At 62.8% G+C, this 47,766-nt stretch carries 36 protein-coding genes and 3 tRNA genes; 16 read left to right on the top strand and 23 right to left on the bottom strand.

Annotated features, from left to right (window positions below; all coding sequences use genetic code 11):
* Positions 1 to 1,220 (bottom strand): SulP family inorganic anion transporter (locus Q7V20_RS07565; RefSeq protein ID WP_304788782.1); only part of this gene is annotated, 1,220 nt, incomplete at its 3' end.
* A 1,282-nt stretch (positions 1,221 to 2,502) separates the two neighbouring features.
* Between Q7V20_RS07565 and Q7V20_RS07560 the strand changes: the two genes are divergently transcribed.
* Positions 2,503 to 3,369, top strand: a complete 867-nt coding sequence (locus Q7V20_RS07560) for a phage integrase N-terminal domain-containing protein (protein ID WP_304788780.1) — start codon at positions 2,503 to 2,505, stop codon at positions 3,367 to 3,369.
* 15 nt (positions 3,370 to 3,384) lie between these two features.
* Here the strand turns inward: Q7V20_RS07560 and Q7V20_RS07555 are convergent, their stop codons facing one another.
* The 6 genes from Q7V20_RS07555 to Q7V20_RS07530 all read right to left on the bottom strand — a co-directional run bounded on the left by Q7V20_RS07555 (position 3,385) and on the right by Q7V20_RS07530 (position 8,548).
* Entirely contained in the window at positions 3,385 to 4,632 is a 1,248-nt protein-coding gene (locus Q7V20_RS07555) for an integrase arm-type DNA-binding domain-containing protein (protein ID WP_304788778.1), read from the bottom strand.
* A gap of 150 nt (positions 4,633 to 4,782) precedes the next feature.
* Positions 4,783 to 4,872, bottom strand: a tRNA-Ser gene (locus tag Q7V20_RS07550).
* Between the two features lie 39 nt (positions 4,873 to 4,911).
* Positions 4,912 to 6,012 carry a branched-chain amino acid ABC transporter substrate-binding protein gene (locus Q7V20_RS07545; RefSeq protein ID WP_304788784.1) on the bottom strand — a complete coding sequence of 367 codons (1,101 nt, stop codon included), beginning with the start codon at positions 6,010 to 6,012 and terminating at the stop codon, positions 4,912 to 4,914.
* A gap of 85 nt (positions 6,013 to 6,097) precedes the next feature.
* Positions 6,098 to 6,562 carry a hypothetical protein gene (locus tag Q7V20_RS07540; protein ID WP_304788776.1) on the bottom strand — a complete coding sequence of 155 codons (465 nt, stop codon included), beginning with the start codon at positions 6,560 to 6,562 and terminating at the stop codon, positions 6,098 to 6,100.
* On the bottom strand, positions 6,559 to 6,999 hold the full coding sequence (locus Q7V20_RS07535; protein ID WP_304788774.1) for a DNA polymerase III subunit chi: 441 nt from the start codon (positions 6,997 to 6,999) through the stop codon (positions 6,559 to 6,561). Before Q7V20_RS07535 ends, Q7V20_RS07540 begins: the two co-directional genes overlap by 4 nt.
* 19 nt (positions 7,000 to 7,018) lie before the next feature.
* The gene (locus tag Q7V20_RS07530; protein ID WP_304788772.1) at positions 7,019 to 8,548 is read right to left on the bottom strand and encodes a leucyl aminopeptidase; all 1,530 of its coding nucleotides are present in this window, start codon (positions 8,546 to 8,548) and stop codon (positions 7,019 to 7,021) included.
* Between the two features lie 42 nt (positions 8,549 to 8,590).
* Between Q7V20_RS07530 and lptF the strand changes: the two genes are divergently transcribed.
* From lptF to Q7V20_RS07510, 4 genes are read left to right on the top strand one after another with little or no spacing between them, the layout of a single operon-like run.
* A complete protein-coding gene (gene lptF / locus Q7V20_RS07525; RefSeq protein ID WP_304788770.1) occupies positions 8,591 to 9,673 on the top strand; it encodes an LPS export ABC transporter permease LptF in 1,083 nt (360 codons plus the stop codon).
* Positions 9,670 to 10,830: an LPS export ABC transporter permease LptG gene (lptG, locus tag Q7V20_RS07520; RefSeq protein ID WP_304788769.1), complete on the top strand. Its 1,161-nt coding sequence runs from the start codon at positions 9,670 to 9,672 to the stop codon at positions 10,828 to 10,830. The genes lptF and lptG overlap by 4 nt, the downstream gene beginning before the upstream one ends.
* Positions 10,831 to 10,852: 22 nt before the next feature.
* The gene (locus Q7V20_RS07515; protein ID WP_304788767.1) at positions 10,853 to 11,242 is read left to right on the top strand and encodes a sirohydrochlorin chelatase; all 390 of its coding nucleotides are present in this window, start codon (positions 10,853 to 10,855) and stop codon (positions 11,240 to 11,242) included.
* Positions 11,243 to 11,263: 21 nt separating this feature from the next.
* Positions 11,264 to 12,232, top strand: a complete 969-nt coding sequence (locus tag Q7V20_RS07510) for a CysB family HTH-type transcriptional regulator (RefSeq protein ID WP_304788765.1) — start codon at positions 11,264 to 11,266, stop codon at positions 12,230 to 12,232.
* Between the two features lie 24 nt (positions 12,233 to 12,256).
* Here the strand turns inward: Q7V20_RS07510 and Q7V20_RS07505 are convergent, their stop codons facing one another.
* On the bottom strand, positions 12,257 to 14,314 hold the full coding sequence (locus tag Q7V20_RS07505; protein WP_304788764.1) for a hypothetical protein: 2,058 nt from the start codon (positions 14,312 to 14,314) through the stop codon (positions 12,257 to 12,259).
* Between the two features lie 239 nt (positions 14,315 to 14,553).
* On the opposite strand from Q7V20_RS07505, the gene Q7V20_RS07500 reads away from it, so the two are divergent.
* The gene (locus tag Q7V20_RS07500; protein WP_304788762.1) at positions 14,554 to 15,324 is read left to right on the top strand and encodes an oxepin-CoA hydrolase, alternative type; all 771 of its coding nucleotides are present in this window, start codon (positions 14,554 to 14,556) and stop codon (positions 15,322 to 15,324) included.
* On the opposite strand, the gene Q7V20_RS07495 is transcribed toward Q7V20_RS07500, so the two are convergent.
* The 5 genes from Q7V20_RS07495 to hrpA all read right to left on the bottom strand — a co-directional run bounded on the left by Q7V20_RS07495 (position 15,305) and on the right by hrpA (position 21,228).
* On the bottom strand, positions 15,305 to 15,976 hold the full coding sequence (locus Q7V20_RS07495; protein WP_304788760.1) for a hypothetical protein: 672 nt from the start codon (positions 15,974 to 15,976) through the stop codon (positions 15,305 to 15,307). The genes Q7V20_RS07500 and Q7V20_RS07495 overlap by 20 nt on opposite strands.
* A 123-nt stretch (positions 15,977 to 16,099) precedes the next feature.
* Positions 16,100 to 16,176 (bottom strand) — tRNA-Arg (locus Q7V20_RS07490).
* A 225-nt stretch (positions 16,177 to 16,401) separates the two neighbouring features.
* Positions 16,402 to 16,478: transfer RNA gene (locus Q7V20_RS07485), tRNA-Pro, on the bottom strand.
* 25 nt (positions 16,479 to 16,503) lie between these two features.
* A complete protein-coding gene (locus Q7V20_RS07480) occupies positions 16,504 to 16,977 on the bottom strand; it encodes a hypothetical protein (protein ID WP_304788758.1) in 474 nt (157 codons plus the stop codon).
* 288 nt (positions 16,978 to 17,265) lie between these two features.
* The gene (gene hrpA / locus Q7V20_RS07475) at positions 17,266 to 21,228 is read right to left on the bottom strand and encodes an ATP-dependent RNA helicase HrpA (RefSeq protein ID WP_304788755.1); all 3,963 of its coding nucleotides are present in this window, start codon (positions 21,226 to 21,228) and stop codon (positions 17,266 to 17,268) included.
* A gap of 54 nt (positions 21,229 to 21,282) precedes the next feature.
* On the opposite strand from hrpA, the gene argA reads away from it, so the two are divergent.
* Positions 21,283 to 22,662, top strand: a complete 1,380-nt coding sequence (gene argA, locus Q7V20_RS07470) for an amino-acid N-acetyltransferase (RefSeq protein WP_304788753.1) — start codon at positions 21,283 to 21,285, stop codon at positions 22,660 to 22,662.
* Between the two features lie 30 nt (positions 22,663 to 22,692).
* On the opposite strand, the gene Q7V20_RS07465 is transcribed toward argA, so the two are convergent.
* The gene (locus Q7V20_RS07465; protein WP_304788751.1) at positions 22,693 to 23,409 is read right to left on the bottom strand and encodes a hypothetical protein; all 717 of its coding nucleotides are present in this window, start codon (positions 23,407 to 23,409) and stop codon (positions 22,693 to 22,695) included.
* Between the two features lie 166 nt (positions 23,410 to 23,575).
* Here Q7V20_RS07465 and Q7V20_RS07460 point away from each other — a divergent pair, with 166 nt between their 5' ends.
* Both Q7V20_RS07460 and Q7V20_RS07455 read left to right on the top strand, forming a co-directional pair.
* Positions 23,576 to 23,848 carry an oxidative damage protection protein gene (locus Q7V20_RS07460; protein ID WP_290659268.1) on the top strand — a complete coding sequence of 91 codons (273 nt, stop codon included), beginning with the start codon at positions 23,576 to 23,578 and terminating at the stop codon, positions 23,846 to 23,848.
* A gap of 97 nt (positions 23,849 to 23,945) precedes the next feature.
* Complete coding sequence (locus tag Q7V20_RS07455) at positions 23,946 to 25,121, top strand: SGNH/GDSL hydrolase family protein (RefSeq protein WP_304788747.1); 1,176 nt, start codon at positions 23,946 to 23,948, stop codon at positions 25,119 to 25,121.
* Between the two features lie 7 nt (positions 25,122 to 25,128).
* On the opposite strand, the gene Q7V20_RS07450 is transcribed toward Q7V20_RS07455, so the two are convergent.
* The 5 genes from Q7V20_RS07450 to Q7V20_RS07430 form a co-directional block, all read right to left on the bottom strand.
* Positions 25,129 to 26,085 (bottom strand): alpha-E domain-containing protein, encoded by a 957-nt coding sequence (locus Q7V20_RS07450; RefSeq protein ID WP_304788746.1) that lies wholly within the window; start codon positions 26,083 to 26,085, stop codon positions 25,129 to 25,131.
* 130 nt (positions 26,086 to 26,215) lie between these two features.
* Entirely contained in the window at positions 26,216 to 27,649 is a 1,434-nt protein-coding gene (locus tag Q7V20_RS07445) for a circularly permuted type 2 ATP-grasp protein (RefSeq protein WP_304788744.1), read from the bottom strand.
* A 137-nt stretch (positions 27,650 to 27,786) separates the two neighbouring features.
* On the bottom strand, positions 27,787 to 28,740 hold the full coding sequence (locus Q7V20_RS07440; RefSeq protein ID WP_304788743.1) for a transglutaminase family protein: 954 nt from the start codon (positions 28,738 to 28,740) through the stop codon (positions 27,787 to 27,789).
* Positions 28,737 to 31,340, bottom strand: a complete 2,604-nt coding sequence (locus Q7V20_RS07435; protein ID WP_304788740.1) for a circularly permuted type 2 ATP-grasp protein — start codon at positions 31,338 to 31,340, stop codon at positions 28,737 to 28,739. Before Q7V20_RS07435 ends, Q7V20_RS07440 begins: the two co-directional genes overlap by 4 nt.
* A gap of 116 nt (positions 31,341 to 31,456) precedes the next feature.
* Positions 31,457 to 34,921: a DUF2126 domain-containing protein gene (locus Q7V20_RS07430; RefSeq protein ID WP_304788739.1), complete on the bottom strand. Its 3,465-nt coding sequence runs from the start codon at positions 34,919 to 34,921 to the stop codon at positions 31,457 to 31,459.
* 247 nt (positions 34,922 to 35,168) lie between these two features.
* Between Q7V20_RS07430 and Q7V20_RS07425 the strand changes: the two genes are divergently transcribed.
* The 6 genes from Q7V20_RS07425 to Q7V20_RS07400 all read left to right on the top strand — a co-directional run bounded on the left by Q7V20_RS07425 (position 35,169) and on the right by Q7V20_RS07400 (position 41,441).
* On the top strand, positions 35,169 to 35,561 hold the full coding sequence (locus Q7V20_RS07425) for a hypothetical protein (RefSeq protein WP_304788737.1): 393 nt from the start codon (positions 35,169 to 35,171) through the stop codon (positions 35,559 to 35,561).
* 125 nt (positions 35,562 to 35,686) lie between these two features.
* Positions 35,687 to 36,919 carry an efflux RND transporter periplasmic adaptor subunit gene (locus Q7V20_RS07420; RefSeq protein WP_304788736.1) on the top strand — a complete coding sequence of 411 codons (1,233 nt, stop codon included), beginning with the start codon at positions 35,687 to 35,689 and terminating at the stop codon, positions 36,917 to 36,919.
* 21 nt (positions 36,920 to 36,940) lie between these two features.
* Positions 36,941 to 37,657, top strand: coding sequence for an ABC transporter ATP-binding protein (locus Q7V20_RS07415; RefSeq protein WP_304788734.1), 717 nt, complete (start codon positions 36,941 to 36,943; stop codon positions 37,655 to 37,657).
* A 22-nt stretch (positions 37,658 to 37,679) separates the two neighbouring features.
* Positions 37,680 to 38,840, top strand: coding sequence for an FtsX-like permease family protein (locus Q7V20_RS07410; protein ID WP_304788732.1), 1,161 nt, complete (start codon positions 37,680 to 37,682; stop codon positions 38,838 to 38,840).
* Between the two features lie 13 nt (positions 38,841 to 38,853).
* The gene (locus Q7V20_RS07405) at positions 38,854 to 40,023 is read left to right on the top strand and encodes an ABC transporter permease (protein WP_304788730.1); all 1,170 of its coding nucleotides are present in this window, start codon (positions 38,854 to 38,856) and stop codon (positions 40,021 to 40,023) included.
* Positions 40,020 to 41,441, top strand: coding sequence for an alpha/beta hydrolase domain-containing protein (locus Q7V20_RS07400; RefSeq protein WP_304788728.1), 1,422 nt, complete (start codon positions 40,020 to 40,022; stop codon positions 41,439 to 41,441). Before Q7V20_RS07405 ends, Q7V20_RS07400 begins: the two co-directional genes overlap by 4 nt.
* A gap of 40 nt (positions 41,442 to 41,481) precedes the next feature.
* Here the strand turns inward: Q7V20_RS07400 and Q7V20_RS07395 are convergent, their stop codons facing one another.
* Both Q7V20_RS07395 and Q7V20_RS07390 read right to left on the bottom strand, forming a co-directional pair.
* Positions 41,482 to 42,804, bottom strand: coding sequence for an acyltransferase (locus Q7V20_RS07395; protein ID WP_304788726.1), 1,323 nt, complete (start codon positions 42,802 to 42,804; stop codon positions 41,482 to 41,484).
* 8 nt (positions 42,805 to 42,812) lie between these two features.
* On the bottom strand, positions 42,813 to 44,138 hold the full coding sequence (locus tag Q7V20_RS07390) for an acyltransferase (protein WP_304788724.1): 1,326 nt from the start codon (positions 44,136 to 44,138) through the stop codon (positions 42,813 to 42,815).
* Between the two features lie 123 nt (positions 44,139 to 44,261).
* Between Q7V20_RS07390 and Q7V20_RS07385 the strand changes: the two genes are divergently transcribed.
* Positions 44,262 to 46,049: a hypothetical protein gene (locus Q7V20_RS07385; RefSeq protein WP_304788722.1), complete on the top strand. Its 1,788-nt coding sequence runs from the start codon at positions 44,262 to 44,264 to the stop codon at positions 46,047 to 46,049.
* Between the two features lie 73 nt (positions 46,050 to 46,122).
* On the opposite strand, the gene Q7V20_RS07380 is transcribed toward Q7V20_RS07385, so the two are convergent.
* On the bottom strand, positions 46,123 to 46,734 hold the full coding sequence (locus tag Q7V20_RS07380; RefSeq protein WP_304788720.1) for an isoprenylcysteine carboxylmethyltransferase family protein: 612 nt from the start codon (positions 46,732 to 46,734) through the stop codon (positions 46,123 to 46,125).
* A 99-nt stretch (positions 46,735 to 46,833) separates the two neighbouring features.
* Entirely contained in the window at positions 46,834 to 47,553 is a 720-nt protein-coding gene (pgl, locus tag Q7V20_RS07375; RefSeq protein ID WP_304788718.1) for a 6-phosphogluconolactonase, read from the bottom strand.
* Positions 47,554 to 47,766 lie beyond the last annotated feature (213 nt).

Genomic DNA, 47,766 nt, shown 5'->3' with positions numbered 1-47,766 from the left:
TGGCCTGTGACGGTGTAGACCCGCGTTTGTCCATCGTCTTGCTGGCTGGAGGCCACGCGCATCATCCGCCCCACCTTGTTTGCAAAGAAGATGCCACTGAGCAGCACGCCTACAAACACGCCCTTGGCCAGGTCATGCGTGGCCACGGTCACGGCCACCGTGGCGATCATCACGATGGACGAACTCGGCGGATGCTCATGCAGTTTGAGGACTGAATCCCAACTGAAAGTGCCGATGCTGACCATGATCATCACGGCGACCAGGGCAGCCATGGGGATCTGCTTGACCCATGGGCCCAGGAAGACCACCAGAATCAACAGGAACAGACCGGACAACAGGGTTGACAGGCGACCACGCCCTCCGGATTTCACGTTGATCACGGATTGGCCAATCATGGCGCAACCGGCCATGCCCCCGATGAACCCCGTGGCCAGATTGGCCACGCCTTGGCCCACGCATTCGCGGCTCTTGTTGCTGGTGGTGTCGGTCAGATCGTCCACGATGGAGGCCGTCATCATGGACTCCAGCAAGCCGACCACCGCCAGTGTGAGCGAGTACGGGGCGATGATCCTGAGGGTGTCAAGGTTCAAAGGCACATCTGGCCACAGGAAGATGGGCAGGCTGTCGGGCAGTTGGCCCATGTCGCCCACCGTTCGCACATCCAGACCCACGATCATCGACACGGCCGTGAGAACCACGATGCACACCAGTGGCGAAGGCACGGCTTTGGTGATGTAGGGCAGGCCGTAGATGATGCCCAGGCCCGCTGCCGTCATGGCATAGACATGCCATGACACATTGGTCAGCTCGGGCAACTGCGCCAGGAAGATCAGGATGGCCAAGGCGTTGACGAAGCCCGTGACCACGGAGCGCGACACAAAGCGCATGAGCACGCCCAGCTTCAATACCCCGGCAATCACTTGAATCACCCCGGTGAGCAGGGTGGCCGCCAGCAAATATTGCAGGCCGTGATCCTTGACTAGCGAGACGATGACCAGCGCCATGGCCCCGGTTGCGGCCGAGATCATGGCGGGTCGCCCGCCAGCAATGGCGATCACAACAGCCATGCTGAATGAAGCGTACAAGCCGACTTTTGGGTCTACCCCGGCGATGATGGAGAAGGCAATGGCCTCAGGGATGAGGGCCAGGGCAACGACAAGTCCGGATAGCACATCGCCCCGGATGTTGCCCAGCCATTGCTGGCGAACAGATAGTGTCATGGTGATGGGAAAGCGTAGACAAGCCATCGGCCTGATGCAGGCCGCCTGGCGGTCGATGAATGGCAGGCGCTATGCGCCGGGGACGGGTGTCAAACCAACTGCTCGCGTCGGAGCAGCGTCACACAGGGGTGATGTCCAAAAGCCTCACGGCGGAGCAACCGCACGGAAGTGCCCGAGCGCCAACCGGCTCACTGGAGAGCACTCCAGTGTCAGCAAGGCGGTTTGGCATGGCAAAAGCATGGGGTGATTGTATGAGATGCGCCAAAGGGGGTGCACAGGCCACCCGAAACGGATCGCATATCTGGGTGTTTTCGCATAGCTGGTTGGCACCTCTCCGGCATGCCTGTTGACATCGGCTTGTGTCCGATGTCAACTGAAGGCTCTCCAAGGGGCTCCTTGTCCCATCCATCGCGGATGAAAAGGCGTTGCGGTCGTTACCCGCCTTTGAAGTCACCCATGCGGCCCTGCCGCATCTTGTTCAAATGGCTTGTCGCCGTTGACCAGATCAGCCGCCCAGCCATGTCGCATGCCGCCCCGATGGCATGCCATTGCAGTACCTACACACTTGCCCGTGGCAAGCGCAGCCACCGCGCCCCGGCTTGACCGCATCAGACACCTCGCGGTGTTCGCATGCAGCAAAGCGGAGCAGCCGTTGAACCGCCATAGAGCAGATTCGTCGCCAGCGTCGTTACTGGCAGCTTGCTGACAGTGACGACGCAAGTAGCACGACCGAGCGCCTTGTCAACCACCGTGGCATGGACCCGTGACGCTGCGCAGTGATGCCAGCAAAGCAGGCCACGTCAAGGCATATTGATCGAAGTGGATCGAAGGATGGCCAGACCACCTTCGCCGATCCGATGGGCCCCGAGCCCATGTTCCCCCACACAGCACATTCGCCGCGAGTGTCAACCCGCCGCGAATGACTGTGCGTGCCTTTGCGGCTCGACCGCAAGTCACCGTCAGGCCACCCGTCAGATGGCCGCCCCTGGACGTGTGTGAGACGCACACCCCTTGGACCCTGGGTCAATGGTCTTTGCGCATCGGCTATGCCAACAGGCAAGCCAGCGCAACGCCACAGCGACGTGCAACGCAGGCGAGCAGTCAACAACCTTGCACAAACCGGGAATGGTGTCCCGCGTCCCTTGTGGTCCCTGTCGCGCTGCGGCGCGAAGGGCGGACAGAAACACTTACCAGACCTCTCCACACCATGCACAAGCCCGCGCCTCCACTGACACAAGGCAAGGCAAACGGATCGATGAACAGTCTTTGAAAGGCCTCGGCCATGCGCACCCTCAACCGCGATTTCAAGCTCATGTGCCAGCGCAACCGCGATGGCTCCTTCGCCACGCAGCACGACCGCGAACGGCTGCTGACGATGGTGGCCAACCAGCTTCATGAAGACGGTTACAGAAATCTGCGGGCGCAAGGCCTGCGCACCAAGCACGTCGAGCACCTCGTGAGCCGCTGGCAGGCCGAAGGCGTCAGCAGCGGCACGATGAAGAACCGCATGTCCGCACTGCGCTGGGTGGCCGAGAAGATTGGCAAGGAAAACATCGTCGCCCGTGACAACGCGGCATATGGCATCGCCGACCGGCGCTATGTGACGAACGAGTCCAAGGCAAAGGAATTGGATCAAGGCAAGCTGGACCGGGTATCCGACCCGTACACCGCCATGTCCTTACGGCTTCAAGAGGCCTTCGGCCTGCGGCGTGAGGAAAGCATCAAGGTCCAGCCAGGCTGGGCCGACAAGGGCGATGTGTTGACGCTCAAGTCAACATGGACCAAAGGCGGCAAGGAACGCGACATCCCGATCCGCAATGAGACGCAGCGGGACTTGTTGAACCAAGCCAAGGCGCTTGCGGGCAAAGGCAGCTTGATCCCGGCCGAGATGTCCTACAAGGATCAACTGAACCGCTTCAAGGCACAGACGGCCTTCGCGGCGATCGACCGTGTTCACGGCTTCCGCCATGCCTATGCGCAGACCCGCTATGCGGAGTTGACTGGCTGGAAAGCGCCAGCCGCTGGCGGGCCGACCTCCAAACAACTAAGTCCGGAAGAGAAGTCCATCGACCGTCAAGCCAGACTCACCATCTCGCGTGAGCTGGGGCACGAGAGAGAGCAAATAACGGCGGTTTACCTAGGCCGCTGAGCCATGACCAAGCCACTACGCTGCCGCGCTGGCGCCTTTGAGCGGCAACACCTTGGCTCCTTTGAGCATCACATCCAGCTTGTCAGCCCAGGCCTGCATCATCTCGGCCCGGCGCTCCATATGTACGCCGCGCAGGTAGGCCGCATCGGTCAAGTTGTCCTTGGCATGCGAAAGCTGGGTCTTGATGATTTCGATGGGGTAGCCCATCTCTTCCAGCCCCGTCGAAACGGCAGCCCGCAAGCCGTGGCCCGTCAGCTTCCCACCGTATCCCATCCTCTTGAGGGCCTGCAAGACGATGTTTTCGCTGGCCATGGACTGGTTCATCGGAGAAGGGAACATGTAGCGGGACTCGGCGTTCAGCTTCGTCAGTTCTCGCAATACGGGAATGGCCTGCCGGGGCAGTGGCACCACATGCACCCGGCGTTTCTTCATGCGTTCCGCTGGGATGCGCCATACGCCCGCATCCAGATCGAACTCGTCAGGTGTCGCACCACGGACCTCGCCGGTCCGGCTGCCCGTCCACAGAATCATGCGGATGATGCCAAGGGTGTTGGGATGGCCTGCATAAGCTTCCAGGGCCTTCAAAAACTCCGGCAGACCCTTCGGGCCGATGCTGGCGAAATGTTCGCGTGTGGGGGCCTGGAAAGCGCCCTGCGTATCGCGGATCGGGTTGTCGGTACGTCGACCCGTCTGCACCGAGTAGGTCAGGACAGCGCCGACACGCTGACGCACCCTGCGCAGCGTCTCCAGCTTGCCCGCCGCCTCCAGTGGCTCCAGCACCCGCATGATGTCCTGCGCGGTCAGGCTGGCGACAGCTCGCGTCCCGATCTTGGGCAACACGTAATCCCGGAAACTCTGACGGTTTTGCTCCAGATGCCCCTCGGTCCACTTCTTGGACTTCTTGCCTAGCCATTCATCCACGATCACAGCGAAGGTCTGCTGGGTGGCATTCACCCGGGTCGCCTTCTGCTCCCGGCCATGCTGCACCGGGTCAACCCCTTCGCGCACCAGATTCCGGGCATCTCCGGCTTTCTGCCGAGCCCGCGCCAGGGAAACATCTGGGTATTCGCCCAAGGCCAGCAGGCGCTCACGGCCCCCGATGTAGTACTTCAAGCGCCAGTGCTTCACGCCGTTGGCGCGCACCAGCAGGTACAGGCCCCGGCCATCATGCAACTTCCGATCAACCGGCACGCCGTCTTTCAGCGCAGGCTTGGCGCCGCGCACCGCCACATCCGTCAGGGCGTCGATGAGCTTTTTGGGCATGGAACCTCCCGGAATCCGTACCCCTAAACGTACCCCCACAGAACGGGGCTGTCAAGAAACCCCGTGAGACGTCCAGAAGCGCAAAACCCGCATGAACACTGGGTTCCATGCGGGTTCTGAGACTTACTGAGACGCTGTGAAACGTCATTCTGGCGGAGAGGGCGGGATTCGAACCCGCGGTAGGGATAAACCTACACACGCTTTCCAGGCGTGCGACTTAAACCACTCATCCACCTCTCCGAAGCCCGCTATTGTAGCAAGGCTTTCGCTCGATTCAATTCAGTTCAACTCCACCTTCTTGCCATCTTTGTAGGCGAACAGCGTCATGGACGGTGTTTTGCGCTCGCCATTGGCCTCGAACTGCACGCGCGCCGTGATGCCGGTGTAGTCGGTGGCCGCCAGCTTGGGGGCATACACCTTGGGGTCGGCCGAGCCAGCGCGCTTCATGGCATCCACCAGCAGCATCGTGGCGTCATACGTGTAAGGCGAGTAAACCTGGAATTGCTTTGGGAACTTGGCGTCGTACTTGGCGCGCCAGGCCTTGCCGCCGGGCAGCTTGTCCAGCGATGCAGCGCCCACGGCGCACACCACATTGCCCAGGGTCTTGGCGCCGCTGGACAGCTCGATCAACTTGTCCGTGCAGATGCCATCGCCGCCAAACAGGTGGGCCTTGGTCAAACCCAGTTGCTGCATCTGGCGCAGCATGGGGCCGGCTTGCGGGTCCATGCCGCCAAAGAAGATGCCATCGGGCTTCTTGCTCTTGATCGAGGTCAGGATGGACATGAAATCCACCGCCTTGTCGTTGGTGTACTGCTCGCTCACCACCTCCAGGCCCAGCTCCTTGGCGGTCTGGCGGAACACGCCGGCCACGCCTTGGCCATAAGCGGTGCGGTCATCAATGATGGCCACCTTCTTGAGCTTGAGCGTCTTGGCCGCGTATTGGGCCAGGCCCGCGCCCAGCGCTTTGTCATTGGCCAGCAGGCGGTACACGTTCTTGTAACCCAGGGTGGTCAAATCGGGGTTGGTGGCCGATGGTGTGACCATGGGCAGGCCGCACTGGCTATAGATCTTGGCCGCCGGGATGGTGGTGCCTGAATTCAGGTGCCCGACCACGCCATTGACCTTGGCGTCGCACAGCTTCTGGGCAGCGGCCGTGCCTTGCTTGGGGTCGGCCGCATCGTCCTCGGCCACCAGCTCGAACTTCACCTTCTTGCCACCGATCTCGACGCCCTGGGCGTTGAGCTCATCGATGGCCATGCGGGCACCGTTTTCATTGTCGCGGCCGTAGTGGGCCTGCGCCCCCGATACGGGGGCCACGTGGCCGATGCGAACAATGGTCTGGGCTTGCGCGGCAGTGACCATGCACAGCGAGGACAACATCGCGGCAGCGGCCGCGGCCACCGGGAACAAAGCAAAGCGTTGGGTCATATTCACCTCGGTCATTGAATGGCGTTACAGATCAAAATCAGCGATTGTTGTTGCGCAGCTTGGCCACTTCCTGGGCCACAGCGCGCGTCACCACATCGCGCATGGTTCGGGACAGCTCATCGCGCAGATCCTGCATCAGGGTTTCGGTGAACTGGGCCAGCAGGGGCTGCATGGATTCGCGCAGCCGGAACTCCAGCATCGAGTCGATCTGGCGCTGCACATCGGTCAGGATGCGTTGAGACAACTGCGCTTCAGAAACCTCGGGCTCGATGACCTCTGCCACCGTGGCAGGCACGACATGCGGGATCGAGGCCAATGACACCACGGCAGGTGATGAGTAGGCCTCCGCCATGGGCATCGGCTCAAAGTCAATGTCAGGCGCCAGCAAAGGCGATTCAACCACCACGGGCACCGGCAAGAGCTGGCCGCCCTCGGCATTGAGCTCGATCACCTCGGTGAGCGTGGGCACGTTGGCAGGATGGGGCCGCGTGGGGAAGTTCATTCCTTCACCTCGTGCGGCTGGATTTGCAGGCCCAAAGCCTCGTATTGCTTCCAGCGCTGGCGGCCCAGTTGGCGGTCGTGCGGCTCCAGCGACACGATTTCGAACAGTCGCTCGAAACGCTCGGGTTGATCGGGCATCTCCGGACCGAGGTTGACCAGGATGCTGCGCTGGCCAGGCGCCTGCGTGTCCACACCGTGCGGTGCCAGCCACACCGGCGTGTCGTGCAAACGCGCAGGCATGTCTTGTCCGGGCATGGCCAGCACATGCGGCAAAAACTCTTGTTCGTCGAACACCCAGAGATGGCGGTCGAGCGCCTTGAGCGTGTTGGCATCGCCCGTGACCAACACGCTTGCACCGCTTTTATAAGCCTTGCGCAGCAGCCGACAAGCGTAAGACAGCTTGTCGCTCATGCCATGGTGAAACTCAACGGTGTTCATCAATCAGCCATCAGGGTCATCAAGCGGCTTTGCCCGCCGCTTTGGTGGTCTTTTTGGCGGCCACAGGCGCTCGCGGCTTGAGGGCGCCCTCATCCGCTTGCGACAACACGAACTGCGTCAGCAAACCGACGGGGCGGCCCGTGCCACCCTTGGCGCCGCCCGACTTCCAGGCCGAACCGGCGATGTCCAGGTGGGCCCAGCGGTAAGCTTTGGTGAACTTGCTCAGGAACACGGCAGCCGTGATGGCACCGCCTTCGCGGCCGCCCACATTGCCCAGGTCGGCGAAATTGCTCTTGAGCGAATCGCCATACTCCTCGTCCAGTGGCAAGCGCCAGGCGGTGTCCTGGGCCTGCTGGCCCGCTGACAGCAGCGCTTGCGCCAGGGCTTCGTCGGCGCTGAACAAGCCACTGTGGATGTGGCCCAGGGCCACCACGCAGGCGCCGGTCAAGGTGGCGATGTCGACCACCACCGCAGGCTTGAAGCGCTCGGCGTAGGTCAAGGCATCGCACAAGATCAGGCGGCCTTCGGCATCGGTGTTGAGCACCTCGATGGTCTGGCCGGACATGCTGGCGACCACGTCACCCGGCCGGGTGGCGGTGCCGCTGGGCATGTTCTCGCAGGTGGGGATCAGGCCAATCAGGTTGACCTTGGGCTTGAGTTCGGCCACGGCGCGGAAGGTGCCCAGCACGCTGGCAGCGCCACCCATGTCGAACTTCATCTCGTCCATGCCCGCGCCGGGTTTGATCGAAATGCCGCCCGAGTCAAAGGTGATGCCCTTGCCCACCAGCACCACGGGCGCTTGCGACTTGGCCGCGCCTTCGTAGCGCAGGATGATGAACTTGGGCGGCTCGTCGGAGCCATTGGCCACCGACAGGAAGGAGCCCATGCCCAGCTTTTGCAAGGCCGGGCGGTCAAGCACCTCGACCTTGAGGTGCTTGAACTCCTTGCCCAGGCGCTTGGCCTCGGAGGCCAGGTAGGTGGGTGTGCAGTAATTGCCGGGGCGGTTGCCGCACTCACGCGCCAGGGTCACGCCCTCGGCCACGGCCTGGCCTTGGGTCAGGCCTGTCTTCAAGGCTGCCGACTGTGCGGTGGAGCCCAGCAAGGTCACCTTGCTCAGGCCAGACGCTTTGGGGGCGCTGGGCTTGGTGTGGCGGTAAACATAAGTGGCATCGGCCACTGCCAGCACCAGGCTTTGCGCGTGTCCGGCTTCCAGGGGCCAGCCTGCGCCCGCCGCGACGGCCAGGTGAGCCACGCCGCGATCCTTGACCTCGGCCACGCCCTTGCCCACCGCGGCCTTGAAGGCCTTGCCAGAGGCATCAGCCGCCGCCACCAGCACCAGGCGCGGCGCCTTCACGCCAGCGGGCCGGTGCACGTACAGCACCTTGCCGCCCTTGAGCGCCCAATCGTTGCCTTTGAGGGCTTGCTCGGCCACGGCATCCAGGGCCGGGTCGCCCGTGGTAGCGTGGTCACCGGTCAGGATGACCAGCAAGGCGTCGGCGTTGATTTGGGACAAGGCGGGCCCTTGGGCCACGGTGTAGCGATAGTCCATGCGGTGCGCGTCCATAATGGACGGATTGATTTGAGCTGAGCAATGTTATTCGATTCCTCTGTGCGCCGAGAACTCTGGCGAAGCTTTGTCGGCACGCTGGTGGTGCTGTTGACCGTGGTCCTGACCATGGTGCTGATCCGCATGCTCAGCCAGGCCACCAAAGGCGCGTTCGCGGCCAGCGATGTCAGCCTGATGCTGGGCTACACCCTCATCAGCCAGGCGCCCATGCTGGTGAGCCTGGCCTTGTTCGTGTCGGTGGTGGCCGTGCTCAGCCGTTTCTGGCGCGAAAGCGAAATGGTGGTCTGGCAAGTCAGCGGTGCCCGCCAGTTCAGCTTTTTGCGCCCCCTGGGGCAAATGGGCTGGCCCGTGCTGCTCAGCGTGGCCCTGCTGGTGCTGGTGGCGCGGCCCTGGGCGCACGCCCAGATCCAGGTGCTGAAGGAACGCTACGAGAAGCGGTCCGACATCGCCCGCGTGCAGCCAGGGCAATTCCAAAGCTCCTCGAACGGCAGCCGGGTGTTTTTCATTGACAGCCACAGTGATGGCGAGCGCGTTGGCAAAAACGTCTTCATGGTGCTGACGCAAAACGGCCAGGAGGCCGTGATCACCGCACAGGAAGGCCAGTTGGAGACCGTCAAGGGGCAGCGCTACCTCAACCTCATGCGCGGCGAGCGGACCCAAACCGATTTGAAGACCGGTGAAAAAGTGCTGTCCCGGTTTGATTCGGCTCGCATCATGGTGGGCGAAGCCGAACAAAGCGAAGACGGCCGCCCGATCGTGCGCAGTGCCTCCACGCTGGACCTGCTGGCCTCTGCCGCCCCCGACATGAAAGGCGAGCTGGTCTGGCGCATCGGCATGGTCTGGGCGGCCCTGAACATGATGCTGGTGGGCCTGGGCCTGGCGTCAGGCAACGCACGGCGCTCCAGCAACTGGAGCCTGGTGTTTGCATTGCTGGTGTTCGTGATCTATTTCAACCTGCTGTCGATGACGCAAACCTGGGTGACCAACCAGCAACTGGGCACCTGGACCAGCCTGCTGGGCGTGCATGGCCTGCTGACCCTGCTGGCCCTGGCGCGCATCTGGTGGCGCGATGGCGGCCTGGTGACCCTGATCAAGGGGCGCTCATGAAAACCGTCCGGCGCCTGCTGTACAGCCAGATCATCGCGGCCGTGATCTTCGTGGCCGCGGCCTTTCTGGCCCTGAGCTTCTTCACCGATTTCGTCGATGCCCTGCGCGATGTGGGCCGCCATGGCTACACCTTGATGGACGCCATCTGGGACTGCGTCCTGGAGCTGCCCAGCCACTTCTACGATGTATTTCCCATCGCCTTGCTGATCGGTACCACCTTGGCCCTGGCCAGGCTGGCGCAAACCTCCGAGTTCACCATCCTGCGCACCGGCGGACTGGGCCCGGCTCGGGCCTTGTGGTTGCTGGGGGGCATCGGGCTGGCCAGTGCCGTGCTGATGGTCGGCGTGGGCGACTGGCTCATGCCTTTGGCGGAGCGCCAGGCCACGCTGCACCAGGCCCAGTTCCGCGAGGGCCAAGGCATCCAGTTGGGCCAAAGCGGCGCCTGGCTGCGTGAACGCGCGCCGCAACCCGATGGCCAGGTCCACACCGTGACTGTCAACGTGGGCGCCGCCGAGGGCCAGGCCCAGTTCCGCCATGTGCGCGTGTTCGAGTTTGACCACCTGGGTCGATTGGTGCGACGCGTGTCGGCCCAGCAAGCCCGGGTCGAACCCATCGGCAATGGCAAGGCAGGTTCGATGTGGCATTTGCAAGGCGTGACCGACACCCGCTGGCCGGGCCAATTCGCCATGCCTGGCGAGGCCACCAACCTGGACGTCGTCGGCATCGAAGAGCGCCGACTGCCCACCATGGACTGGCAAAGCAGCTTGACGCCCATGGTCGTGGCCGCCTCGGTGCTGCCGCCCGACACCATGTCCACCTTGTCCCTGTGGCGTTACACCCAGCACCTGGCCAGCAATGCCCAGGCTGCACAGCGCTATGAAATCCAGTTCTGGAAGCGCGCCTGCGCCCCGCTGGTGTGCATGGTGATGCTGGCCCTGGCACTGCCCTTCGCCTACCTCCACGCGCGCAGTGGGGGCATGAGCCTGAAGATCTTCGGCGGCGTCATGCTGGGCATCAGCTTTGTGCTCGTCAACCACATCTCCAGCCACCTGGGCCTCCTGCACCAATGGACGCCCTGGATCGCGGCGGCCTTGCCCAGCCTGGTGTACCTGGGCTTGTCGATGAGCGCCTTTGTCTGGCTGGTCCGCAACCGTTGAGAACCTCCTGGACAGCAACACCATGACCTCACGTGGCATTCTTTTATTCGCCCACGGCGCCCGCGATCCCAACTGGGCCCGCCCCTTTGAGGCCGCGGCCGATCGCCTGCGCGAGCGCCTGGCCATCGGCGCAGACACCCAGGTCCGCCTGGCGTTCCTGGAGTTCATGTCCCCCAACCTGCGCGAAGCGGGCGCCGCCCTGGCCGAAGCGGGCTGCCAACAAGTCACCGTGGTGCCCTTGTTCCTGGGCGCCGGTGGCCACGTGCGCAAAGACCTGCCACTGCTGATGGCCGAGCTGGCCGAGCAGTACCCCCAGGTGCAATGGCGACTCAGCCGCGCCGTGGGCGAAACCGATTTGCTGATCCAGGCCCTGGCCGACAGTGCCTGGTCCCTGGCGCAACCTGATCACTGAGCAAGCACTGAGCACACCACCATGAACCTGCACCAGTTCCGGTTTGTTCACGAAGCAGCCCGCCGCAACCTCAATCTGACCGAGACGGCCAAGGCCCTTCACACCTCGCAGCCAGGCATCTCCAAAGCGATCCTGGAGCTGGAAGAAGAGTTGGGCGTCGACATCTTCGTGCGCCACGGCAAGCGCCTGAAGCGGATCACCGAACCTGGACAGCATGTGCTCAAGTCCATCGACCTGATCTTGCGCGAGGTGGGCAACCTCAAACGCATTGGCGACGAATACGCCCTGCAAGACACGGGCACCCTGTCGATCGCCACCACGCACACGCAAGCCCGCTATGTGCTGCCCGAGCCCGTGGCCGCCCTGCGCAAAAAGTACCCCAAGGTCGCCATCAGCCTGCACCAAGGCACGCCGGAACAAGTGGCCCAGATGGTGCTGGACGAAACCGCCGACATCGGCCTGGCCACCGAATCGCTCAGCGATTTCCCAGAACTGGTGACCCTGCCCTGCTATGAGTGGCAGCACGTCGTCGTCATGCCTGCGGCCCACCCCCTGGCCCAGGTGCCACGCTTGACCTTGGAACAATTGGCCGCCGAGCCTTTGATCTCGTACCACCCCTCCTTCACCGGCCGCAAACGCATTGACCTGGCCTTTGCACAACGTGGCTTGAGCCCCAACGTGGTGCTGGAAGCCATCGATGCCGACGTCATCAAGACCTACACGCGCCTGGGTCTGGGCATTGGCCTGGTGGCTGAGATGGCGGTGAAGGATGACCCCACCATGACGGCGCCAGGAGACCTGGTTTGGCGCCCCGTTGGGCACCTGTTCGGCCCCAACATGGCGAGGCTGGCGTTCAAACGGGGGGCCTACCTGCGCCAGTTCGTGCTGGCGTTCGCCGAGCTGATTTCAGACCGCCTGAGCCGACAGTTGATCCTGCAAGCCATGCAGCCCGGATCAGGCACCCCCATCGGCAGCGACCACGGGCTCTGACGCCCGCAGCAGTTCAAGCGCCGCTCAGGTCTTGTCCGGTGCCTTGGGGTTCAAGTCCACGTGTTCGAACTCGATCTCATTGCTGGCTGGCGGGGTGGCCACTGGCGCCTCCAGGGGCTCCAGATCGTCCAATGACAAGTCCAGGCTGATCACCGGCTGGGCCTGCGGTTGCGCCTTGACCGGGCGGGTGGCCATCAAGGGCTCAATGGTCTCAGGTTCGGAGGACACCGTCACCATGGTCGGATCGACGAACGGCAAGCTCAGGTCCACCGTCTCGCGGGTCTCGGGCTCACGCTCCGAGAGATCCCGGGCCACGGCATACAAGAACAGCAACTCGCGGTAAGCCGGCAAATCGAAGGTTTCAACCTCGGCATCAGGCCGGGTGAGCGAGCGCTCCAGCACGTCCATCGCCTTGGAGGGCACCGCCCACAGGGCCTGCAAGCGCTCGACGATACCCGGGTATTCCGACAGACTGTGCCCCTGCAAAAGATCCGACTCCCAGGCCGGTGCATAGCCGTTGAAACGCTGGTTGAACTCGCCCTGAACCCGCTCGTAATCCTGCCGCTTGCCCAGGCGCTGGTAGATCTCCAGAAGCTTCAGGAAAGGCAGCGGGCTGGCACCCGTGGTGCTCTGCACATGGCTTTCCAGCAGGTCCAGGGCTGCATCATCCTGCCCCAGCACGATGAAGAACTCGGCCTGCTGCTCCAGGTCGATCAACTCTTCGACCGACACCTCGCGTGGAGACTCTTGCAGCACAGGCCGTGGAACGCGCGCGGTCGCTGCAGCAGGCGATGCCGGTGCCTTGACCACTGGCGGAATGTTGAACGTGGGCGCGGGCTCGCGCGCAACCACAGGGGCCACTGGCGTTGGCACGGCCACCACGGGTGCCGCCACGGCAGGGGTGGTGTCGCGGCTGCCATCGTCCACACCGGCAGGCCCAGGCTTGAATTGCGCCAGAGTTCGCTCCAGGGGCGAGGCGTTGGCCCCGTCGTCACCCGTGGGCTCAGCGCCCTGCCCAGCATCCGATTTCCACCAGTCGGAACCAGCACCTTTGCGCCGGTCTTTCATCAACAACACGGCCACCGCTGCAGCGAACAGGGCAGCCAGACCGCCCAACGCATACACCAGGGTGGAGTTGCTGCGAGCAGATTCGGCCTCCTGGACGCGGGCTTTCAACTGGACAAGCTGCTGTTGAGATTGAGCAGATTCCTGCTTCAAGCTGGCCAGGCGCTTTTCAAGCTCTTGCACGCGCTGCTGATCTCGAGCCAGTTGCTCGGGCGTTGAGTTCATGGCCAGCCACAAGGCGGCTGCGGCAGCACGCCGCTCCCGCACCTCGGGGGAAGGATCATCCCCCTCGAACTTGCCTTGCAAGGCGGCCGTCATCGTCAGATTGGGCTGAATCACGGCATCAGCGTCCACCGGGTCCAGCATCAGCCGTTCACCCGATGAGCGCTGGGCAGATGTTTTTGCGGCCGATTGACCGGCACCACCGGTTTGGCGGCGGCTCAAGGTGGCGTCATCAACCACAGTGGCCGCCTGGGCCTGGGCACGTGGCGACAATGCCATGCTCGGTGCGCCCTGCAGGGCATCCGCCCCGGCCGCGCCAGATTTCGCAGCCACTGCCGATTTTTTGGCCCGTGAGGCATCAGACTTCTTGACTCGTTGCACCACCCTGGGCTCGGCGGCGCCGTCATCCGATGGTGCCGCCGCGATGGTGGAGCCACCGGTTTCAACGGTCAGGCCACCCACTGTCACCTTGCCCGCTTTGGCGGCATAGGCCACTGGAGGCGCTTCCGTTTCATTCAAACTGGCAGAGGGCAAGACGGCGCTGGGCGGATCGGCAAATGCCACGAACTTCCGGCTGACCTTGGCCTGGCAGCCAGCGGCCAGGTACAGCGTGACCACAGGCTCATTGACGAACTTGCGTGTCGTCACCCTGATCACGCGCTCGCTGCCCGCACCGGGCAACAGCACGGCCGTGACCTCTGTGCCGGCCAACTTGTCGTCACCAAAATAGACATCAGCCGCGACGCACTCGTTGGCGATGTCATTGGCCGTTTCCACGTGAATGGGAACGGTCACATTGAGCGTTTCGCCCAAAATGGCGCGACTGGTGGGCCGGCCGAAGCCCAAACCGTGGGATGCCCCAGACGCTCCATAAAGCGCCATACCGGCTAGAACCGCGGCCGATATTCTGTTGAATTTATTCATATCGGTGCATGCGAGGCCCAAGATTTCACTCTAGCATGAAGCCCAACGCTTCCATGCCGTGGGAAGCACCTGAACTTCCCCGCTATTCGTTACCGATTACCAAAAACTGAATGACCACTGAACTGCAAACCGAACGCATCGGGGCCACTCAAATCATGACCATGGTGGGTCCCGCCACGCGAAACGCCTTGTCGCCGCAGGTTTACGCGGCCGGGATCGAGACACTCACTGTGGCCGAATCCAATGATGATGTGCGCGCAGTGATTCTGACCGGTGCTGGCAATCATTTTTGCGGCGGCGGCGATCTGCGGCGTTTAACCCACAACCGCCAACACGATCTGCCCAAGGTGGCCGAGCACATCGATGCCTTCCACCAATGGATCGAAGCGCTGCGCAGTTTTCCCAAGCCCGTGATTGCCGCGGTGGAAGGCGTGGCCGCGGGTGGCGGCCTGTCATTGGTACTGGCGTGTGATCTGGTGGTGGCGGCCGAGAATGCGCGGTTTGTGTCGGCCTACAGCCAGGTGGGCCTTTCACCTGACGGCGGCGCCACTTGGCACCTTGCCCGCGCGTTGGGGCGAGGCCCTGCCCTGCAACTGCTGTGGCAAAGCACCCCCATCTCGGCTCAACAAATGGCGCACTGGGGCGTGGTGCATCAGGTCGCACCGGCCGGCACCGTGCTGCAGCAAGCCCTGGCCTGGGCAGAGCAACTGGCTCAAGCCCCTGCAGAGGTGCTGAACAGCATCAAGGAGTTGGTTAACGAGGCGCCTGCCCAGACACTGCGCCAGCAACTGGACGCCGAAAAACAACATTTCATGGTCAACCTGCTTCGGCCTGAAGCTGTTCAAGCCATTGAGAAGTTTCTCAACCGTTCGATGAACTGAGCGCAGCGGCCCTCAGGCTGCGGGTTGCCTGTGAGCACAAACGCCCCACGGCGTGCAACTGAGCTTCTTCCAGGGGCTGACCTGGCATGCGGATGGTCAGGCGGCCACGGTTGACGGTGACCACCATCGTCAAGGCATCTGTCCACCAAGTGGTGGCAGCATCTTCGAGCACCGCCAGCAGGCTGTCGTCCAGCCAACGGCGAGCCACCGTCTCCGCATTGGACAGCACCACAAAACGTTTGGAAAAAACCACGGGCTCACTCAATGCCACGCGCGGATGCATGGGCAGCCAGCGCATTTCATCGGGCAAGGTGTTATCGACCTGGGTTTGCATCGCGTTGGTGAAACTGCTGAAGACCTCGGTCTCCAGCGCATGCGCCAAAACTCGGCTGATCACCAGGATCTGCACATCGGGGGGCAACTTGGTTTCGCTGCGGAACCGCAGTTCCTTGCCTTTGATGTAGGAGCGTTGTGAGGAGCCCCACTCCACTCGCCAACCTTCGTCCTCGGCCTGGACCACATGGCCGCCTCCGTCCTTGTCGCGCACGGTTTTGTAGGCATGGCCCTCGGCCTTGGCCCAGGCGGACAACACCTGCCCCTCGTCGCCCTTGGAGGAGCCGGGTGCAATCATGCGCTTGATGGATGCAAACATGCTGGTCAGCGAAACGCCGGATGAGAATTTTGAAAGGTCACAAGGTACTGCGTCCATTCTGCATGGGTTCGCCTCACATGAATGACCATGTTTTCACCACCCAACGCCCCACCAACAAAATACTGGCCTGTCCGGAGGGACTCGAACCCCCGACCTATTGCTTAGAAGGCAATTGCTCTATCCAGTTGAGCTACGGACAGCCGAAGACCGATTTTACGGCCTGGCGCGCGGGCCTCTCAGCCCAAGGCACTTTGCCAAGGTTACAAAACTTACTGAACAGCGATCGCGCATTTTGCATGGCGACAGATCGAGGCGTGAATATTTCACACCGCTTCGGCTGCCTTGCTCAAATCGCATCACAGCGATGATGTCAGGCCCATGAAAAAAGCCAGCAGATCATCAAATCTGCTGGCTTGTTCAAACTTTGGTCGGGGCGGTGGGATTCGAACTCACGACCCTCTGCTCCCAAAGCAGATGCGCTACCAGGCTGCGCTACGCCCCGACAAGAATCAGATTATAGCCTGAAATCAGGGTGCCACCGATGCAACGGTCGCAACAGGGCAGGTTGGCGACGACAAATAGCTGGCCGTGAACGACTGCATGCGCACCATCGTGTTCGCGGGCAACTTCAAAGCCGCCAGCGCGGTGCTGGGCACCAAGCCAAAACCGACCGTCTCGGAGACCCATGACTTGCGGTTGTCTCGCAGGGTGATGGTGCCGCGCACATTGCCCGTGAAACTGGCCGGATCATCGCAACGACCCGTGTAGTTCTGGGTCAGGGCCGTGCCTGTTCCCATCGCCAGCGTGCAACGGGGATTCATCTTCGAAAAGGTGGTGAAAATGGCAGCCGGTGTACCGACGGAGGCCGCATTCAAAGACGTGATACAGACGGTGGTGGTGGTGCGCGTCTTGGCTAGATTCAAGGTTGTGAGCGCTTGCGCCTTCAATGGCGCAGGCAAGGTGCTCACCACCTGAGCCTGGTACTTGGTCATCAGATCCACAGAATCCACGCCATTCAACATCACCCTGCCATCAGTCGACCATAGACCGGTGACAGAAACGGTTTGTGCCTGAACAGCACCACCAGCCAGACCAAACACCAGGCCGGACGCGGCCAAAACCCAACGACGCACTTGCACACTTCTATCCACGACGAACTCCAAACCATTGATGGGCAAATCACCCGACATACGAATTCTGAGGCGCCCAAACTCTAACGCGCATTTGAAGGTGACCATTCGTAACGATCGTTGAAAAGACCGTTACAGACTCAGCTCCCCCTGCGGGCCTCAATTCGTGATTTGTGACCAGGTTTTCTCAAGCCGCTTGATGCTCACGGGCTGCGGTGTTCGCAGCTCTTGCGCAAAAAGACTGACTCGCAATTCTTCAAGAAGCCAGCGGAATTCATCGGTCCGCGCGTCCACCACGCCCTTGAGATCGGCCAAACGGCGCGTGTAGCGCTGCTCCAGCGGTCGCAGTTCGGCCAGGCGCTGGGCATCGCGCGCGGGGTCACCGCGCAACTTGTCCAGCCGCAATGTGATGGCCTTGAGGTAACGCGACATATGTTGCAATTGCGAATACGGCGTCAGGACCACAAAACGCTTGGGCATGAGGCGCTGAAGCTGTGCGGCGATGTCGTCATGCACCTCTTTGGGTGGCTTGGCGTCCTTGAGCTTGCGCACGGCCGCAGCGTAGTCCACCAGCACGGTGCCCGCCAGGCGCGCCACTTCCTGGGCGATCAGGTTCAGTCGCGTTCGGCCTTCTTCAACCCGAGCCTTGAAACTGGCGGCGTTGGTGGGCAAGGGGTCGAGCAAGAAGGCGCGGTCCAGCGCCAGGTCAATGATCTGCTCGCGCAATTCGTCAGACGTGCCCAGGCTCATGTAGGCCATGGCCATCTTCTGCAGATCCGGGATGTTCTTCTCCAGGTACTTGAGGGGCTCCTTGATCTGCAGGGCAACCAGGCGGCGCAGGCCCGCGCGGTGCTTGAGGGCCGCGACTTCGGGCTCGTCAAACACTTCGATCTCAACGTGCGCGCCCTTGTCAATCAAAGCCGGGAAACCGATCAAGGTGTGGCCTCCACGCTGAATCTCCATCAGCTCTGGCAACTCGCCGAAGGACCAGTCGGTCAAGGGTTGCGGCGGCTTGGCTTTGGGGACGTTGCCAGCCACCGCCGTTGAACCAGGGGCTTTGCCGACACGCGCTGGTGATGCCGATGCCCCGGCCGCCGCACCCCGATCATCTGCCTGGGTCGCGTCCACACCCGACACCACTGACTGCGCCTTGAGCGCGGCCAAAGCCTGAAACGCGCCACGCGCTTCGTGGCCCAGATCGGCCTTGAGCGCGGCCAGGTTGCGGCCTATGCCCAACTGGCGGCCATGCTCGTCCACCACCAGGTAGTTCATGAACAGGTGGGGTGACAGCAGTTCGAGCTTGAAGTCGGCACGTTTGATATCGAGCTGCGTCTTGTCGCGCACGGCCTTGAGCAAGGCGTCCAGCATGCCGCCCTGTGCGAAGGTGGCTGACTGCACGAAGGCTTCGGCGAAATCGGGCAAGGGCACCAGGCGGGCACGCGGCTTTTGATGCAGGCTTTTCAGCAAGGCCAGCACCTTGTCTTTCAACATGCCGGGCACCAGCCATTCGCCACGGTCTTCACCGACCTGGTTGAGCGCAAAGATGGGCACGGTCACGGTCACGCCGTCGCGGGCATCGCCGGGTTCGTGCAAATAGGCGGTAGCGCAATCGATGCCCCCCAGGCGCACCGTCTTGGGAAAGGCGCTGCTGGTGATGCCGGCGGCCTCGTGGCGCATCAGCTCTTCACGCGTGAGGTGCAGCAGCTTGGGTTGCTCACGGCTGGCGTGGCGGTACCAGCGCTCGAAGGTGGCACCGGAGACCACTTCTGGCGGAATCTGCGCTTCGTAGAAAGCGGCGATCAGCTCGTCATCGACCAACACATCTTGTCGGCGCGACTTGTGTTCCAGCGCTTCGACCTGCGCGATCAGCTTGTGGTTGTGGGCCTGGAACGGCAGGCGCGTTTCCCACTCGCCATTGACCAGCGCCTCACGGATGAAGATCTCGCGAGCCATCACAGGATCAACCAGGCCGTAGTTGATGCGCTTGTTGCTGTAGATGACCAGGCCATACAAGGTGGCGCGTTCCAGCGCGACGACCTCGGCGGCTTTCTTTTCCCAATGGGGCTCCAGCATCTGCTTTTTCAGCAGGTGGGCGCCCAGTTGCGTGACCCAGGGCAGTTCAATGTTGGCGATGCCCCGGCCATACAGCTTGGTGGTCTCGACCAGTTCGGCAGCGAGGATCCAGCGCCCGGGTTTTTTGGACAGGTTGGCGCCAGGGTGCTTCCAGAACTTGATGCCGCGTGCGCCCAGGTACCACTCTTCGTCTTCGCTCTTGCAACCCAGGTTGCCCAGCAGGCCGGCCAGCAGCGAGCAATGCACCTGCTCGTACGTGGCGGGGCTGCCGTTGAGGCGCCAGTTGTGCTCGGCCACCACGGTGTGCAGTTGCGTGTAGACGTCTTTCCACTCGCGCACGCGGCGCGGGTTGATGAAGTGTTCGCGCAGCAGTTGCTCGTATTTGCGGTGGCTGAGCTTGTGTTGCTCAGGGGCGCCGGGGGCGTGGTGGCCGTGGCCTCCCCGCCCTTCGTCCAGCCACTTCCACAGCTTGAGCGTGCCCATGAACTCGGACTTCTCGTCGTCGAACTTCTTGTGCTTTTCGTCGGCCGCCTGCTGGTGCTCGATGGGGCGGTCGCGCACATCCTGCACGCTCAATGATGAGGCGATGACCAGCATCTCGGCCAGGGCCTGGCGGTCCTTGGCTTCCAGGATCATGCGGCCCACGCGTGGGTCCAGCGGCAGACGCGCCAGGGTCTGCCCCAGGGGTGTGATCTCGTTGGCCTCGTCCACCGCGCCCAGTTCGTTGAGCAACTGGTAGCCGTCGGCAATGGCTTTGCGCAAGGGCGGCTCGATGAAGGGGAAATCATCGACCAGGCCCAGGTGCAGCGACTTCATCCGCAGGATCACGCCGGCCAGCGAGCTTCGCAGGATCTCGGGGTCGGTGAACTTGGGGCGGCCGTTGAAGTCTTTCTCGTCGTAGAGGCGGATGCAGATGCCGTTGGCCACGCGGCCGCAGCGCCCTGCCCGCTGGTTGGCCGACGACTGGCTGATCGGCTCGACCTGCAACTGCTCGACCTTGTTGCGAAAGCTGTAGCGCTTGACGCGCGCCAGGCCGGCATCGATCACGTAGCGGATGCCGGGCACGGTCAGCGAGGTTTCGGCCACGTTGGTGGCCAGCACGACACGACGCGCGCCGCCAGTGCGGAAGACTTCGTCCTGCTCTTGCTGGCTCAGGCGCGCAAACAATGGCAGGATGTTGGCCACCATGCGCTGGTTGGCCATGTGCTTGCGCAGTTGGTCGGCGGCTTCGCGGATCTCACGCTCGCCGGGCAGGAAGACGAGGATGTCGCCGCTGCCTTCGCGCCAGAGTTCGTCCACCGCGTCGGTGATGGCCTCGTTCAAGCCGTAGTCGCGGCTGTCTTCAAAGGGGCGCCAGCGTTGCTCGACCGGGAAGAGACGGCCCGAGACCATGATGACCGGGGCGGGGCCTTTGCTGGAGGCGAAATGCTGCGCAAAGCGGTCGGCATCGATGGTGGCCGAGGTGACGATGATCTTCAGATCGGGCCGGCGCGGCAGCAACTGGCGCAGGTAGCCCAGCAGGAAGTCGATGTTCAGGCTGCGCTCGTGGGCCTCGTCGATGATGATGGTGTCGTAGGCGCGCAGCAGCGGATCAGACTGCGTTTCGGCCAACAAAATGCCGTCGGTCATCAGCTTGACGGACGCACCCGGCTGCAAGCGGTCTTGAAACCGCACCTTGTAGCCCACCACTTCGCCCAGCGGCGTGTTCAGCTCTTCGGCGATGCGCTTGGCCACGCTGGACGCAGCGATGCGGCGAGGCTGCGTGTGGCCGATCTGCTGGGCACGCTGACCCGGCACGCGCGGCTGCCCCCAACCACCCCGGCCCATGCTGAGCGCGATCTTGGGCAGTTGCGTGGTCTTGCCCGAGCCCGTTTCGCCACACACGATGATGACCTGGTGCTCGCGCAGCGCGGCTTCGATGTCGGCGCGTTTGCCGCTGACGGGCAGCGATTCGGGGAAGGTGATGGGGGGCAGCAAGGGAATGGGCGCTCTGGTCGGGACAGGAACGGGATTATCTGTCGCCCGAGCGCCGTCCAATGCCCGTACCATTGCAACTGACGTTCCCTCCCTCTAGAAAAAAGCGCTCGACCGCTGCCCGCCTTCATGGACCTGGTATTCCCCCACACCTTCGTGCCCTGGTTTCGCTCCGTGGCACCACACATCCATGCGCACCGCGGCAAAACCTTCGTCGTGGGGCTGTCGGGTGAGCTGATCGCCGCCGGCAAGCTGGAAAGCTTTGTGCAAGACCTGGCGCTGATGCACGCCATGGGGATCAAGATCGTGCTGGCCCACGGTTTCCGCCCGCAACTTGAAGAGCAACTGCGCGCCAAGGGCCAGGAATCCAAATTCAGCCATGGCATGCGCATCACCGATTCGGTGGCGCTGGACTGCGCGCAAGAGGCCGCTGGCCAGTTGCGCTACGAAATCGAAGCCGCGTTTTCGCTGGGTCTGCCCAACACGCCCATGGCCGGGGCCTCGGTCAGCGTCATCTCCGGCAATTTCGTCACGGCACGCCCCGTGGGCATCGTGGACGGCGTGGACTTCATGCACACCGGCCTGGTCCGCAAGATAGACGCCATGCCGGTGCGGCGCGCCATCGACACCGGGGCCATGGTGATGCTGTCGCCCTTTGGGTTCTCGCACACCGGCGAGGCCTTCAATCTGAGCATGGAAGACGTGGCCACCAGCGCCGCGATCGCCCTGCAGGCCGACAAGCTGATTTTTGTGACCGAAGTGCGCGGCATCTTGCAAAGCGTGGTGCAGGCCCCCGACAAAGCGGTAGAACTGGAAGCCACGCAAAACAACGACGACGAGATCGATCAGGAGCTGGCGCTGGCCGATGCCAAACGCCTGGTGGCCACCCTGCCCAACCCCATGCAGCCCACCGACACGGCCTTCTACCTGCAGCACGCCGTCAAGGCCAGCGAAGGTGGGGTCGAGCGCGTGCACATCATCCCGTTCAAGGTCGATGGCGCCCTGCTGATGGAGGTGTTCACCCACGATGGCGTGGGCACCATGATCGTGGATGAGAAGCTGGAAAGCCTGCGCGAGGCCACGCCCGATGACGTGGGCGGCATCCTGCAACTGATCGAGCCTTTCGAGCAAGACGGCACGCTGGTCAAGCGCAGCCGCACCGAGATCGAACGCGATGTGTCGCAGTACACCGTGATCGAACACGACGGCGTGATCTTTGGCTGCGCCGCCCTGCACGCCTACCCGGAGTCAGGCACCGCAGAAATGGCCGCCTTGACCGTGTCACCCAATGTGCAAGGCCAGGGCGACGGCGAGCGCATCCTCAAGCGCATCGAGCAACGTGCCCGCGCCATGGGCGTGTCATCGCTGTTCGTGCTGACCACGCGAACCATGCACTGGTTCATCAAGCGCGGCTTTGCCCCGGTCGACCCTGCCTGGTTGCCCGAAGCGCGCAAGCGCCACTACAAGTGGGACCGGCGCTCGCAGGTGCTGGTCAAGCCGCTCAAGTAGCCAGGCTCAAGGCCCGCGGGCCTGGGCAACTCAGTTTCCGATGAAGGTTCTGAAGCCATCGGGACAGCGGCCATGGCGGCTCACCACGACATCTGGCAAGGCTTGGCCAGGTTGAAGATACTGGTTGACCTGCGTGGCCACCTCCAGATCAAGCCGCTTCTGCATCGCATCGGTGGTGCTCTCGCGGGTCACACCGCCGAGGTCTTTCGGCAAAGCCACGGACAGCTTCTGAGTGAAGGCGCTCAGGATCAAACGGGACTGGGACACACAAGCGGGCCGTTGGGTCTTGTCCACCATGGCCACATAGGTGCCACCATATTGGGTCGCCAGGCTGGCCACAGGCCCGACGATGGCATCGCAATCGTTGCCGGCAGACTTGCCGATTTTGCCAAGGTGCGTGCCCGGGCCCAAGCTGCCCCCCACCCGAACCCGCAAGGGCCCATCGTCGCCTTTCTGACCATGCACCAACCAGATCGGCGTGCTGACGCTTTGCTTGAAGATCGAAAAACTGTCACCGCTGCAAGCAGTGTTGCCCGGGCGCTCGGCGTCTACCTGGGTATCGGCCAGAGGCCCGGTGAGCAGGCAACTCAGGCCCAGCTCGCCATTGGGCGCCGCGCTCAAACCACAGTTTGGGTTGACTGGCGCGAGCATCGCCCGGGTGGGCGCTGATGGGGGCGCCGAAGAACAAGCGGCCATGGCGAGGCACACACCCAGCATGCTCAGGGCGCTCCATGAATCACATTTCATCCAAAGTCTCCTGATGGGATCTTCATATCGTTCCATGAAAATCACCCTGATTTTTGGGTGCCCATGAGCTTTACCAACAGCCCCATGGTTGAACAGACGCCGCCAATCCTCGTACCATTGGAGGTTGCGCGAGAATCGCCCCCACTTTTTCCTGGAAATCAGACCCATGGCACGCACCATTCAATGCACCCACCTCAAAAAAGAAGCCGAAGGCATGGACTACGCGCCCTACCCCGGCGAGTTGGGCAAGCGCATTTACAACGAGGTCAGCAAGGAAGCCTGGCAAATGTGGCTCAAGCATCAGACCATGCTGGTCAATGAAAACCGCCTGAACCTGGCCGACGCACGGGCACGCCAATACCTGGCACGCCAGATGGAGCAGTTCTTCTTTGGTGGTGGTGGCGACCAGGTGCAAGGCTACGTGCCACCTGCTCAGTGAACACCCACCAAGGTGTCGCCAAAAGCCGAGCTTGACCGCTCGGCTTTTTTCGTTCTGGAAGGTAACATTGTCAAAAATTGACTCACCCAAGGACGAAATGAAGCTCACCATCAGCACATTGGCAGCCTGGATGTTCCCGGCCGCAAGCTTGATCGCATCGACCGGCGCGCTGGCGCAGCAACTGCAACTACCGCCGCTGGCACTGGCGATCACGGGCCAGGCCAGCAGCGTTGTTCTCACGCCAGCCACCGCCTACCTCGTGGGCGCAAGTCCCCTGGTTTGGAACACCATCCTTGGCGCTTTTGGCCCCACCGTGAAGCCCTATTCCGAAGGGCTGCGCATGTTGACCATCAAGCAAGCCATCCGCTTGCGGCCTGTGCCCCTGGCCCCCACGCCACCGGCAGAGGTTTTCGCCAACAGCTACACCCAGGCCATCTCGTTCGGTGACAGCATGAGTGACACCGGCAACCTGGCCGACAGCCTGGAACACCACGGAGGCCGTGCCATGCCCGACGCGCCCAGCAAGCGTGGGCGATTCTCGGATGGCGTCGTGGTGATCGAGGCCATGACCAATGCGCTGAACATTCCCTTGGTGAACTACGCCTTTGCCGGAGCCCGCTCGGGCCACAACAACCTGATGCCGGTCTATGGCATGCAGCAAGGCATGCTCAAGCAGATCCAGGATTTTCTGGACAACCAGCCCAGCCCTCAAACACCCGTGGATGGCCATGCCTTGTATGTGTTGTGGACCGGCCCGGACGATTACTACGCGGATGGCAACATCTTCAACAAGCTCACCACCTACCAGATCGCCAACCACGTCAACGAAGGCATGACCAAGTTGTACAAGCGTGGCGCACGCCACTTCTTTGTGCCACAGATGCCCGACCTGAGCATCACGCCTTCCGCGCACGATCACAACAAGACCCTGAGCAACTACCTGGTCAATGCCAAGGCGCGCAGCGCCGAGTTCGCCACCGTGCTGACCAGCACACTCAAAGCTTTTGCCAGGAAGTACCCGCAGGCCCGCGTGCACACCTTCGAGACCTACACCTACTCGCAGGTGCGCATGGCTCAAGCTGCAGCTGAGGGCAACAACGTGACGGAGCCTTGCTATACCCCGGTGTTTCCGGGCGTGCCCGGCCCGGTGTGCGCCAACCCCGACAAATACCTGTTCTGGGACACCAACCATCCCACCGCCGCAGGCTCAACCGTCATCGGCACGGACTTCGCCAAGGCCTTGGTGAACAACCCACCACTGCCTTCACGCTGAAACCGCATCACTCCGGCATCAGGAAATCACGACTGATGCCATAGCCCAGGTCACCCACGCGGTCCAGGAACTGCGTGAGGTAGGCGTGCAGGCCAGTGGCCAGGATTTCGTCGATCCGACCGTATTGCAGGTCGGCACGCAGGCGGCCCGCACGGCGCAGGGTGTCGTCGCTTTGATCGTTGGCCACGGCGCGCAGATTGCTGACCACTTCGTTCATGCTGGCCAGCAAAGACCGGGGCATGTCGGGGCGCAGGATGAGCAGCTCGGCCACTTTCTCCGGCCGGATCACATTGCGATAAACCTTGCGGTAAACCTCGAAGGCCGAGACGCTGCGCAGCACGGCCGACCAGTGGTAGAAATCAACTTCCTTGGACTCATTGCCAACGCCTGAGCCGAAAAATTCGGTGTCCAGGCTGTGGAACTTCACGTCCAGCAAACGCGCCGTGTTGTCTGACCTTTCCAGGAAGGTGCCAATGCGCTGGAAGTGGAAAGACTCGTCCTGCAGCATGGTGCCGAGCGTGACCCCGCGCGACAGGTGCGAGCGGAACTTGACCCACTCGAACAATTCGGCCGGGTCTTTCTTGAGCGCACCCGTGCTCAGCAGGCGATTGAACTCCAGCCAGGTCTGGTTGGTGGTCTCCCAGACCTCGGTGGTCAGGGCACCGCGCACGGCGCGCGCATTTTCACGCGCAGCCCTCAGGCAACTCAGGATGCTGGACGGGTTGTTGGCATCGCTGACCATGAAGCTCATGACATCACGCGCGGTGATCTTGTCAAAACGCTTCTGGTACTCCGCGCTCAACTCGCTGATGCCCAGCAAGCCCTTCCAGCCCTGCATCGCCGAGGCGTCGGACTGGGGCAAAAGCGACGTCTGGTAATTGACATCGAGCAGGCGGGCTGTGTTTTCAGCCCGCTCCATGTAGCGGGCCATCCAGAAGAGGTGGTCGGCGGTGCGAGAAAGCATTCGAGACTCCGTGTGTGGAGTGTGGAGGTTCAGACGTGGTTCCAGCCGGTCGGCCGGGGTGCTGTCGTCTGGTGGTTCGGGGGGCTGACTTTGAGCGCGAGAGCCGTCGTAACGCATGGTGGGATCCTCCTCATGCTTCCAGAACCCATGTGTCCTTGGTGCCACCGCCTTGTGAGCTGTTGACGACCAGGGAGCCTTCTTTCAGGGCCACGCGGGTGAGCCCACCAGGCACCATCTGAACGGTCTTGCCTGACAGCACAAAAGGCCGCAGGTCGATGTGGCGAGGCGCGATGCCCGACTCCACGAACGTGGGGCAGGTGGACAGCGACAAGGTGGGCTGCGCGATGTAGTTGCTGGGGTTGGCCAGCAGCTGTTGGCGGAACTCTTCGATCTCGGCCGTGGTGGACGCCGGGCCCACCAACATGCCGTAACCGCCCGCGCCGTGGACTTCCTTGACGACCAGATCCTTCAGGTTGTCGAGCACGTACTTGAGGTCGTTCTTGTCGCGGCCCAAAAAGGTCGGTACGTTTTGCAGAATCGGTTTCTCGCCCAGGTAGAACTCGATCATCTTGGGCACATAGGGGTAGATCGACTTGTCATCGGCGATGCCAGTGCCGATGGCGTTGGCCAGGGTGACGTTGCCGGCACGGTAAGCGCGCAGCAAGCCGGGCACACCCAGGGTTGAATCCTTGCGGAAAACCTCCGGGTCCATGAAGTCATCATCGACACGTCGGTAGATGACGTCCACGCGTTGCGGGCCACGCGTGGTGCGCATGTAGACGAAGTCGTCCTTGACGAACATGTCGGCGCCTTCGACCAGCTCGATGCCCATCTGCTGCGCCAGGAAAGCATGCTCGAAGTAGGCCGAGTTGTGCATGCCCGGGGTCAACACCACGGCCGTGGGTTCGTTGACCGAAGCGGGGGCCACGGACCGCAGGGTGTCGAGCAGCAAATCGGGGTAGTGCGCGACCGGGGCGATGCGGTGCTCCGAGAACAGCTCCGGGAACAGGCGCATGGTCATCTTGCGGTTTTCAAGCATGTAGCTCACACCGCTGGGCACGCGCAGGTTGTCTTCCAGCACGTAGTAGGTGCCCGAGCCATCTGGGTTGCAGGCACGCACGATGTCGATGCCGGAGATGATGGAGTAGATGCCGCCCGGCACCTTCAAGCCCATCATTTCCTTGCGGAACTGCGCGTTGTTGAGCACGGGCTCAGGCGGGATGACGCCGGCCTTGAGGATTTCTTGGCCGTGGTACACGTCTTCCAGGAATCGGTTCAAGGCGGTCACACGCTGGCGCAAGCCTTTTTCCATCTCGCGCCATTCATCGGCCGGGATGATGCGTGGGATCAGGTCGAAGGGGATCAGCCGCTCATTGCCAGCCCCCGTTTCGTCCTTGTCGCCATACACCGCGAAGGTGATGCCGACCCGGCGGAAAATCATCTCGGCCTCTTCGCGGCGTGATCGCATCACGTCGCGGGGCTGCTTGGCCAACCAGCGGTCATAGACCTGGTAATGGTCGCGCACTTGGGCGCTGTTGACGTGCATTTCGTCGAAGAATCTCATTGACTTCGTCCCGTCAGGGAGTCCCTTGAAAACAGCGGTCTGACAAAGTAATGCATGGAGTGTGCCAACCCTTGGAGGCGGGGCTCAGGCATGGCACAGCTTTCGGGCGGCAAGCCACATCTCGGTGCAATATCGTTCTATTTTGGTGCTTGCGTCAACTCTTTGAGACCCTCTTTCACCAAGCGCGTCGTGACGCGCACCAACAAGGTGTGTTTTCCACCCCCACGGATGACGCCGCGCAAGGGGGTGACGTCGCCGAAATCGCGGCCGTGGGCCACCCGAACGTGGTGCGTGTCGGGCACGCAATCGTTGGTGGGATCCAGATCCAGCCAATCGCCAGCGGGCAGCCCCAAGCCGGGGCACCACACGCTGACCCAAGCATGGGAGGCATCGGCGCCCACCAGTGGCGCCTGACCTTCGGGCGGCAAGGTCAGCAAGTAACCGCTGACGTAACGCCCCGCCAATCCACAGGCCCGCAGGCATCCCAGCATGAGGTGCGCAAAGTCCTGGCACACACCCTTGCGCTGGTCGAAAACCGCCAGGATCGGGGTGGAAATGTCGGTGGATGCTGGCGCGTAGGTGAAGTCCGCGTGGATGCGGTTCATCAGCTCGATGACGGCTTCGGCCAAGGGGCGATCGTCCTTCAAGGACTGGGCACCATAGTCGCGCAGCTCGTCGTGCGTTGGCACGTAGGGGGAGGCGTAGGCGAACTCGCTGGCGCTCTGAAAAGGTGCCTCCGCGCGGTAGGTGAGCAACTCGCGCACCTCACCACAGGTGGCGCCTTTGGCCGGGTCCAAGCCCTGGTAACGGGCCCTCACCTGCACCTGGCTGCGGGCCACCACCTTCAGTTCCTTGTGCGCCGCGTTGATGGCGAAATACGCGCGGCTGTTGCCAAAGGCATCTCGGCGCGTGCTGTGCTGCGCAGGCAAGGGGCTGACGCTCATCTCGAACTGTTCAAGCACCTGGCCTTCGTCGGACAGGGGCCGAAGGCAGGCGATGTGCTGGGCCATGTCCACCGCGCGGGCATAGCGGTACAGGGTCTCATGCTCGACGGTCAGGCGTTGGGCGGAAACAGTCAGATCGGTCGTCACGCGCTCACCATCTGTTCGGTCGGTTCCGAGTGGGCAAAGTAACGTCGGCCCAACTCGTCGGACAAGAGCCAGCCTGCGTGCGTCAGGCGCTGCGCCAGGACCTGCAAGGCGGCGTTGCCCAGCTCGGGTTCGCACAGCTCTTCCAATGTTACGCCCACGCCTTCCTGGGGCAACAAGGCCAACAGGTCTTCCTTGGGGCCCGCACGGTCGGGCAGCTTGCCCAGCTCGGTGCGCAAGCGGCGCAGCACACAGGCCATAGAACGCGGATTGGTTTCGTCGATCACCAGCATGGCCAGCAAGGCCGGCAGCTCCAGGCGACGCTGGAAGCGCGCGCGGAACGTGATGGCGCTGTCAAACAGCATGAGCAACAAGTCAAAGCCCTGCGGCGTGTGCATGGCTTCACGCTGCCAGAAAGCCTGCAGGATGCCGGCATAGCTGACCAAGCGCTCGAGCAACCTGCCCACGGTGAGCAGGCGCCAGCCAGCGTCGCGGGTCATGCGGTCAGTTTGCGAGCCGGTGACGGCGGCCAATTGCATGGCCAGGTGGTCGAGTGCTTCGCGGACATTCACCAGGTCGGGCAAGTTGTCGGCCTCGTCTTCGTCTTCAAGGTCGGGCTGGTCGCCGCTTTCGGGGCCCAGCAAACGTTGGCGGAAGTTGTCACCCAATGCGCGCAGCAGCCGCCAATGCTCGGGCGACAAACGTTCGCGCAGCGCTTGTGCCGAGCGCTCAAGCGCGCCCAGGTTGTAGGCCAGGCTGTGGGCGCCCTGCTCGGCCCGGGCATCACCCAGCGCCTCGACGGTGGCGCGCTCGAACACGCGCGGTGATTTGGTCAGGCTGGGCGTGCCCTCTGGCACCAGGCCATTGATGCGGGCCAGGTCGGACAGGGCCTCCAGCACGGCGGGGTCGGTCTCGTCGTCATCGGCCAGCACACTGGACAAGCCTTGCACCAGGCGAAGCTGGAACTCGGTGCGCTCGGTGTAGCGGCCCATCCAGAACAGGCTTTCGCCCATGCGGCTGGCCACGGGGCGCTGGCGCTGCACCAGGTCTTCCACATGCAGCGACTGGTGCAGCATCGAGAACGTGTCCACCGGCCCATCGGTGATGACCCAGGTGTCCAGGCTGCTGCCGCCCAATTGCATGGACACGGGGCCCGAGTCTCGCGTGGCGATGCGGGTCATGCCGCCGGGCAACACTTGCCAGCCGCCTTTGCCATCGGCCAGGGCGTAGACCCGCAACGAGGCGCCGCGCATGCTGCACTGCCCTTGCGACCACACCGGCAACTGCGCGTAAGGCACAAAGTTCTGAAGGGTGTAGGCGGCACGGTCACGCTCGATGCGCGCGCTCCAGGCCTTGAGCGCCGCCGCGTCCAGGGTGGGACCGACCACGGCATCGAAGGGCATGCTGCCAAAAGGATAGGTGGGGCGGATGACCTGTTCGCCCAGGTCGGCCTTGACATCCTGCCAGGCCGCGCGCTCGCCGCACCACCAGGTGGGCAATGAGGGCAGCATCAACTCCTTGCCCAGCAGGTGGCGCGACAAGGCTGGCAGGAAGCCATGCACGGCGGGCGATTCCAGGAAGCCCGTGCCCAGGGCATTGGCCATGACCACATTGCCCGCCCGCACGGCCTGCATCAAACCCGGCACGCCCAAAGTGGAATCACTGCGAAGCTCCAGGGGATCGCAATAGTCGTCATCCAGGCGGCGCAGCAGGCCATGGATGGGCTCCAGGCCCTGCACCGTCTTGAGGTACAGGCGTTCATCGCGCACGGTCAGGTCGCCACCTTCCACCAGGGGCAGGCCCAGGTAACGCGCGAGGTAGGCGTGCTCGAAATAGGTTTCGTTGTAGGGGCCTGGGGTGAGCAGGGCCAGGCGTGGCGACTGGCCATTGGCGCAAGGCTCGGCCAGAGTCTGCAAGGTCTCGAGCAGGCGGCGAAAACCACTGGCCAGGTGCTGCACGCTCATGGCGCGGAACGCATCGGGGAACAGGCGCGAGACGATCAGGCGGTTCTGCATGACGTAACCCAGGCCGGACGGGGCCTCGGTGCGCTGCGACACCACCCACCAGGCGCCATCAGGCGCGCGCACCATGTCGAAGGCCACCACGTGCAGGTACACGCCCCCCAGCGGCTTGACACCATGCAGGCCGCGCAGGTAACCTGGGTGCCCCAGCACCAAGGCCGCTGGCAGGTAGGCATCCTTGAGCAGCTTTTGCTCGCCATACACATCGGCCGCGATCTGGTTGAGCAGGCTGGCGCGCTGGGCCGCGCCTTGTTCGATCAAACGCCAATCCTGGGGTTCGATCAAGCGGGGCAAGACCTCCAGGGACCAGGGGCGCGATGCCGCCCCCTGCGCGCCATAAATGTTGTAAGTGACACCGTCTTCCTGGATCTGCCTGGCCAGCAAGGCTTGCCGCTGGCCCAAGTCATCCAGGGAGCCGCCCAGGTGGCCTGCAAAGGCCTCCCAGCCTGGGCGAAGTTGGCCATCGGCATCACGAAGATCGTCGTAATGCCCGGCCTCTACCGGCCGCGCTCGGCGCAGCAGTGCCTCAGCGGCAGTTGGCTGATCCGGGTCATCGTCAAACAACTGCAAGGAGGATGGCATTGGGAGGCAATGAAAAGGGCAGCTTGGCGCGAGATGCCCGTATTGTCAAAGAGGCATGCAAGATTTTGACCAAGGGTTAGCCAAAAAGTCACATGCCGCCCAACCAGGTTTTGCCGTCAAACCCCGCCAATCTTGGCCGTGCGCAAGTCCAGCGTCAGCGGGTGCTCAATGCCCGGCTTGAGCGGCTTGACCGACATCACACCCGGCGTGTGCCCCATGCGGAAGAAGCGTGACAAACGCCGGCTTTCCGCCTCATAGGCATTGACCGGGAAGGTGTCGTAGTTGCGTCCGCCCGGGTGGGCCACGTGGTACTGGCACCCGCCCAGCGAACGCTTTTGCCAGCTGTCGACCAGGTCGATGGTCAGCGGCGCGTCGGAGCCGATGGTGGGGTGCAGGCACGATGGCGGCTGCCAGGCGCGGTAACGTACCCCCGCCACGTATTCACCCACGCGACCCGTGGGATGCAAGGGCAGGACGTGGCCGTTGACGGTGACCACATGGCGGTTGCCATTCAGGCCCGTGACGCGCACTTCCAGGCGCTCCAGCGACGAGTCGACATAGCGCACCGTGCCACCGGGCGAGCCTTCTTCGCCCATCACGTGCCAGGGCTCCAGCGCCGTGCGAACCGTCATGCGCGCACCACCGGCCGCCACCTCGCCCACGTAAGGGAAGCGGAACTCGAAGTGCGGCGCAAACCAGGCCGGATCGAAATTGAAGCCCGCCTGCGACAGCTCGGTCAGCACATCGTCAAAGTCTTGTTCGACAAAACTGGGCAGCAGGAAGCGGTCGTGCAGGCCGGTGCCCCAACGCGTCAGGCGCTGCGCGCCATGGCCCTTGTAGGGCTCGCGCCAGAACCAGCACAACAGGGCACGCAACAACAGTTGTTGCACCAGGCTCATGTGGGGATGGGGCGGCATTTCAAAGGCACGCAACTCCAGCAGCCCCAGGCGACCCGTCGGGCCGTCCGGCGAATAGAGCTTGTCGATGCTGAACTCGCTGCGGTGCGTGTTGCCGGTGGCATCGATCAACAAGTTGCGCAGCGCACGGTCGATCAACCACGGAGGGCAATGGCCCCACACCTCGACCTGACGCTCGATCTCGCGCATGGCGATTTCGACTTCATAGACCTGGTCGGTGCGCGCCTCGTCCACCCGCGGTGCCTGGCTGGTGGGCCCGATGAACATGCCCGAGAACATGTACGACAGCGAGGGGTGGTTGTGCCAGAAGGTCAGCAGGCTGGGGATCAGGTCGGGCCGGCGCAGGAAGGGGCTGTCGGACGGCGTGGCACCGCCCAGCACGAAGTGGTTGCCACCGCCCGTGCCCGTGTGGCGGCCATCGACCATGAACTTCTCGGTCGACAAACGCGTTTCGTGCGCGGCCTGGTACAGGAACTCGGTGTGATCAACCAACTGCTCCCAGCTGGAGGCCGGGTGGATGTTGACCTCGATCACGCCGGGATCGGGCGTGACTTGCAGCAGCTTCAAGCGGCCATCGCGCGGTGGCGGATAGCCCTCCAGCACAATCTGCATGCCCAAATCAGTGGCCGTGGCCTCGACCGCAGCGAGCAGATCGAGGTAGTCGTCCAGCACCGTCAAGGGCGGCATGAAGACGTACATCACGCCACCGCCCTTGCCGTGCGCTTCCACCTTGGGGCCATTGCTGCGGTCGGGGTTGCGCACCTCGACGCACAAGGCCGTGCGCGTGACCCAATGGGCGGACTCGAACCGGTTGGGCGCGCGTCCCGGATCACCGGTGATCGTCAAACCATGTCCATCGGCGCCCGAGGCGGCACCCGCCCCCAGACCCAGTTCACCCTTGGTCGGCAAGCCCGCATCCAACTGCATCTGATGGCGCCCATACTGCGCCTTCAGTTGCGCAGCAGGCGCCAAAGCCGCCTGCGGTGCGAAGGGATCGTGCTCGTAGCTGTACGGGTATTGCTCGGCCGACACCCAGGGCAGCGAATCCAGCGGCAGGCGATAGCCCATGGGCGAATCGCCCGGCACCAGGTACATGCGCCCATCGCGGAAGAACCAGGGGCCGCTGATCCAGCGCGGCGCGTCCATCATCGCGGCGGACTCGCGCTTGAGCGGCAGCACGTAGCCCACCGTCTTGTCCAGGCCATAGTCGAACACGCGACGCAGGCGCAGGCGCTCCATCTCGTCTTCCAGGCGCGTGTCGAAAGGGTCGACATTGATGGGCAAACGACGCTCGCGCCACATGTAATACCAGGCATCTTCATAGCCAGGCAGGATGTGCTTGGTGCCCACACCCAGTTTGGCGGCCAGCGTCTCGACGAAGAGCTTGGCGTCGTCGCTGTTGTAGCTCACACCATTCTGCTCATCGGCGAACAGGCTGGGGTCGTGCCAGCAAGGCTCGCCATCGGTGCGCCAGAAGATGGACAGGGCCCAGCGCGGCAACTGCTCGCCCGGGTACCACTTGCCCTGGCCAAAGTGCAGGAAACCACCCTTGCCATAACGCTCGCGAAGCTTATGCACCAGGGTCGTGGCCAGGCCTCGCTTGGTGGGGCCCATGGCCGTGGTGTTCCACTCTTCGCCCTCGCGGTCATCGACCGACACGAAGGTGGGCTCGCCGCCCATGGTCAGGCGCACATCGCTGTTCTTGAGCTGTTGATCAACATCGTGGCCCAAAGCATCAATGGCCTGCCATTGCTCGGCTGAGTAGGGCTTGGTGACGCGCGGCGACTCGTAAATGCGCGTGACGCCCATCTCGTGGCTGAAGCTCACTTCGCACTCATCCACCGCGCCGCTGACGGGTGCGGCGGTGGTGGGTTCGGGCGTGCAGGCCACGGGGATGTGGCCTTCACCGGCCATCAGGCCCGAGGTCGGGTCCAGCCCGATCCAGCCGGCGCCGGGCAGGAAAACCTCGCACCAGGCGTGCAGGTCGGTGAAATCGACATCGGTGCCCGATGGGCCATCCAGCGCCGCCACGTCGGCCTTGAGCTGGATCAGGTAGCCGGACACAAAACGCGCGGCCAGGCCCAGGTGCCGCAAGGTCTGAACCAGCAGCCAGCCCGTGTCACGGCAGGAGCCGGATTTCAAGCTCAGCGTCTGCTCGGGCGTCTGCACGCCGGGCTCCATGCGGATGGTGTAGCTGATGTCGCCTTGCAGGCGCTGGTTCAACCCCACCAGGAAGTCGATGGTGCGAACCGTCTTGAGGTCGATGCTGTCCACGAATTTCCGGAACAGCGGCGTGGCGGGATCTTTGACCAGGTAAGGCGCCAGATCGTGCTTGAGGCCCGCCTCATACGAGAAGGGATAGTTCTCGGCCTCGGGCTCCAGGAAAAAGTCAAAGGGGTTGTAGACCGCCATCTCGGCGACCAGGTCCACCGTGATCTTGAACTCTTGCGTCTGTTCAGGAAACACCAACCTGGCCAAATGGTTGGAGAAGGGATCCTGCATCCAGTTGACGAAGTGATTGGCAGGTTCGACCTTCAGCGAGTAAGACAGGATCCGGGTTCTGCAATGAGGCGCTGGGCGCAAACGCACCACTTGAGGAGACAGATTGACCAGGCGGTCGTAGGTGTAATGTGTGACGTGATTGAGGGCGACGTGAATGGACACACTGATCTCCGGAAAGGACTGGCCTGCACCAGTGTGCAGGCGTCTGTGTGACACCAGCAAGTTATGGGCCACGATGGTGCACATTTTGCGCCCTGCGCCACGTTGCCCTTCGCACCCGTGAACTCCGCCCGAACACTCATCCCTTGAACAAGCGACCACGCAATCCCCTAGAGTGGCGCCGCACCCTGTGCCGTAGACTCCAAGCAGCCTTTGAAACACCCTCGCCACCCGGTTTCGGCACCCAGCGATGACGCAAAACTTCATCACCTTTGAACACCCTCGAACGGGCATCACACGCACGGCGCCGATCGGGTTCAACTGGCGCTTGCTGCAGTTTGGTGCCCTGCTCCCGATGTACCAGCGCGAATGGAAGCTGTGCCTGCTGGTCGTCGTTGGTGGCGCGCTCACCTTCAGTGTCAGCAACGTGCTGCTGGCATTTTTCTACAACAAGCTGTACGTTCGCTCGCTGATCGCCGCCGGATTCCTGGCCAGGGGCACAGAAGACGGGTGCATCGCCGAGGTCGAAGCCCACCTGGGCCTGAGTTTGCCGCGCCACCTGCCCTCGGACGAGACCCCCTCCTTTGTCGCCCACCGAATCCAGAATCCCACCCCAGAACCAGCACACGCCCAGCAGGCGTAAACACACACCGAAGCATTTGTCCACCCAGGAAACCCGCGGACCCATCGATTCAAGGGTCGGCACAACGATTAGCGTTAGGGATCACAGGACAGTGCAAAATCGCCTTCTTTACCCGTTGCAACACCATGACTGATGTACCCGTCCCTTCGGCCCTGTCCAAACTCAAGATTGATAGAGGTGTTCAAGCTTCGGTGAAAAAGAAAAAAAGCATCCTGCCATGGGTGCTTGGCGGGGCTGCCGTGCTGGGCGTTGCCGCCTATTTCCTGGTGCCACGCACGGCCGAGGTCACCACCACCACCGTGGTGATGAGCACCCCCTCGCAACAATACGTGCAGTTGACGGCCTCCGGTTATGTCGTGGCCCAGCGCCGCGCTGCCGTGGCCTCCAAGGCCTCTGGTCGTCTGATCGAGCTCAATGTGCGCGAAGGCTCGCACGTCAAGAAGGGCGATTTGCTGGCCCGTCTGGACGCCAGCGACATCAAGGCCGGCATCCTCGGGGCTGAAGCCGCCGTTCACCAGGCCGAGGCCAATGTCGAGCAATCGAACGTCCAGCTGATCAATGCGCGCGCCGAAACCGCCCGCGCCCGTGGACTGGAAGCCCAGGGCTTCCTGTCGCCCCAATCGGTTGAAACCACCGTGAGCCGCAACAAGGCCGCCTTTGCCGCCCTGTCGGCCGCCAAGGCCGCGCTGGAGCAGGCCCGTGCTCAGGTCAAGGTGCAAACGGTTGGCCTGGACTACACCGAGATCCGCGCGCCCTTTGACGGCGTCGTGCTGGTCAAGAATGCCAACGTGGGCGACATCATCACCCCCATGTCCAGCGCCGCTGGCGCCCAAGGCGCCGTGGTGACCATGGCCGACATGAGCACCCTGGAAGTCGAGGCCGACGTGTCCGAGGGCAACCTGTCCAAGACCAAGGTGGGCCAGCCCGTCGAGATCACGCTGGACGCCCTTCCCTCCGTGCGCTTCCGTGGCCACGTGTCGGGCATCGTCCCCACAGTGGATCGCGCCAAAGCCACGGTCATGACCAAGATCCGCTTTGACAAGCTGGACACCCGCATCCTGCCCGAGATGAGCGCCAAGGTGAGCTTCCTGTCGCAGGCCATCACCGATGCCGATCAGCAACCCGTGCTGGCCGTGGCCAACGCGGCCATCGCAGGCAAGGATGGCGCCAGCGTCGTCTACCGCGTCAAAGCTGGCGAAAGTGGCTCGTCCACCGTGGAAGAGTTGAGCGTTCGCCCCGGCCGCAAGCTGGGTGACCTGCGCGAAATCGCTGGTGGCGTCAAATCCGGCGACAAGCTGGTGACCAACCCGCCCGCCCGCCTGAAAGACGGCTCGCGCGTCAGCATCGGTACGCCTTGAACAGAGCAGCCACAGCCCATCATGAGTGATACCGCAGGCAAGCGCGATCCCGTCATCCGCATCGACCACCTGACCAAGACCTACACGCGTGGCGGTCAGCCCATCCCCGTCCTGATGGACATCAACCTCGAAGTGGAACGCGCCGAGTTCGTCTCGCTGATGGGCCCCAGCGGTTCGGGCAAGAGCACCTTGCTCAACCTGATCGCCGGCATTGACCAGCCGAGCTCGGGCACCATCAAGATCAACGGCGTGGACATTGCCACCCTGGACGAAAGTGCCCTGGCCGACTGGCGCGCCGCCAACGTGGGCTTCATTTTCCAGTTCTACAACCTCATGCCAGTGCTCACCGCCTATGAGAATGTGGAACTGCCCCTGCTGCTGACCAACCTGAGCCGTCGCGAGCGCAAACACCACGTGGAGGCCTGCCTGGCCATGGTGAAGCTGTCCGACCGCATGGACCACTACCCCAACGAATTGTCTGGCGGCCAGCAGCAGCGCGTGGCCATCGCCCGCGCCCTGGTGACCGACCCAACCTTGATCGTGGCCGACGAGCCCACCGGTGACCTGGACCGCGCCACCGGCGAAGAAGTCCTCAAGCTGATGGACGAGTTGCACCGCGACCTGGGCAAGACCATCGTCATGGTGACCCACGACCCCAAGGCCGCCTCGCGCGCCAGCCGCATGATCCACCTTGAAAAGGGTGTGCTGGTGACCGACCCCGGCGCCAGCGGGCATTGAGTTGGAAGAGGCCAAGTAGTACATGTTCCTCTTCAAGTTGCTGCTGAAAAATGCCTTCAGGCACAAGCTGCGCACGCTGCTGACCATGGTCGGCCTGATCGTGGCGATCAGTGCTTTCGGCCTGCTGCGCACCGTGGTCGATGCCTGGTACGCCGGTGTGGACGGCACCTCCAACACCCGCCTGATCACCCGCAGCGCCATCTCGGTGGGCTACCCCCTGCCCCTGTATTACGCCGAACGCATCAAGAAGATCGAAGGCGTCACCGGCGTGACCTGGGTCAACTGGTTTGGCGGCATCTACATCGACCGGCGCAACTTCTTCGCGCGCTTCGCGGTCGATGGCAACAGCTACTTCACCATGTACCCCGAGTACATCATCAGCGAAGAGGAAAAGTCTGCCTTCATGGCCGACCGCCAGGGCGCGATCATCGGCCGCAAGCTGGCGCAGCGCTTTGGCTGGAAGGTGGGCGACACCATTCCGCTGAGCGGCACGATCTACCCCGGCAACTGGAACTTCAACATCCGGGGCATCTACCACGCCACCGACGCCCGAACCGACGAAAGCTTGATGATGATGCACTGGGGTCTGCTGGCCGAAAGTGTGCGCCAGCGCCTGGGCACGGCCGCCGCCAACCAGGTGGGCATCTACATGGTGAACATCAAGGATCCGGGTCGGGCCTCGGCCATCTCGCAAGAGATCGACGCGATGTTCAAGAATTCGGTGGCCGAGACCCGCACCGAGACCGAAAAGGCCTTCCAGCTGGGCATCGTCTCGATGAGCGAAGCGATTTTGATGGCTGTGCGCGCCGTGAGCTTCGTCGTCATCCTGATCATCATGGCCGTGATGGCCAACACCATGACCATGACCGCGCGCGAACGCCTGGCCGAATACGCCACGCTCAAGGCGCTGGGCTTTTCGCCAGCCTTCGTGGTGAAGCTGCTGTTTGGTGAAAGCCTGCTGATCGCCACCATCGGTGGCGCCATCGGGATTGCCGCGACTTTTCCGCTGGCGATCGGCTTTTTGCACCAGACGAACAACCTGTTCAAGGTGTTCGAGGTGTCGCAAACCACCATGATCTACCAAGCTGCAGCGGCCTTGATCGTGGGCCTGATCTCCGCCGCCTGGCCCGCCTGGAAGATGTCGAACATCGACATCGTCCAAGGCTTGCGCCACGTGGCCTGATGGGGCGGCAACAATGAGAGCCATCCCCCTTTCCTACGTGATGCGCAACCTGTGGGTGCGCCGCGTCACCACGATCCTCACCGCAGGCGGCATGGCCCTGGTGGTCTTCGTGTTCGCCACCGTGCTGATGATGAGCGAAGGCATCAACGAGACCATGGTGGCCACAGGCCAGCCAGACAACGTGCTCATCCTGCGCAAGGGCGCGGGTGCCGAGATCAACTCCGCCATCACGCGCTCGCAGGCCAGCAACCTGGACGCCATGCCTGGCATCGCCACCGACAACCAGGGGCGCCGACTGGTGTCGCGCGAAGTGGCCGTGCTCAACAACCTGCCCAAGCGCGACACGCTCGAAATGGCCAACGTGACGCTGCGTGGCACCTCGGAGATCGGCCTGGCCATCCGGCCGCAGGTCAAGCTGGTGGCAGGCCGCATGTTCCGCCCCGGCACCTCAGAGATCGTGGTCGGACGCGCCGTGGCCCGAGGCTTTGCCAACATGAGTCTGGGCCACACCATCACAATGGCGGGCCGCGAATGGACCGTGGTCGGCATCTTTGACGCCGAGCGCAGCGGCTTCGACTCTGAGATATGGGGCGACGTTGACCAGGTCATGCAGGCTTTCCGGCGCGCGGTGTATGCCAGCATCGTCTTCAAGCTGGCCAGCATCGAAGCCTTCAACGGCATCCGCCAGGCCATTGCCGATGACCCTCAACTGCAGCTCGACGCCAAGCTGGAAGCCCGCTTCTACGCCGAGCAGTCCGAAGGCATGACCAAGTTCATCAAGCTGTTGGGCTTGTCGCTGTCGGTGATTTTCTCGATCGGCGCCATCGTCGGCGCCATGATCACCATGTTCGCAGCCGTGGCCTCGCGCATTGGCGAGATCGGCACCCTGCGGGCTCTGGGTTTCCGCCGTGAAGCCGTGCTACTGGCCTTCCTGGGCGAGTCACTGGGCCTGGCGTTGGTGGGCGGTATCGTGGGCCTGATGGCGGCCTCGCTGATGCAAACCGTCAACATCTCGACCCTGAATTACCAGACCTTCGCCGAGATGGCCTTCCGCTTCAAGTTCACCTGGAACGTGGCCGTCCAGACCATGTCCTTCTCTTTGCTGATGGGCTTCCTGGGTGGCTTCGTGCCCGCCTGGCGCGCTGGTCAATTGAGCATCATCGAGTGCTTGCGCCAAGCTTGACCCCCTTGCTGCGCGGCCTGCTGCTGTGCGTGGCCCTGGCCCACACCGCCTGCACGGCCCTGGCCCAGGCGCCCACGGCCAGCAAGGTTGAAGCGACAGCCACCGCACACACACTGCTGCCCTCGGCCGCCGGCAGGCCGGTCACCGGCCGCCAGGCGCAACTCGCCACCGCGGGCTACCTGGAAGAAGAGTTCCGCCTGCGGGGCCAATCCCAGGCCTATGCCACCGATGGCGACTGGAACGACGACGGCCACTGGAAGCTCAAGAAACGCGGTGAACCCCAAGCCTACGAGACCCGCGTGCTGGTGCGCCGCCCCAAAGACCCGGCCCGCTTCAACGGCATCGTCTTGGTCGAATGGCTGAACACCTCGCTGGGCTTTGACGTGGATGGTGGCTGGATGGTCACCCGCGACGAGATCGAGCGCGAAGGCTATGCCTGGGTCGGCGTGAGCGCTGAAGCGGCCAGCGTGAAATCGCTCAAGAAGGCCAACCCCGAGCGCTATGCACAAGCGGTGGTCAGCGACAGCGACTATTCCTTTGACATCTATGACCACGCGGCGGTGGCCATCCGTCAGGCCGCCGGGCAATGGGGCAGCGCCAATACCCAGGTCAAGCTGGTGGGCATGGGCTATTCCAAATCGGCCTCCTTCCTCTTCACCTTCATCAACGCTTTCCAACCACGCAGCAACGCCTACGACGGGTTCTACATGCGCGGCGCCACCCCAGCCGCCATCCAGGTCAACGGCTGGCACATCAACATCGTGATGCCCAAGGTGCGCACCGACTCGAAGGTGCCCCTGATGCAGGTCCAGACCGAGATGGAGGTGGCGGTGAGCTGGCCGCTGTCCAAGACACCGGACAGCGACAAGCTGCGTTATTGGGAAGTCGCGGGCGGCACCCACTTCGACCTGCACATGCGCGATGAGTCGCTGATCGCCAGCCAGGCCGATGCCCAGCTGACCACGCCCAAGTGCTTCAACCCTTCCAGCACCCTGCCCACCCAGGTGTTTGACCATGCCGCCTTGCACGCTTTGCGCCACTGGATCACCACCGGCACACCGCCACCCAAAGCACCCCGCCTGCAACGCACCAGCCTGGGCTTTGTGAAAGACGATGACCTGGGCAATGCCATGGGGGGCCTGCGCCTGCCGGAGCTGGATGTGCCCACGGCCAGTTATGGCATGTTCAACAACGGGCCGACCAATTCGCTGGGCTTCTGGGTGGGCTTTGCCTGCATTGCGGGCGGCACCGCCAAGCCCTTGGATGCAGAGGTTTTGCGCTCACGTTACCCCAGCGATGCGGCCTACCTTCAGGCCTACAAGCAGCACGCGGACAAGCTCCTGAGCGACGGCTTCCTGCGCCCATCGGGCCATGCCTTGCTGCTGGAAAAAGCCCGGTCGGTGAAGCTGCCACACTGACCGAGTCTGGGCGCGAATCAGCGCGCGGCCTGTTTCAGCTTCAGCCCGAGATCCCGTCGGCCTTCAAACTGGCCCGCAGCGCCTTCAACTCTGCCTTTCGAGCCGTCACGTGCAGGTCCACCCCACCATCTTTTTGCGGCGTGTTCACCACCATCAGCATGCGGATGGTCATGGGGCAGATGTCGTACCAGTCGGGCGTGCCGCGCCCCAGGTCGATGTCGTAGATGGGCAGCTGGATCACATTGTTCAGGATCAAACCGGCGCGCAAGGTCTCGATGGTGGGCTTGAAGATCAGCCTCCACACCGCCTTCTTTTGCCGGTACGTTTCGGTCAGCGCCAGCATCTTGAACAAGCTGTCGGTGCCGACCTGGTCGTTGTTGGGGCGGCAGCGCTCGGCCAGCATGGGCACGCTTTGTTGGGCCAGATCTTCTTCGCTGTACCGCGCCTCGGCGTAGCACAGGGCGTTGCCGAAAAAATCTCGCGGCAGCTTGAGGCGCCGTTTGTAGCGCAAGTCCAGCACCAGGCCCACACTGCGCGCCATGCCGCGCGGCATGCTGGGTGAAAACGCCTTCATCACATAGGCCGTGACCAGCTCCACCGTGCTCACGCCGGCCGACTCCGGCATCTCAGCCTTGGCCTGCACCTTCCATTGCTGGATGGTCTGGGCGGGCACCCGCATCACTTCGCTCTTCAAGCCCGTCACCGCGCGCCAGCCCAGGCCCAGCATGGTGCGGATGTAGTCGAACCAGCCTGGCGCGACCATCAGGTCATAACTGCCAGACTCAAACTCTGTCTTGCCCGCGTCGATCATGACTTGTCGGTCGAATGATGGCGGTTTGACGGGCAGCCCGCGGCAGGCGTTCGACCAGTTCTGCATGAAGCCCCAGTAGCTGGAACCATCGAGCAGCGAGTGCGGCGCGTAGCAGCACATCAGGATCCCATCGTCCTCGAACTGGAAGATGTTGACCTGAAACAGGGGCGTGTCCTTGTCGACCACCTGCCAGGGCAGCACCAGCTTGAAGAACTGCTTGATGTCGTCCTTGCCCGCCGGGTTCTCGGGCCCATAGGGCATCTTGCCCGCGCAGCGGCTCACGCGGAAGTCGATGCCCGCGTCGTTGCTGTCCACGTAGACCTGGCCTTGCTCGTCTTTCTTGTAGCGCCCGGTCATGATGGGGTAGTGCTTCAAGGTGTCGATCAAGGCTTGTTCGGCCGCCGCCAGGTCAAAACCCTTTTTGTAGACCAGCACCACCGGGATGCCGGCGTGCGCGTGGAAGATGTCCAGGCCGGACAGGTACTGCCGAGCTGCGGTCACGCCCGCATGGAGGCGTTTTTCCACGATCAGGGTGGTGTGCAATTTCGCCATGGCCATCATCAAGCCTTGCCCGAAATGCCATCGGCCTGCAGCCGCTCCCGCAGGGCCCGAAGCTCAGCCTTGCTGGCGGCCATGTGCAGGTCAATGCCGCCGTCTTTCTGCGGTGTCGACACCAGGGCCATCATGCGGATGGTCATGGCGAAGGTTTCGTACCAGTCTGGCGTGCCACGGCCCATGTCGACCTCGTAGATCGGCAGCAAGGACAGGTTGTTTTGCACGATCCCGCCGCCCAGGGTGTCCACCGCAGGCTTGAAGATCAGGCGCCAGATGGACTTCTTCTGCCGGTGGTGCTCGGCCACGGTCAACAGCTTGGACACGGTCGCGACGCTGACCTCATCAGCTGGCGGCTTGCACCGCTCGGCCAGCACCGACAGGCTTTGCTGTGCCAGTTCCTGCTCGGTGTAGTGAGCCTGGGCGTAGCACAAACCATTGCCGAAATAGTTGCGTGGCAAGGTCATGCCTCGCACGTAACGCATGTCCAGCGCCATGCCAACGCTGCGTGGCACACCAGGTGGCATCAGCGGTGACAGCGCCCGCAGTACATAAGCGGTGACCAGCTTGCCTGTGTTCACGCTGCTGGCGTCTGCCAACTCAGCCTGAGCCTGGGCTTTCCAGGACTCGATGGCGTGCGCAGGAATGCGGAAGATCTCTTTCCTGACCTCGGTCAGCGCCCGCCAGCCCAACCGCGACATGAGGCCGATGCCGTCCAGGATGCGCGGTTGGTAAACCAGATCGAAACCCGTGGTGTCGATGCCGGTCTGGCCCGCTTCAATCATCACGCCGCGGTCAAAGGAAGGCACTTCAATCGCGAGGCCACGGCATGCCCTGGACCAGTTCAGCATGAAACCGAAAAAACTGGTTCCATCGAATGTGGAATGAACCATGTACACGCACATCACGATGCCGCCGTCTTCGTACTGGTGGACGTCGGCCTGGATCAAGGGCAAGTCCTTGTCGATGACCTGCCAGGGCATGAACGACTTGTAGAAATGCTTGATGTCCTTGCCCAGTGGGTGGTGTTCGCCATAGGGCATCTTGCCCTCGCAGCGGTACACCCGAAAGTCGATGCCGTGGTCTTGCCCGTCGCTGTAAACCTGGCCCTGCTCGTCCTTCTTGTAGCGACCCGAAACCAGCGGGTAGTGTTTCAGCGTTTCAAGCAGGCCTTGTTCGGCCAGGGCAATGTCGAAACCCTTTTTGTAGACGAATATCAGCGGGACGCACACATGCCCGTGCAGGATATCGATGCCGGTGAGATATTGCCGTGGCGCGGTCCCGCCAGAATGAAGACGTTTGCCAAAAACCAGGGTACGACGCGGCTTGCCCATGAAACTTCCGAAAATCAATCAACCAAAAGAACAGGATTTTTCCAGAATACAAACCCACCCCCGAGGGGGACTTTCCCAGGGGATCATCAAGGTAAAATAGAATATTTGCCAAGGATTTTGGTCATGTGGGGAAGATTTCTCTCTAGCCGCTGGTGCGTGCCTGTGGCCGCCCTGGTCGGAATGCTCCTGATCGCGCCCGCGATGAACATGGGGCTTCTGGGCGATGACTACCTGCACTGGTCGCTGCTGACGGGCAGGTCGGTCAATGCCCAACCCGGCTCCTTTTTCGGCCTGTTCACTTTTGCCGATGGCAACGCCATGGCCAACCAGGCCATGATTGATTCGGGCAGGCTGGTGTGGTGGGCCAACGATCATTTGCGCATTGCCTTCTGGCGGCCCCTGGCGGAATTGAGCCAGCAACTTGATTATCAATGGTGGCCCGATTCACCCGTGTTGATGCACGTGCACAGCCTGCTCATGTATGGCGTGATGATCTTGCTGATCGGCAAGTTGTTCCGCGACCTGGACCCTGATCGGCAGCAAGCCGGGCTGGCCACCTGGCTGTTCGCTGGCAACATGCTGCACGTGTTCGCCGTGGCCTGGCTGGCCAGCCGCAATCAAATGCTGTCCGGCCTGTTCATGGTGCTGACCTTGCTGGGCTACCACCATTGGCGCCAGGGCGGGTCGGCCCTTCATGGCTGGCTGGCGGCCGCCAGCTTCGTCCTGGGCTTGTTCAGCGCCGAGGCCTCCATTCAAACTGCGGGCTATCTGCTGGCCTACGCCCTGTTCCTGGAGCCGGGCAAATCACTGGCGGTCAGGTTCAAGGCCCTGCTGCCCTTCATCGTGATCGCGCTGGCCTGGAAGGCGCTGCACAGCCACCTGGGTTACGGCAGCTTCGGGTCACCAGGCTATGTGGATCCGGCGTCCAACGCCAGTGGCTTTGCCGTGAGCCTGGCTTTGCGCCTGCCGGCCTTGATGGTGGCCCAATGGTTCGGCGTCTCGTCGGTGATGTTCGAGCAACTCGGCCGCACCACACAGTACCTGTACTCGGGCGCCGCCACCTTGGCCCTGCTGGGTCTGGCGTATGCCATTCACGCCTTGGGCGGGTTTCGCTCGGCCCTGGCGCGCTTCTATGCCGTGGGCTCCATCCTGGCCTTGGCCCCAGCTTGTGCAGGCTACCCGTTTGACCGGCTGACCATCAACTCCGACATTGGTGCCAGCGGCTTGTTGTCCATCATCTTGCTGATGGCCTGGCGCCATCGCACCCAGTTGACCGGCTGGGGCCTGGGCTCCGCCAAGAACATCGTTTTGTTGGTGGGATTCATCCACCTGGTCATCTTCCCGGTGGCCAAAGTGGGCACCTCGGCCGTGATGAAAACGCTGGGGGCGGCCGGTGAGGCGCAAGCGCCATTGGCCATGCCCAACACCAGCGCAGGGCAGACAGAGCACTTCCTGCTCATGAACCTGCCTTCGGCCGAAAGCATCTACTACATCCCTTTGATCCGCCAATACCATGGCCTGCTCAACCCCACCACCATGCGCGCCCTGGGGCCCAACAACCAGGCCATGACACTCACGCGCCTGGATGAAAACTCGCTAAAGTTGTCGGTGCCCACGGGCTTTCGCGGCACCATCACGCGCGATCTCCAGAAGCAGCCCTTCAAGGTGGGCGACACCGCCCGGATGGGCGACATCGCGGTCCTGGTGGAAGAGATCACGGAAGACCACGCCCCCAAGACCGTCGTGTTCCGCTTCCCCTCCTCCGTTCAGGCCGCCCCATGGCGTTTCCTGGCTTGGAAGGAAAACGGCGTGACCCAGTTGCAACCGCCCGCCATTGGCCAGTCGGTGGAGATCGCGGCCTACGACGTGGGCAAGGCTGCGCTTCACGCCATGGAGCAGGCCAAAAAATAAGGCGGGCGCCTGGGGTGGCGTCCGCCTTGCAGAGTGCTTGGCCTTAGCCCCATCTCGGGGCCAAGGTCAATGATCAATAAACGAAAGGAATCAGGCGACGGCGGTTGCTTTTGAACTTGGCGTAGGCATCGCCCAGGGCGCGTTCCAGCGCGGTTTCCTCGGCTTCGATGCGGTAGATGTAGATGGCGATGTGGCCAAGCACCATGACCGCGATGCTGCCATAGTTGCCCAGTGCCAGACCCACGCCGACGGCGGTCATGATGGCACCAGAGTACGAAGGGTGCCGAACCCACTTGTAGGCACCCTTGTCGACCACCTTGTGCTCTTTGGCGATGGTGACGGTGGGGGTGAAAAACTCGCCCAGCACGCGCCAGCAGTGCTTGCGCAGCAGCATGCCCGTCACGACCAGGGCCAGGCCAGCCCAGAAGTACACATAGATTTCCGGCTCGCTGACGCGCCAGGGGGCGTACAAGGTCAGGCCAAATGCAGCGAGTTGCAGAACGGTGGAGCCGATGGCGATCACCAAGCCCGAGTACTTGTCGGCCCCGTCATGCTTGGCCATTCTTTGCTGGCTGCGCTTGTGCTGCGCACCCTCCAGGTAATAAGCCCAGATGAGCACGCCCCAGAAAGCAAGTGCATATGGCAACACAAAGGGGAGCGAGAAATAACCATCCATCGAAAACATTTTGAATACCCTAATACAGAACGTCAAACGCATTATCGCATATTAATATCCTGAATTGAAAGGGTAGTTTCCCGTAATAATATGTCTGTCAGGGCAATATCAATTTGAATAAAACACGTGACACGGTATATTCGTCCGGCACCAGGCCAGCCGGATGGGCATGTGGTCGGCGGGGCCAGGCAACCTGGCCTGCTCCAACAGCAATCGTTTGGCCGAACCGGTGATGTGAACCACAACATGACGCGTGTCCAGCAGGGCCCGCTTGCTCAAACTGACGCGGTCCACGGGCACATTGGGCAGGGACGGGGCCGTGATGGCCAGGCAACGCGCCGTCCGGGCGTTATCCAGGGCTTCGGCCAGTTGCGGGGACCCAGGAAACAGCGAAGCGGTGTGCGCATCCGCCCCCATGCCCAGCACCAACACATCGGCCGGCCAGGGCAAGGCTTGCAGGGCGGTCTCCAGCTTGGGCACGCCTTCCACCGCCAGGGCATCGGCCGATTTGAACGGCACAAAACGCGCCTGGCTGGCCAAACCTTGAAGAAGGTGCGCTCTCACCAAGCGCTCGTTGCTGTCGGCATGATCCGGCGGCACCCAGCGTTCGTCGGCCAGGGTGATGCTCACCCGGGGCCAATCCAGAGCCGTCTGTGCCAGGGCCTGGAAGAAGGGGACCGGCGTGCTGCCGCCCGACACGACCAGCAAGGCCTGCCCGCGTTGGCTCAAGCCTTCTTGCAGGCGTGCGGCCACGAAATGGGCGAGGTCCTGTGCCAGGGTCAGGGCGTCAGGGGCTTCATGGAATTGGCAAGGGGCTTCGTCGGGCATGAACCCACTTTAGCAAAGCTGCGCAAGGCCGCCGAAAACCCCGGCTTGGCGTGAAACTTGCTCGACCCAACGGCATGAAAGCATCATTCATCCGCATCGCCGAAATCTGGTTGCCCGACCAGGACCACACCCTGCTGGAGTTTGGAGGCGGGCTGTTCGGCCCCGCCAAGGGCTTTGCCGCCGCCACGCGCTCACTGTGCTTCGGCATGGGCG

The organism is Aquabacterium sp. (assembly GCF_030652515.1).
GTDB lineage: Bacteria > Pseudomonadota > Gammaproteobacteria > Burkholderiales > Burkholderiaceae_C > Aquabacterium.
Note: the sequence above shows the minus strand (reverse complement) of the source record. Positions and strands in the feature narration are given on the sequence as shown.

What these genes read in the sequence shown, in the direction of transcription:
- Q7V20_RS07410 (WP_304788732.1), top strand. Translation starts at nt 37,680, where the DNA reads ATGTTCCTCTTCAAGTTGCTGCTGAAAAATGCCTTCAGGCACAAGCTG.
- Q7V20_RS07545 (WP_304788784.1), bottom strand. Translation starts at nt 6,012, where the DNA reads ATGTTGTCCTCGCTGTGCATGGTCACTGCCGCGCAAGCCCAGACCATT.
- argA (WP_304788753.1), top strand. Translation starts at nt 21,283, where the DNA reads ATGGACCTGGTATTCCCCCACACCTTCGTGCCCTGGTTTCGCTCCGTG.
- Q7V20_RS07450 (WP_304788746.1), bottom strand. Translation starts at nt 26,085, where the DNA reads ATGCTTTCTCGCACCGCCGACCACCTCTTCTGGATGGCCCGCTACATG.
- Q7V20_RS07385 (WP_304788722.1), top strand. Translation starts at nt 44,262, where the DNA reads ATGTGGGGAAGATTTCTCTCTAGCCGCTGGTGCGTGCCTGTGGCCGCC.
- Q7V20_RS07495 (WP_304788760.1), bottom strand. Translation starts at nt 15,976, where the DNA reads ATGTTTGCATCCATCAAGCGCATGATTGCACCCGGCTCCTCCAAGGGC.
- Q7V20_RS07380 (WP_304788720.1), bottom strand. Translation starts at nt 46,734, where the DNA reads ATGTTTTCGATGGATGGTTATTTCTCGCTCCCCTTTGTGTTGCCATAT.
- Q7V20_RS07555 (WP_304788778.1), bottom strand. Translation starts at nt 4,632, where the DNA reads ATGCCCAAAAAGCTCATCGACGCCCTGACGGATGTGGCGGTGCGCGGC.
- Q7V20_RS07460 (WP_290659268.1), top strand. Translation starts at nt 23,576, where the DNA reads ATGGCACGCACCATTCAATGCACCCACCTCAAAAAAGAAGCCGAAGGC.
- lptF (WP_304788770.1), top strand. Translation starts at nt 8,591, where the DNA reads ATGTTATTCGATTCCTCTGTGCGCCGAGAACTCTGGCGAAGCTTTGTC.
- Q7V20_RS07515 (WP_304788767.1), top strand. Translation starts at nt 10,853, where the DNA reads ATGACCTCACGTGGCATTCTTTTATTCGCCCACGGCGCCCGCGATCCC.
- Q7V20_RS07560 (WP_304788780.1), top strand. Translation starts at nt 2,503, where the DNA reads ATGCGCACCCTCAACCGCGATTTCAAGCTCATGTGCCAGCGCAACCGC.
- Q7V20_RS07540 (WP_304788776.1), bottom strand. Translation starts at nt 6,562, where the DNA reads ATGAACTTCCCCACGCGGCCCCATCCTGCCAACGTGCCCACGCTCACC.
- Q7V20_RS07535 (WP_304788774.1), bottom strand. Translation starts at nt 6,999, where the DNA reads ATGAACACCGTTGAGTTTCACCATGGCATGAGCGACAAGCTGTCTTAC.
- Q7V20_RS07420 (WP_304788736.1), top strand. Translation starts at nt 35,687, where the DNA reads ATGACTGATGTACCCGTCCCTTCGGCCCTGTCCAAACTCAAGATTGAT.
- Q7V20_RS07415 (WP_304788734.1), top strand. Translation starts at nt 36,941, where the DNA reads ATGAGTGATACCGCAGGCAAGCGCGATCCCGTCATCCGCATCGACCAC.
- hrpA (WP_304788755.1), bottom strand. Translation starts at nt 21,228, where the DNA reads ATGGTACGGGCATTGGACGGCGCTCGGGCGACAGATAATCCCGTTCCT.
- Q7V20_RS07395 (WP_304788726.1), bottom strand. Translation starts at nt 42,804, where the DNA reads ATGGCGAAATTGCACACCACCCTGATCGTGGAAAAACGCCTCCATGCG.
- Q7V20_RS07465 (WP_304788751.1), bottom strand. Translation starts at nt 23,409, where the DNA reads ATGAAATGTGATTCATGGAGCGCCCTGAGCATGCTGGGTGTGTGCCTC.
- Q7V20_RS07435 (WP_304788740.1), bottom strand. Translation starts at nt 31,340, where the DNA reads ATGCCATCCTCCTTGCAGTTGTTTGACGATGACCCGGATCAGCCAACT.
- Q7V20_RS07530 (WP_304788772.1), bottom strand. Translation starts at nt 8,548, where the DNA reads ATGGACTATCGCTACACCGTGGCCCAAGGGCCCGCCTTGTCCCAAATC.
- pgl (WP_304788718.1), bottom strand. Translation starts at nt 47,553, where the DNA reads ATGCCCGACGAAGCCCCTTGCCAATTCCATGAAGCCCCTGACGCCCTG.
- Q7V20_RS07455 (WP_304788747.1), top strand. Translation starts at nt 23,946, where the DNA reads ATGAAGCTCACCATCAGCACATTGGCAGCCTGGATGTTCCCGGCCGCA.
- Q7V20_RS07445 (WP_304788744.1), bottom strand. Translation starts at nt 27,649, where the DNA reads ATGAGATTCTTCGACGAAATGCACGTCAACAGCGCCCAAGTGCGCGAC.
- Q7V20_RS07390 (WP_304788724.1), bottom strand. Translation starts at nt 44,138, where the DNA reads ATGGGCAAGCCGCGTCGTACCCTGGTTTTTGGCAAACGTCTTCATTCT.
- lptG (WP_304788769.1), top strand. Translation starts at nt 9,670, where the DNA reads ATGAAAACCGTCCGGCGCCTGCTGTACAGCCAGATCATCGCGGCCGTG.
- Q7V20_RS07510 (WP_304788765.1), top strand. Translation starts at nt 11,264, where the DNA reads ATGAACCTGCACCAGTTCCGGTTTGTTCACGAAGCAGCCCGCCGCAAC.
- Q7V20_RS07500 (WP_304788762.1), top strand. Translation starts at nt 14,554, where the DNA reads ATGACCACTGAACTGCAAACCGAACGCATCGGGGCCACTCAAATCATG.
- Q7V20_RS07425 (WP_304788737.1), top strand. Translation starts at nt 35,169, where the DNA reads ATGACGCAAAACTTCATCACCTTTGAACACCCTCGAACGGGCATCACA.
- Q7V20_RS07405 (WP_304788730.1), top strand. Translation starts at nt 38,854, where the DNA reads ATGAGAGCCATCCCCCTTTCCTACGTGATGCGCAACCTGTGGGTGCGC.